Raw genomic sequence first — 56345 nt, forward strand, 5'->3', positions numbered from 1 at the left:
CAGCGCGTCCCACTGGCAGCCAGTCCGGTCGAGGTAGCGGATCGCATCCACGACGTCCCGGCGGGGGTAGATGATCGGCCGTCCACGCCCGGTTCCGGCGGGCACGTGCGGGGCCAGGATCCGCCATTCGGCGTCGGTGGTGTCGGACGGGTAGTGCCGCGGCCGGCCGGTCGGCAGGTGATCGGCAACGGTGGCACCTACCTGAGCATCGAGCTGGGCTCGGAGCCGCTGGTGATCACCCGGGATGGGCCGGAACCCTCCGGGTGCTCTCCAACGTCTGTCGGCACCGGGCCATGACGCACGTCGCCGGCGGCGGTTCGTGCAGGACGTAGCCCTAACGCCGGCGCCGTGGGCGAAAGGGCTACCAGCCTCCCCGGACGGGCCAAGGTCGGTAGGGCGTACTGGTTGACGCGGGGGCTAACGCGAATGGCCAGTCGTTCCTCCCACCGGGGCAGTGTGGATCGCCAGGCCGCCGGTGATTTGCGGCCGGCCGACTGCTATCCACTGCGGGGCCGTTGATGTCCCTGGTGACAATTCACCCTCGTGGATTGCTTCGCCCGGGGTCACACCTCACACTGTCCGTATGGCTACCACTGCAGCCGGGCGGGTCCGTACCGTGACGGGCGCAGCGGTACTCGCCGCCCTGATCCTGGTGATCGCATTCGGCAACCCGGCCTACACAGACTGGGCGAAGAACCACACCTCGAACGATGCGTGGGGATTCTTTCTCAAGCAGTTGGCGTGGCCGACCTGGTCGTTCAGCTCTGATGATTCGGTGCGGACCATCCTCGCCAACGACATCAAGGCAATCCTGCTCGTGGTGCTGACTGGCGTCTTCGTGTCCCTCATGGTTGCGGCAGGGGCACCGCGCAGCGCGCGGCTGTTCTTCTCGAGCTGGGGAGCCTACGTTTTCGCCGCGGCGTCCGCCGGCCTCCTTGCCGCGTTCGTCCAGGTGGACGCGAGCCTGCGTGGCTCCTTCGGCTGGGCCGCCGGTGGTGGGATCTACGGACTGTTCGTCGGTTGGGTCCTCGCCATCGTGGTACTCGCCTCCCGGAAGTAAACCCCCATACCGCCTGAATCGCCGGCCAGCATCATCCGGCATAGCCGCTGTCGTCTGTCGTTGCGGCGCTGGTCAGGGCAATGGGGCCTGTGGCCGGCGCGTCGGATCAGTCCGCGGCTGTTGCCTGAGGCCCGTGTCATGTGCTCGGCGCCGTTTAGCGCGGCAGCGGCGGGGAACGCGGGCACGCTTCGCGGGCGGTGGCGGGACGGACAAGTTGTGTGGGAGGACCAGTTATGACGGCGCACAACCTGGCGGGAACCGCGACCATGGGCCTAATCGTCGGTGGTTACGGCACGGCAGAGCCGGCCGGTCTGTGGGTCTGGAGTCGCCCGGAGGGACGTGACCCGGCGTTTGCCCTGCTGCCCATCGCCGTCGAGTTCGACCGGGTCGCGGGGTGAGCGACATGACGAGCACAGGTGCCGGGACGGCTGAAGCCGCTGGGACGACCGGGGTCGTTCGTACGGTTGGGTTCATCGGCCTGGGCGACCAGGGATTGCCGATGGCGATCGCACTGGTCGAAAGCGGCTACGAGTTGCACGTGTGGGCGCGCCGCCCGGCGTCCATGGATGCGCTGGGCGAAGCGGAGCATGTGCGTCACACCACACCACCATTGCCGACCTCGCCTCGGCCTGTGACATGGTCGCGTTAGCTGTACCCACTGACGAGGACGTGCTGCAGATCGTCTCGCACGACTTGCTGGACGGCATGCGTCCCGGGTCGGTGGTGGTGAACCACGGCACGGGCGTCCCGCGTAATGCGATCCGGCTGGTGCAGTTGTGCGCTGACAGGGGCGTTGACGCGCTCGACGCGCCTGTCAGCGGGGGTCGACCTGGCGCGCAGGCTCGGACGCTGACGGTCCTCGTCGGGGGCGCGGAGGCCGTCGCCCAGCGTTGTGAACCGGTCCGTCGGTCCTTCGCCACCCATGTCGTGCATGCTGGCCCGGCAGGTGCGGGACAGATGGCCAAGCTGTTCAACAATGCCTTGCTGATGATGAACCAGGCCGCCATCGCCGACGTCGTCGACTTGGGGCTACGGGCCGGTCTCGACCCGGGGACCCTGGTGGAAGGGCTCAAGCTCGGCAGCGCTACCAGCGCCGCGCTGACCCTGCTGAACACGATGGTCACCCCGGACACCGTCGAGCACCTGTCGCGTGTCGAGGCACTCGACATGCAGTTGTTCGAGGAGGCAATGACCGCCGCCGGAGTCGAGGCGGCCGAGGCGACCGCTCGTGGCCTGCCCGGAGCCAACCGGCTGCCTGATCTTGTTCGGCAGCTCAACCGGTGAACACTCCACGGCAGACAGTGTGGACCGAGATCGGGACGCCCGCGGCATCTGCGGACACCGAGGCCGTGTCCCAACTGGTGCTCGGTGAGCGGCAGAGCCGCGACCGCGGCTGGTGGGAGGAGATGGCCGAGTGTTTCGCGCCCGAGGCCGTCATTGATATGAGCTGGTTCACCGGCAGCGCTCACGATTTCGTCCGGCAGACCCGGCTCCGCTCTGCTGACGGGGTTTGGGGTCGTCACCGGCTGTCCCCGCCGGCCGTCAGGGTGAACGGTGATCGGTCCTGGGCCGAACTTGCACTCGGCATCGAGTTCCCCATCACTGTCGCTGGAGTCGCGGCGGACCTCGTCTCCTACTGCCGCTCCCAGTACCGCGCACGGCGCATCGACGGCACGTGGCGCATCACGCGAATCACCTCAATCTACGAACGCGACACCCTCACTCCCGCGATGCCGGCCACCCGCCTCGACATCGATCCTGCCGACCTGAGCGGCTACCGGGCCTCATACCGGTGCCTGGCGTGGTACTTCCAGCGACTGGTCAGCGGCACGGAGATGTAGTTCGCGGCGGGGGCACCCCTGAGCCCCGATCTGCTCGGTGACGACCGCCCAGAGGACGTTGCCCGGCATTACGCAACGGAGAGAGCCTGGCTCAACGGCGAACAGGCATGAGCACAACTGAAAGGAACAGGACCATGAACAAGCTCGCACTCGTCACCGGCGCCACCTCCGGCATCGGCAAGGCCTTCGCCGAACGCCTGGCCGCCGACGGCTACGACCTGGTGATCGCCGGTCGGCGAAAGGACCGCTTGGACGAGTTCGCCGCCTCGCATCCCGAGGCCAAGGTTCAGATAGTGGCTGCAGACCTGTCCACCGACGCCGGTGTGGACACGATCGCCGATGTGTGCGCGTCGGAGCCGCTGACCATGCTGGTGAACAACGCCGGTGTGTCGCACTACATGCCGCTCGCGGAGCTTCCCGCCGACAAAGCCAGGGAACTCGTGCACGTCAAGGTCGTCGCCCCGACCATGCTTTCGCGCGCCGCGGTCGCCGGTATGCAGCAGCGAGGCGAAGGCACCATCATCAACGTCGCCGGCATGATCGCCTTCAGCGGTCCAGCACCGAGCTCGGTGATGCCCCGTCGTGCCGTCTACGCCGGCACCCTGGCCCACCTCGTCGCGATGTCCCAGACGCTGAGCGCCGAGCTCGAGGGGACGGGCGTCAAGGTTCAGGTCGTGTGCCCCGGCGTGGTGACCACCGAGTTCCACGAGCGCCAAGGTCTCGACATGAGCGTGGTCCCCCGCATGAGCGCTGACGACGTGGTCACGGCCAGCCTGCGCGGCCTGGAACTGGGCGAGGTCGTCGTCGCCCCGGGCGTCGAGGACGCCGGACTCCTGGACGCGGTCTTCCAGGCCGACCTCGCAATGGTGTCGCCGTCGCCGCGCAGGACGGCGGTGTACCAGACGCTCGACCGGGGGAGGAGGCGTACCGCTCCGATGACCGTCGCACCCGGCGCCACCCAGGCCTCCTCGGCGACCTCCGGCTCCGTGCCCCCGAAGGGCAGCAGCATCGGCTCCACCACACTCATCTGCTCAGCGCCCGATCCGGACGGCACGGGACACGCCGAACCTGTCGGCGACCAGTTCCCTGATTCGGCCGCTCCTCGACGGAGGCCCCGGGAAGAGCCAGGCCAGGTCCTCCCGCGGGGAAGGTCCGGGACGCCGCGACGTGGGCCGGGTAGAGGGCGCGCTGGGCGGCACCGTCGCCGGCGAACGCCGCGACGCAGCGCTCCGGCTCGGCGTTTGCGAGAGTGAGGATCGCCCCGGTGGCGCCGACCGCTCCGGCCATGGTGAGTATGGTCGACGCCCCGACGTAGACATCGCCGTCGAATGCGCACGAGCCCGTGCACGCCTGCCGTTGCCCATGACCATGGCAATGAACCACGATGGAGGCAGACCTTGACCAGAGCCGCCGCCCCCATCGTCGACCAGCCGATTTCCCGGACGGTCATCCTGGATGCCGGTTCGACCGCGTACGCCAGGCTGAGCGCGTCGAGATGCGCGAGATCCGGATCCTGCCCGGCCATGCCGGAGGGTTGCACGTTCACAATGGCCCGGTGATGGGCAGCATCCTCGAAGCACCAACGATCCCTGCGCCTTCCCTGGATACCCACTGGCGGGCGAGAGAACGGTTCGACGCCACGGTGGGCGGGAATGGCCGAGGTGGCGTTGAACGTCACCGCGTCCGCACATCGGCCACGACCGTGCACGGGTGCCACCGCACGTTTCGTCACGGGCCGTGACCCCGGGCTGCGGCAGAAGAGGACGTGCGCAGGACATCGCTGGCACGGGCGGCGGCGGTCACGCCGCAACTAAGTCGTTGCTCAGGTTACCGACGACGAGCATGAGCCGCAGCGGTTGCTCTTTGTCCTGGTGGTCGATCTCAACGACGATTCCGCGATCGCCCATTTGCTGCAGGTCGACGTCGAAGAACCAGCTGATTCGTTGCTTCCCGGGAGTGTTTGCGCCTGCCGTTATTTGCCCGCGGTCACGGCTTTGAGCTCGTCGAGCGACTCTCGGATGAGTTGCGGCAAGTCTGGCTGGCCGGTGTCGTTGATCCAGTGTTCGAACGCGATCCTGAAGACGGCGATCCCTGCCTCGGCGGCCAGGCTCGCGGCTAGATCTGTGACGCCGCGTCGGTGCAACGCGTCGGCGAGCGCCGAGCCGAGTGATGCGAGCTTGATCAGCTCGCGTTCTTGGAGTTCTGCGTTCGCGGCGATGATGGTCTGGCGCTGTCGGACGATTTCGCGACGCTCCTGCAGTACGGTGCCGGCGGCCTCGAAGGCCGCGGCTATCGCGTCGATCGGCGCGGCGGAATCAGGCGCGCTGGCTATGGTGCTTACGAGGAGCTCCTGCAGTCTGCCCGTGCCTCCGAACAGAACCTCGCGCTTGTCGGCGAAGTGCCGGAAGAACGTTCGCTCGGTGAGCCCCGCCTGCTTGGCGATCTCCGCCACCGTGGTCTGTTCGAACCCGCGCTCGATGTAGAGCTCCAGGGCGGCCTGCTCCAGCCGGCCGCGCGCGTTTGGCTCCCATCGACCCATACTCCCGATCATACTTGATGACAGTGGCTGACATGGGGTGCTACGCTGATGACAGCGACTGACATGGGATGTCGCGACGGGAGTCCCGCGCCGAGGACGTCGATCACCTGGAGGTTCTTCTCATGCGTGTGTTTGTCACCGGCGCGTCCGGTTGGATCGGCTCCGCCGTCGTGCCCCAGCTCATCGGCGCGGGTCATCAGGTCCTCGGGCTCGCCAGGTCGGACTCCTCGGCCGCCGCCATTGCCGCCTCGGGAGCCGAGGTACTCCGCGGCGACCTGGACGACCTGGACACCCTGCGCGCCGGGGCCACCAGCACGGACGGGATCATCCACCTCGCGTTCATCCACGACTTCACCCAGTTCGAGGCCTCGGTACAAGCCGACGCGTGCGCCATCGAGACGATGGGCGCCGCACTCGAGGGCTCCGGCAAGCCCCTCGTCATCGCCTCCGGAACCCCCGCACTGCCTGGGGCCGTGGCGACCGAACGTGACGAGCCCGCTCCCGGCTCACTCGCGGCGGGCCGGGGCGCGAACGCCAAGGCGGCTCTTGGCATGGCCGCACGCGGCGTCCGCTCGTCCGTCGTGGGGCTGCCCCGGTCGGTGCACGGCGAAGGAGATCCTGGCTTCATCGCGATGCTGGTCGGTATCGCCCGCGACAAGGGCGTCTCCGGCTACGTCGGCGACGGGTCCAACCACTGGCCCGCCGTGCACCGGCTCGATGCCGCGCACCTGTTCCGCCTGGCGCTGGAGAAGGCCCCGGCGGGATCGACGCTGCACGCGGTCGCCGACGAAGGTGTGCCGATCGGCGACATCGCTGGGGTGATCGGCCGCCACCTGAACCTGCCAACGGCTTCCCTCCGTGCCGAGGATCTCGGTTTCCTCGGGGCCATCCTCGCGGTCGACCAGCCGGCCTCCAGCGCGCTCACCCGCGAACTGCTCGGGTGGCGGCCGGTCCAGCCGGGGCTCATCGAGGACCTCGAGCAAGGCCACTACTTCAAGAACTCATCCGCATGATCGGCCGCGCCGGTACGGCGCTCCGTCTCCTGCTCGTCAACGGTCCACCGGTGAACTCCCTGCGGCTTCGCCGTCGCAGGGAGCTTTGGTGATACATCCGTTCGGGACCTCGAAGTCGAGCGCGGCTGGCGCGACGTGAAACAGATCATCGACCTTCGGCCGGTCTACCACCGTGTCGAGGACCTCATCCGCGCCCACGTGCTGCTGTGCTGGCTGGCGCTGCTACTCATCCGCATCGCCGAGACCAAGACCGGGCAGCGCTGGCCCGAGATCCGCGACGAACTCCAGCGTTTGCACCTGGGCACCTTCACCGGCCCGGCCGGCTCCTTTCGCCAACGCACCGAGATCACCCCTGGCGTGGGCGGCGAGCAGACCGACGGCTTCCCGCAGGTACCGCCACACTGTCGTTAGCGATACCCCGAACCCGGCCGCGGGTAAGGGTGTCGCCGTTGTGCAGGTAGGCCAAGGCCATCAGCGCCTGCTGATGCGCGGGCAGCCGGCGCCAGCGGCGTCGAGGGTGCGGCGACGGGTGTGGATCAGGTCGTTCAGACGGGTCAGGTTGCGCCTGGACAGCGGGATGCTGGCTGGATAGGTCAGCAACGAAGCTCCCGTGCTGGGCGGTCGTTCTTGGTCGACTGCTGTCCTACCGGGAGCTTTGTCCTATCTGGAGCAGCGACACACCGCCTCGCCCGCCTGGTCAACCGCCCTTCATCACGATGAAAAGGGCTCAATGGGCGGGACGAATGTCCATCACCCCATCGCTGACTGCGATGTCCCAGCGCTTGCCGAATGCGTTCGTGCCAGCCAACAAGATCCGGCCGAAGCCTTCCGGCAACGCGGGATCCAGGACGAGTTGTCCGTCACGTGCGTCGAAGCCCAGCATGGTGCGGAGGAACAGCAGCGGAGCGCCACTCGCCCATGCCTGAGGATCGCAGGCGGTCGGGTAGCGTATGGGAGTTCGGCTAAAGGACCGGTCGTAGCCGGAGAACGCTTCCGGCAGGCGGAAGTTTGAACCTCGCGCCGCGTCGAGCATCGCCGTGATGATGCGGTTCGCCTCCTGGCGATATCCGTAGCAGGCAAGTCCGTGGGCGATCAGGGAGTTGTCGTGCGGCCAGACGGTGCCCATGTGGTAGCCGATCGGGTTGTAGCCGCGATCGACGGTCGACACGGTGCGTACGCCCCAGCCGGAGAACATCTCGTCGGACATCAGCTGCATGGCCACGATCTTCGCCCGGTCTTCCGGGACGATGCCGCTCCACAGCAGGTGCCCCATGTTCGAGGTCATCGAGTCGATCTTGCGCTTGTCGCCGTCCAGTCCGATCGCGTAGTAACCGCCCCGATCCTCGATCCAAAAGTCCCGGTTGAAGCGCGTGCGGAGCTCCTTCGCCTCGACACGTAGCCGCTGTGCCAGCGCGGGGTCGTCGAGCGGTCCGCCGTCGGCGAGTTCGGCAATCCGCAGCTTCGCGTCGTAGGTGTAGCCCTGGATTTCGCAGGTCGCGATCGGCAGCACGGGGATGCTGCCGTCGGCGAACTGCACTCCGTCCCACGAGTCACGCCAGCACTGGTTGCCGAGGCCTTGCGGGGATCGGGTCGCGTACTCCACGTAGCCGTCGCCGTCCCTGTCACCGTACTCGTCGATCCACCGCAGTGCGGCGTCGACGTTGTCGCGCAAGTCCCGCACGAGTTCGTCGTCCCGGGTCCACCGCCAGTACTCGGACAAGACGATGAGCCACAGTTGCGTGGCGTCAGCGGTGCCGTAGTAGGGGTCGTAGGGTTTGATGCCCAGCTGTGTCAGCTCGCCGGTCCGGACCTCGTGAATGATCTTCCCTGGCTCCTCATCCCGGAAGTCGTCCACCTCGTCGCCCTGGTGCCGAGCGAGAGTGCGAAGGGCGCCCCGCGTCAGGCGTGGACCGAAGCAGATCGTCTGGTACGCGGTGATCAGCGAGTCCCGGCCGAACATGCCGAGGAACCAGGGCAGGCCTGCGGCCGGGAAGTCCAAGCGCTGGCCGTCAAGGTGCGTTTGGATTCGCAGCGCGACCAGATCATCCACGGACCTCTCGAAGACGTCACGCAGCACCTGGGAGTCCGCCTGGAGCGTCGGCGCGGCGGCGCGCCACCTGTTTGCCGGATCATCCTTGTTGCCGTCGAAGACCCGCTGGAACTCACGAGCCGTGAGATACGTGTCGGGCACTGGGCCATGGAAACACGGGATAGTCAGCTCGCAGCCCCACTGCTCACCGGGCTGCAGCTGGATATCCCATACCAGGTCATCACCTTCCACCCGGTCAGCCGCCGGTTCAACCCGCACCTCCGCCGTCGCCGAGAATGACCCATTCTGATAATCGAAGGCAAGCAGTGAGCCATCCGGAGCGTGCCGCCGAACTATCTTCTCCGACCGGTCCGTGACCGTCTCCTTGATCTCAAGGATGTCCGCGAAATCCGCGCCCACCTCCAACCGAAGCTGTACAGACGCCGGCTTGTTCGAGAAGCACTGCAGAATGACACTCTCCTGCATTCCCTGACCGACGAGACGCTCTCGACGCACCCCCACACTGTTCCCGCGCAGCCCCGGCAGATCAGGGTTTGTCAGGAAGAACGCGGCGGCATACGCCTCCACCGGAGCCGAATCGAGTACCAGCAACGGGGAACCGTTCAACGTCAGCCGCCAACAGTCGAGAAACCGGGTGTCAGCGAACACCAGCCCACCGATCGAACCACGTGGCACATCCCCAGTGGCCTCGGAGAACATGAACGCATTGCCCTCGACAATCGCCACCGTGTTCGGACCCAGCTCGGGCGGCAGCTCCCGCAGCACTTCATCCTCGACGCGCCGCTCAGGCATGTCTCCAGGCATCGGCTCGGCTGGGGTCGGTCTGCGACCTGTCGTCGTCACGGCACACCCTCAAGTCCTGAATAAGACGGTCAAACCCGAATGGCTGATACGACGTATACCCGGCGACCCCGCACCCTGAGGAGGAGACTCGGCACGTCCCTGCGTGGGGGCATTGTGCTACCCGGTGGCCGGGTCGGGAAACGCCCTAAGACGTGACGACCCAAGTGTCGGCCCTCGCAGGAAAATGATCTGCTCCGAGATCGAAATGGCGGCACCAGCAACGGGTATCGCAGATGGCACGACACCGGGAACGGCTGGGCCGCTGGGCGGCGGAGGTGTAACCGCAGCTCACCGGCAAAGTAGGGGAGGCAGGATTATGGAGACACTAGAATTGGCCGACAGCGGCCGGCGCGTAGTGGTCGTCGCCGTCGATAAGGGCGAGGACGCGGTGACCGCCATCCACCAAGCGGCACAGCAGTGCGACATCCGGGGGGCGAGGGTCACGGCAGTCGGCGGGTTCCGCTCGGCGGAGGTGGGCTACTTCGACCGCGAGCGGCGCGCCTACGACCGCATCCCGGTGCCCGAACAGGTCGAGGTCCTGTCACTGCTCGGCGACATCGCCGACGACCGCGGCAAGATCGCCCTGCACATACACACGGTTCTCGGCCGCCGGGACGGCACCACCGTCGGCGGGCACCTCCTGCACGGCGAGGTCTGGCCCACCCTCGAGGTCATCATCACCGAGGTCGGGGCCAACCTCACCAAGCACGTCGACCAGGAGACCAGGCTGGCCCTGCTCGCCCCGAGCACCGACCGCACGCCGGCCATCGCGCAGGCACATGCCGGCCGATAGCGGTCCGTCGGGGCCGTTGCAGCGGCGGGCCAGGCGGGCACCGAAAGCCGTACGAAACGGTCAGGCGAGGTGGTGATTCGCTCTCCATCTCCCGCGCCTGTGCTACGGCCCGTTTCCGATCGTCGGAGCGAGCCTCATCAAGGACGCTCTCGTAGTCCGCGCGCAGCCGGTCGACGCTGTTCTGGTCCGCCCCGGTTTGATCGGCGACCTGTGGTAGCGCTGCCAGGCCGGCCTCGACCGCCCGCACCCGCGCCGTCCGTGTCTCGTTCGCCCGAGCCGGATCATCGCTGATACCCGCCCAGGTCAAGACGGCTGGCAGGGTGGTTGCCCTTGCCGAAAACCCCATCCGCACAGGTCAGGCGGCATGTTCGTACTGATGGAGGATGCCGCCGAGCCGATCACGTCGGCGTATGTCGAGATGGGTGATCTTGTGTGGATCGGCGATCGGCGCAGGTAGCGAGCGGAGCGGACGGGCGTTCGCAATGCCCTGGTGCGGGCGGTGCCCGTTGTAGAACTGTTCGAACTCGTGCAGGGCGTGGAGCAGGTGGCGCTGATTCCAGATCAAGGTCCTGTCGAGGAGTTCTCGCAGGTCTGCACCCACCGCTCCATGACCGAGTTCATTCTTGGCATTCGGACGCCGCTGCGCACGATTTCGATCCCCGACTCGGTGACGACGGCGTCGAACAGCGCGGGGAACTTGCCGTCCCGGTCTCGGATCATGAACCGCGCTCGGTAACTGGCGTCTTCGAGGTCCATAACGAGGTTCTTCGCGGCCTGCACTGTCCATACGGCGGTCGGGTGCGGGGTGGCGCCCAGGATCCGGACCCGGCGACTGCCGTGCTCTATCACCGCGAGCACGTACATCCGCGCCCCGGTGAGGGTGACCGTCTCGAGGAAGTCGCATGCCAGCAGGGCGTCAGCCCGGGAGCGCAGGAAGTCGGCCCAGGTGCTGGAGGCGCGCTCGGGTGCCGGGTCGATGCCTGCCTCCTTCAAGATCTCCCACACCGTGGAGGCGGCCACCTTCACCCCCAGAACCAGCAGTTCGCCGTGGATTCTGCGGTACCCCCAGCTGGGGTTCTCCCGCGCCAGGCGTAAGGCCAGGGTGCGGATGGAGCGCACGGCCCGCGGCCGGCCCGGGCGCTTGGACCGGGACCGGGCCGCGTGGCGGCGGGTGACCTGGTCGCGGTGCCAGCGCAGCACCGTATCCGGACGCACCAGCAGCCGCACCTCGCGCAGCACGTCGCGCGGCAGCCGGTGCAGCAGCGCCGCCAGGAACGCCCGATCAGTCGCGTCGAACCGCACCTTCTCCTTGCCGAGCTGGCGCTCCAGTACGGTGATCTGATGGCGCAGGCAAGGATCTCCACATCCTTGTCCCGATTGCTCATCGGTAGCAGGCGCAGCACCGCGAACACGTTCGTCCATCCAAGTAAGCCAGTCGCAGCAGCACGGCGGACCATCATGCCGCAGCGATCACCAGCCGACCGAGATCCCAGCGCAAACAACTGGGTCAAGATCCCTGACACCCCGTACACCGACTCCCACCAGGGCGGATGAGGTTTTCGGCAGGGGCAGGGTCGTGTCGTGACCGGAGGGGCCGTCGTTCACGTCGTGTGCGGCGGTGGTCAGGTCGCCGCGAGCAGCGCCATGATGTTCTTCTCGGTGACGTTCGGGCCGGTCAACTGACCGGCGACGGCGCCGTCGCGCAGCACCAGGACGCGGTCGCAGGAACCGACGAGTTCCTCCAGGTCGGAGGAGATCAGCATGACCGCCAGCCCGTCCACCGCGAGATCGTCGATGAGGGCCTGCACTTCGGACTTGGTGCCGATGTCGATGCCACGGGTGGGCTCGTCGAGCATCAGCACCCGCGGGTGGGTGGCGAGCCAGCGTGCCAGCAGCACCTTCTGCTGGTTGCCGCCGGAGAGTTCCCCGACCGGCTGGTGCGGGCTGGTCGCCTTGATCCGTAGCCGCCGCGTGAAGTTCTCGACGATCCGGTCGAGCCGGGCCTCGGAGACGATGCCGGCGCGGGAGAGTCGGGGGAGTGCGGCGAGCGCGATGTTGTCGCGGACCGACAGCGAGGCGATGATGCCCTCGGTCGTACGGTTCTGCGGCAGCAGTCCCACTCCGGCGCGGACGGCGCCGGCGATCGAGCGCTGGCGCAGGCGGGCGCCGGAGACGGTCACCTGCCCGGCGTCCAGCGGCATGGCGCCGGCGATCGCCTTCGCCGTCTCGCTCCGACCGGCGCCCAGCAGGCCGCTGAGGCCGACGACCTCGCCCGGTCGGAGGTTGATCGACACGCCGCCGAGCACGTGGCGGCGGGTGAGGCCGGTGGCCTGCAGGATCGGCGGGTCGGCGGGCTCGACGGCTGATGCGCCGCCGGGGGCGGTCGCCCCGAGCGCCACCCGGCGGCCGAGCATCAGCGACACGAGTCGCATCCGGTCGAGGCCGGCGAGCGGGCCGGTGTGTACCAGCCGGCCGTCGCGCAGCACGGTGGCCCGGTCGCAGATCCGCTCGATCTCGGTGAGACGGTGGCTGACGTAGACGATCGACCGGCCCTGGTCGCGCAGCGTGTCGAGCATGCTGAGCAGTCGTTCGACCTGGTCGTCGTCCAGGCCGGCGGTGGGCTCGTCGAGGACGATCACCGAGGTGCCGGTGGCGACCGCGCGGGCCACGGCGACCAACTGCTGGATCCCGGCGTCGAACGACTCGAGGGGCTGTCGTACGTCGATCCTCAGGCCGCAGCCGGCCATGATGTCGCGCGCCCGGGTGTTCATTCGCGCGACGTTGATGAGGCCGAGCCGGTGGCGCGGTTCGCGGCCCAGGAACAGGTTGCGGGCGATGCTCATCTGGGGGACGAGATTGGCCTCCTGGTGGACCCCGCCTATCCCGGCGCGCTCGGCGTCGCGGGGGGAGGAGAAGCGTACCGGCGTGCCGTGCAGCCGGAGCACCCCGGCGTCCGGTCGGTCGATGCCGCAGAGCACCTTGACCAGCGTCGACTTGCCGGCGCCGTTCTCGCCGAGAACGGCGTGCACCTCGCCCCGCCGGAGCGTGATCGAGACGTGGTCGAGGGCGCGTGTGCCGGGGAAGTCGCGGACCACGCCTGCGGCTTCGATCACGGTGCTGCTGCCTGCCACGGTGCCTCCTCGTAGCGGCCGGCGAGTCGGCTGAGGCGAATGATTGCGCACGGCGGGTGCAAAGGTAAAGACGTCAGGGGCGGGCGACGTGCAGCCGGACGGCCCGGTTGGCCAGTTCGTCGAGCACGTCGCGGGGGGCGGCGTCGTCGGTCACGAGGTGGTCGATCTCGTCCGTGGGGATGGTCTGCACCATGGTGTCGACTCCGATCTTGGTGTGGTCGGCGAGTACGACGATTTCCTCGGCGGCCGCGGCGAGCGCCCGGTCGACGCTGGCGACCTGCATGTTCGGCGTGGAGACGCCCCGTTCGGGAGTGAGACCGTTGCCCGAGATGAAGGCCCGGCGCACCCGTAGACCGGCGAGCGAGCGCTCGGCGGCGCTGCCCACCAGCGCGAGGATGGCGCCGCGCAGCGTGCCGCCGGTGAGGACGACCTCGACCCGCGGCGCGTTGGCGAGCGCCTGGGCCACCAGCAGCGAGTTGGTCACGACGGCGAGCTCGGCGTACCGGGTGAGCTGTTGGGCGAAGAGCTGGGTGGTGGTGCCGGCGCCGATGACGATGGCGTCGCCGTCCTCGACGAGCGAGGCGGCGAGCTCGGCGATGGCGGCCTTCTCGGCGGCGGCGACCTGGGCCTTCTGGGCGTAGGTGGGTTCCCGGGACAGCGCGCCGGGTGGGGTGGCCAGCGCGCCGGGCAGGGTCGCGCCGCCGTGATGGCGGTTGAGCAGCCCGTCGGCCTCCAGGATCCGCAGGTCACGTCGCACGGTGACCTCTGAGGACTGGACGGCCTGGGCGATGTCCCGCAGTGAGACCGCACCGTTGGCGTGCATCAGTTCGAGGATGCGTTGCCGGCGCTCGGCGGCGAACATGGTTCGCCGGCCCTCGGTCGCCGTCCGGGAGTCGTCGCCAGGTGCCACGTTGTCCTCTCTTCGTGAACGGATCGGTCTGCTTCTGATCGTACTCTGCACCGCTCCGGACCCTGGTGAAAGCGCTCCCGGATCGTTTCTGACCGGATCTGATCGAATGGTATTGACTTGGGATCGTGACGGTGGTTGATTGTTTCCCAACGATTTCAGGCAGGCCTCCACCCGGCCTGGCCGGCCCCACCGCTGGCCCGGGCCCGGGCGCTGCGGCCTGCGCTCTCACGCCACGCTCGTGAGAAAGGGGCCCTGAACGATGAGAAGAGCAGCCACCGCGCTGATCGCCGCGGCCTGCGTGATCGGCGGCGTGCCAGGGGTCGCGCGCGCCGAGGCGACCTGGCATCCGGGCACACCACCGATCGCCACGCCGTGGACCGCCAGGTGTCGCCGGACAACGCGCTTCCCGACTACCCCCGGCCGCAGCTGGTCCGTAAGAGGTGGGAGAGCCTGAACGGGGTCTGGCAGTTCGCGGGGGCACAGGAAGGCGAAGCCCCGCCGATCGGCGAGCAGCTCAGCGAGCGGGTGCTCGTGCCGTACCCGATCGAGTCGGCGCTGTCCGGCATTCAGCGGCACGAGGACCGCATGTGGTACCGGCGCTCCTTCCAGGTGCCGGCGAGCTGGCGGATCGGCGGCGACGAGCGGCTGCGCCTCAACTTCGGCGCCGTCGACTACGACGCCACGGTCTGGGTCAACGGCGTCAAGGTCGCCACCCACCGTGGCGGCTACGACAGCTTCAGCGTCGACGTCACCGACGCCCTGCGCGGCCGGAACGCCCAGGAGTTGGTGGTCGGCGTCGTGGACCGCACCGACAAGACCTGGCAGCCGATCGGCAAGCAGCGCAACGTGCCGGACCGGGGAATCTTCTACACCTCGTCGTCCGGCATCTGGCAGAGCGTCTGGATGGAGCCGGTGCCGGCGAGCCACGTCGACCGGCTGCGGATGACGCCCGACGTGGACGATGCTAGCCTCCGGCTCACCGCGCAGGTCGCCGAGGGCGACGGCCGTACGGTCGAGGCCGTCGCGTACGCCGGCAACAGGGTCGTCGGCCGCGCCTCGGGACCGGCCGGCGCCGAGCTGCGCGTCCCGGTGCCGAACCCGCAGCTCTGGTCGCCCGACTCGCCGTACCTCTATGACCTGACGGTGCGGGTGCTGGACGGCCCGAAGGAGGTCGACCGGGTCGAGTCCTACTTCGGCATGCGCGAGGTGACCAAGGTCAAGGGCGCGGACGGCAAGCTCCACCTGGCCCTCAACGGCAAGATTCTGTTCAACTTGTCTACCCTGGACCAGGGTTTCTGGCCGGACGGCATCTACACCGCGCCGACCGATGAGGCGCTGCGCTTCGACATCGCCGAGACCAAGCGGCTCGGCTTCAACACGATCCGCAAGCACATCAAGGTGGAGCCGGACCGGTGGTACTACTGGGCCGACCGGCTGGGCCTCATGGTGTGGCAGGACATGCCCGCCATGCGTACCGGCGGTATCCCGCCGGTCGACGCGCAGCAGGAGTTCGAGCGGCAGCTGAAGGAGATCGTCGACGAGCACCAGAGCTGGACCTCCATCACGGTCTGGGTGCCGTTCAACGAGGGCTGGGGCGAGTGGGACCGCACCGCTACCGGCCGGATCGCCGACGAGCTGCGCGCCCAGGACCCGAGCCGGATGGTCAACGCGCACAGCGGCGTGAACTGCTGCGCCTCCAAGGGCGACTCGGGGCGCGGCGACATCATCGACTTCCACCAGTACCTCGGCCCGGCCTCACCGATCCCCAGCGGGGACCGGGTCGCCGTGGACGGCGAGCACGGCGGCCTCGGGCTGGAGGTGCCCGGCCACATGTGGTTCGGCGACGGGCACGGCTACGAGATGACGCCGGACAGCGCCACCCTCACCCGACGCTACGTGGAGAACCAGCGCGACCTGCTGACCGTGGCCAACCGCTGCGGGCTCTCCGGCGGTGTCTACACCCAGACCACCGACGTGGAGCACGAGGTCAACGGGTTCTACACCTACGACCGCCAGATCCAGAAGATGGACTTCGACCGGGTCCGGGACGTCAACCGCGCCATCGTCCGCTCGGTCGACGGCACCGGCGCGAACGCGCCGCAGCTGCCGCCGGGCACGCCCGGGCTGACCGGGGTGGGCTGGTGGCCGCTGGACGAGGGCACCGGCACGGTGACCGACGACAAGGCCGGCAACCACGACGGGACGCTGATGAACGGCGCGACGTGGACCACCGGCCACTCCGGCAGCGCGGTGCAGCTCAACGGCGTGAACCAGTACGTCGACACCCGCGCCGCGATCCTCGACACCACCGGCAACTACACCGCGTCCGCCTGGTTGAAGCTGGACAGCCTCGGCGGGTTCGCCACCGCGGTGAGCCAGGACGGCAGCAACCACAGCGCCTTCTTCCTGCAGTACTCCGGCGCGGACAACCGGTTCGCGTTCAGCTTCGCCGGGGTCCGGGCGCTCGCGCCGACCGCACCGCAGACCGGCCGCTGGTACCACCTGGTCGGCGTGCGGGACGCCGCCACCGGCACGCTGACGCTCTACGTCGACGGGCAGCGGGCCGGCACGGCCAGCTCCTGCCTGGGCGAGGCGTCCAGCGGACCGACGGTCATCGGACGGGCCTGGTACAACAGCGGCCCGGTCGACTACTGGCGCGGCGCGATCGACCAGGTGCAGGTCTACGACCGCGCCCTGTCCGCCGCCGAGGTCGCCCAGCTCTACGCAGCGGGAGCCAGCAAGTGAGGCAGACCGGCCTCGTCGCCGTCGTCGCCGCGGTGTTGACCGCGGCGGCGACGGCCGCCCCCGGCGCCGCCGCACCGCCGGAGGGCCCGCCGCCGCTGGCTGCCGCGTCGCCGTATCCCACCGTCGGCGCGGGCACCCACTTCCTCGACCACCGGCGCTACCTGACCGGGTACGCCGAGCCGGCCTGGTACGAGGCGAACATCCCCTTCGTGGACCTGCCCGACCAGCAGATCCAGGACGTCTACTACTACCGCTGGCGGGTGTGGAAGGAGCACCTGCGCTACACCGGCCCGACCGACGGCTGGGTGCTGACCGAATTCCTCGACTGCTGCGGGTACGCCGCGCCGTACCAGGCCATCAACGCCGCAGCCGGGCACCACGTCACCGAGGGTCGTTGGGTGCGCGACCGGAGCTACCTGAACGACTATCTGACGTTCTGGCTCACCGGCCCTGGGCAGCGGCCGCAGACGGTCAACCCCGAGGCGCCCGACTGGGCGCACGAGTACAGCTTCTGGGCGGCGACGGCCGCCTACCATCGCGCGCAGGTGACCGGCGACTTCGCCTTCCTCCAGCGCCTGCAGGACGCCCTGATCGCCCAGTACCGCGATTGGGACAACCACTTCGATCCGGAGCTGGGGCTCTACTGGCAGCGCCCGGTCTGGGACTCCAAGGAGCTTTCCCCGGCGAGCTACGCCTCCAGCGACCACTTCGGCGGCGTGCACACCTTCCGGCCGTCCATCAACGCCTACCAGTACGGCGACGCGCTGGCGATCAGCGCGATCGCCCGGCGCAACGGCGACGAGAAGGTCGCCGCCGAGTACGCCGGGCGTGCGGCGGCGCTCAAGGCCAACGCGCACCGGTGGCTGTGGGACCCGGAGGCGAAGTTCTGGCTGGACATCGTCGACGAGAACAACCCGACCCACGAGCGGCAGCAGGTCCGCACCGAGGTCGGCTTCATCCCGTGGCAGTTCGGCCTGGCCGAGCCGGCCGACTCGGTGGCCTGGCGGCAGCTGCTGGACCCGCAGGGCTTCGCCTCGGCGTACGGGCCGACGACGGTCGAACGGCGCAGCCCCTACTTCATGAGCGAGGCCGCCCAGGGGTGCTGCCACTGGGACGGACCGTCCTGGCCGTACAGCACCTCACAGGCGCTGACCGGCCTGGCGAACCTGCTCGACGACCAGCCGGCGCAGGACGACATCGGCCGCGATGACTACTACGCCCTGCTGCGGACCTATGCGCTCACCCAGTACCGCGACGCCGGCCGTACGTCGCCGAGGCACACCACCCGGACGAGAAACGCTGGATCTACGACGGACACTCGCACAGCGAGGACTACCTCCATTCGTCGTACACCGACCTGGTCATCTCGGGTCTGCTCGGCCTGCGCCCACAGGACGGCGGCACGCTGAAGCTGAAGCCGCTGGTGCCGGACGCCTGGGACCACTACGCGATCGAGAACGTGCCCTACCACGGGCACAACGTGACGGTCCTGTGGGATCGCGACGGTTCCCACTACGGGCAGGGCGCCGGGCTGCGCGTGTACGTCGACGGCGCGCTGCGTACGGTGGCCGCCGAGCCCGGCCCGCTCACCGTGCCGGTCGGCGCGACCGAACCGGCCCCGCAGACCGTACGCCTGGTCAACGACGCGGCGAATTCCCTGCGCACCGGCTACCCAAAGCCCATCGCGTCCTACACCTCGCCGTACGACAATCCCTGGAACGCGCTCGACGGCAAGGTGTGGTTCAACGAGGTGCCGCAAAACACCCGGTGGACCAACTACCGGTCGCCCAACGCGCAGGACTGGTACGGCGTCGACTTCGGCGGCCCGACCCGGGTCCAGGACGTGCGCTGGTACGGCTACGACGACGGGGGCGGCGTACAGGCCGCGGCGGACTACCGGTTGCAGTACTGGACCGACGGCGCCTGGGTCGACGTCCCGGAGCAGCGCCGTTCCAGCCAGCAGCCGATCGGGAACGGCCTCAACCGGATCACCTTCCCGGCGCTGACGACCGACCGGCTCCGGCTGCTCTTCACCAACCCCGTCGGGGCGTTCGTCGGCGTCAACGAACTGCAGGCATGGAGCACCTCCAGCGCGGCCGCCGGATTCGTCGTCGGCGACGGCGGCCAGGTGTCGGTGCGGCCGGGCCAGGCCACCACCGTGACCACCACGTTCACCAACCGGTCCGACCGGCCCGCCGAGGACGTCTCGGTCAGCCTCGCGGCGCCGCGCGGATGGACGGTGACGCCCCTGGACGCCGTGCTCACCCGGCGCGTGCCACCGGTCGGGACGATCACCACCAGGTGGTCGGTCCGCCCGGCGGACGGTGTGGCGCCGTGCGACGACGCGGCGCTGACCGGCGAGGCTGTCTACACCGTCGGCGGGGTGCGGCAGTCGACGCACGCCCGGGCGACCGTCGAGGTCGGCTACGACCCGGCGCAGCCGCGCGGCCTGCGCGGCGACTACTACGTGAGTACGGGACCGGGGGCCTTCGACTTCGGTGCGCTGAAATCGTCCGCGGTCGACCCCAACCTCGACTTCGACGATCTCGAACCGGTCCTGCGGCAGCGCACCGGCCAGTCCGACGACGTCACGGTCCGGTGGACCGGCTCGATCGTGCCCAGGTACTCGGAGACCTACACCTTCTCGATGATCGGCGACAACGGCTTCCGGCTGTGGGTCGACGGGCGACTGTTGATCGACAACTGGATGGACAACTGGGACGTCGAGCGGACCGCCGCCCCGATCACCCTGCGGGCGGGGACCAGCTACGACATCAAGGTCGAGTACTTCGAGCACTACGGCGGCTCGAACCTGCACCTGCGCTGGCAGAGCCCGAGCCAGCCGAAGGGCGCCGTCGAGACCTGTGCGCTGTATCCCCCTGCCGATTGACATCCTTCCGGCCTTGGAGGGCCGCGGTTCTCACGGTCGCCCGTGAGGTTTCCTGTTTCATCGCCGACTGCCTTGCCGGGAGGTTTCCCTTGAGGTCTTACATCAGCTCCGCAGGCGTTTTACCTCTCCGCCAGCCCGGCGGCGAGGATGTTCTTGGCAGCGTTGATGTCCCGGTCGTGCTCGGCCCCGCAATCCGGGCACGTCCAGGCGCGGACATTGAGGGCGAGGGTGGTGTTGATCCGTCCGCACACGGAGCAGGTCTTGGACGACGGGTACCACCGGTCGACGGGGATCACCTCACGCCCGTACCACTGGGCTTTGTACTCCAGCATGCTGCGGAACTGACTCCAACTCGCGTCGGAAATGACGCGGGCCAGGCGGCGGTTGCGGAGCATGGTACGCACGCTGAGGTCTTCGATCACGACCGTTTGGTTCTCACGGACGAGTCGGGTGGTCAGCTTGTGCAGGTGGTCCCGCCGCCGGTCGGCGATACGGGCATGGATGCGGGCGACCTTCATTCGGGCCTTGGCCCGGTTCGCGGAGCCGTCCTGTTTGCGGGCCAGGTCCCGCTGGGCCTTGGCCAGCTTGCGCCGGTCGGCCTGCCCGTAACGCGGGTTGGCTACCTTGCCGTGTTCGTCGCTCACGCCGGCAAGAGGGTGGGACAGGGTGATCAGGCTGGTGATGCCCGCGTCCACACCCACCTCCGCCGCAACGGGCGGCAGGGGCTTCACCGTCGGGTCCTCCACCAGCAGGGACACGAACCAGCGGCCGGCGGCATCCCGAGACACGGTGACCGTGGAAGGTTCCGCCCCTTCGGGCAGAGGCCGCGACCACACGATGTTCAACGGAGCGTCCATCTTGGCCAGAGTGAGCTGACCGTCACGCCAACGGAACGCGGAGCAGGTGAACTCCGCCGACGCCCGCGACTTGCGCTTGGACTTGAACCTCGGATACCGGGACCGCTTGTCCCAGAACGCCGCGAACCCGGCCTGCAAGTGCCGCAGCGTCTGCTGCAACGGCACCGAACTGACCTCGTTGAGGAACGCCAACTCCTGCGTGCGCTTCCACTCGGTCAGCCACGCCGAGGACTGCACGTACGTGGTGCGCTGACGGTCAACCACCCACGCCCGAGTGCGGGCCTCCAACGCCCGGTTGTACACCAGACGCACGCACCCGAAGGTGCGGTTCAACTGCCCAGCCTGTTCGGCGGACGGGTAGAAGCGGTACCTGAACGCCCGCTTCACCACCCCACCCATGCCTCACACCCTACCAACCGTCCATGTAAGACACACATCAACGGGAGACAGCGGCGTTTCCTCCCGGCCCTGAACGGCCGGGTTTCCACGCCGCAATTCCGATGAAGAATCCCTCAGCGAAAGGACCTCTAATGTCCAGGACATCCGGATTGGCGGCGGTCGCGCTGGCCGCCCTGCTCACCACCGCGGCGTGCGCCAAGAGCGAGGACAGCGGCGACACGCCCACACCAGCCGGCAGCGCGGGCCAGCAGGTCGTGCAGAGCGCGGGCGCCACCGGCCCGACCTGCACCCTGCAGAGTTTCGGCGGGCAGAAGTTCGACCTCAAGAAGGACGTAATCGGCTTCTCCCAGTCGGAGAAGGAAGCCAACCCGTTCCGCATCGCCGAGACCAAGTCCATCAAGGACGAGGCCGCCAAGCTCGGCATCGCCAACCTGCGGGTCACCAACGCCCAGTCCCAGTTTTCCAAGCAGATCTCGGATGTTCAGCAACTCATCGCCCAGGGCGCCAAGCTGCTGGTCATCGCGCCGTTGAACTCCGACGGCTGGGAACCGGTGCTGAAGCAGGCGGCGGAGAAGAAGATCCCGATCATCACCATCGACCGCAAGATCAACGCTCAACCGTGCACCGACTACCTCACCTTCATCGGGTCGGACTTCTACGAGCAGGGCAAGCGGGCTGCCGACCAGATGGTCCAGGCCCTCGGCGGCCAGGGTGAGGTCGCCATCCTCCTCGGCGCGCCCGGCAACAACGTCACCACCGACCGGACGAAGGGTTTCAAGGACCGCATCCAGGAGAAGGCACCCGGCATCACCATCTCGTTCGAGCAGACGGGCGAATTCACCCGGGAGAAGGGTCAGCAGGTCACCGAGCAGCTGATCCAGTCCCGACCCGGCACCAAGGGCATCTACGCCGAGAACGACGAGATGGCGCTCGGTGCGGTGACGGCGCTCAAGGGCGCCGGCAAGTCGCCCGGCCAGGTCAAGATCGTGTCGGTGGACGGCACCCGCGCCGCCGTGCAGGGCATCGTCGACGGCTGGCTGTCGGCGGTCGTCGAGTCGAACCCGCGCTTCGGCCCGCTCGCCTTCTCCACCACCCAGAAGTTCCTCGACGGGGAGGGGATCCCGGCCACCGTGATCATCAGTGACCAGGAGTACACCACGGCGAACGCCAAGGAGAGCCTGGGAAACGCGTACTGATGGCGACCGCGGTTCTGGAGGCCCGGGGAATCTCGAAGGGATTCCCCGGCGTCCTCGCCCTCGACGACGTGTCCTTCCGGCTGGACGCGGGGCAGGTCCACGCCCTCGTCGGCGAGAACGGCGCCGGCAAGTCCACCCTGATCAAGGTCCTCACTGGCGTGTACCGGCCGGACCGTGGGACGCTGCTGCTGCGCGACGAGCCGGTCACCTTCGACAATCCCCTCGCCGCCCAGCGGGCCGGGATCTCGACCATCTACCAGGAGGTCAACCTGGTCCCGCAGATGAGCCTCGCGCACAACCTGCTGCTCGGGCGGGAACCGTGCAGCCGGCTCGGGGTGATCGACACGACGCAGCTGTACGCCGAGGCTGAGCGGGTGATGACCCGGTACGGCATCCGCACCGACGTGCGCCGCCCACTGTGCTCGCTCGGCATGGGCACCCAGCAGATGGTGGCCCTTGCCCGCGCCGTCTCGATCGAGGCCCGCGTGGTGATCATGGACGAGCCGACCTCGGCCCTGGAACCGCGGGAGGTGGACACCCTCTTCGGTGTCATCGCCGACCTGCGATCCGAGGGCATCTCGGTGATCTACGTGAGCCACCGCCTCGACGAGCTGTACCGGATCTGTGACCGGGTCACCGTGCTGCGCGACGGCCGGGTCGCGCACGACGGGCCGCTCGGCGAGCTGGCCCGGGTGGAGTTGGTCGCCCTGATGCTCGGCCGCGACCCCGCCGAGATCCGGCGGGATGGCGCGACGAGGTTCACCGGCGAGCACACCACCACGGCCGGCGAGCCGCTCGTCGAGGCCCGCTCGGTGTCACGCCGGCCGGTCCTGCGCGACGTGTCCGTGCAGGTCCGTCCCGGCGAGGTGGTGGGACTGGGCGGGCTGCTGGGCGCCGGGCGCAGCGAGACGGCCAAGGCGATCGCCGGTGCCCTACAGGTCGACGCCGGCACGGTGACGGTGGCCGGGCAACAGGTACGTCGTGGCTCTCCGGCGGCGGCGATCCGGGCCGGCGTCAGCCTCGTCCCCGAGGACCGCAAGGCCGAGGGGATCGTGCCGACCCTGTCGGTACGGGACAACATCGCGCTGGCCGCCCTGCCCCAGCTGTCCCGCTCCGGAGTGGTGTCCGACGCCCGGATCGACCGGATCGTCGACAGCTTCATGCGGCGGCTGCGCATCAAGGCCGCCTCGCCGTACCAGAAGGTCTCCGAGTTGTCCGGCGGCAACCAGCAGAAGGTCCTGCTGGCCCGGTCACTGGCCACCGGCGCCAAGGTCCTGCTGCTCGACGAACCGACCCGGGGCATCGACGTCGGCGCCAAGGCCGAGGTGCAGGCGCTCATCGACGAGCTTGCGGCCGAAGGGCTCGGCGTGCTGCTGATCTCATCCGATCTGGAGGAACTCGTCGAAGGGGCGGACCGGGTTGTGGTCCTGCGTGACGGCGCGGTCGCGGGCGAGCTGAGCGGCGACCAGGTGACGGAAGAAGCGATCATGGCGACGATTGCCGCGACGGGAGAGACCGATGGCTGAGCTTGCGGCCGCGCCGCGCGTGTGGGGAGGGCGGGCACGCCTGCTCGCGTGGCTGCAGGAGTACGGCGTCTACGCGTCGGTGCTCGCGCTTCTGCTCTTCAACGTGGTGTTCACGCCGCACTTCCTGGAGGTGGCGAACTTCCGGACGCAGCTCATCCAGGTCGCGCCGGTCGTGATCACCTCACTCGGCATGGCGCTGGTGATCGGCACCGAGGGCATCGACCTGTCCGTCGGTGCCGTCATGGCGCTCGCCTCGGCGATGGTGGTGCTCTACCTCGGCTACGGCGCTCCTGTCGCGATCGTCGCGGCCCTGATCGCCGGCGCGGCCGCCGGCGCAGCCGGCGGCGCGCTGGTGGCGTACGTGGGGGTGCAGCCGATCGTGGCGACGCTGGCGCTGCTGGTCGGCGTACGCGGCGTGGCGAACGTGCTGGTGCCGCAGCTGACCGAGTTCCGCAACCCCACGCTGATCACCCTTGGCAGCCGGTCGGTGCTGGGGCTGCCGCTCGTGGTCATCGTCGCGGCGGTGCTCACCGTACTGGTCGCGTTCCTGATCAAGCGCACCATCTTCGGCCGGCAACTGGTCGCCGTGGGCGGCAACCGGGCCGCGAGCCGGCTGTCCGGCCTGCCGGTGCGACGCGTCCTGGTCACGGTCTACGTCATCTCCGGCCTGCTCGCCGCGGTGGCCGGAGTGCTGGCCACGTCCCGGCTGCAGGCCAGCGACCCCACCTCGCTGGGCCTGCTCATGGAGCTGTCCGCGATCACCGCCGTGGTCGTCGGCGGCACCCCGCTCACCGGCGGCCGGGTCCGCGTGCTCGGCACGGTGATGGGCGCCCTGCTCATCCAGCTCCTCCAGGCCACGCTCATCAAGCACAACCTGCCGCAGTCCTGGACCCAGATGGTTCAGGCGGTCATCATCCTGGCCGCCGTCTACGCCGCCCGAGGGAGGCGCGCATGACCACCACAACGACCACCGCTGCGGACGCGGACCCCGGCACCGATGCGCGGTGCGGGCCGGGCATGTCGCGCCGCGAACGGATCGGCCACCTGCTGCAGCACCACGGCGCGCTCATGGTGCTGGCGGTCACCGTCGTGGTCGGGGCCCTCGTCTTCGACTCGTTCGCCACCCCGCAGAACGCCGCGAACATCGTGGTGTCGTCGTCGTTCCTGGCCATTGTTGCGATCGGGATGACCTTCGTCATCATCAGCGGCGGCGTCGATCTCTCCGTCGGCTCGTCCTTCGTGCTCGCCGGGGTGCTGGCCGCCTACGGCTCCCGGTACGGGCTGCTCGTCGCACTGCTGCTGCCGCTCAGTGTGTGCGGCGCGATCGGGCTGGTGCAGGGGCTGATCGTGGCACGCACCGGCATGGCACCGTTCATCGTGACCCTGGCCGGGCTGCTCGGCATGCGGGGCCTCATGCTCGCCGTATCCGACGAGGGGGCGAACACCTACCTGGTGCAGAACGACGCGTTCAGCGCCCTGGGCCAGGCGTCCTTCCTGGGCCTCACCGTGCCCGTCTGGATCACGCTGGGTCTGGCCCTGCTGGGCGGGGTGCTGCTGCAACGCACCGGCTTCGGCCAGAACGTCTACGCCATCGGCGGCAGCGAGGAGGCCGCGGTCCTCATGGGCGTGCCGGTCACCCGGGTCAAGGTCCTCGTCTATCTCATCTCCGGACTGCTCGCCGGATTGGCGGGCGCCCTCAACGCCGCCCGCCTGTCCTCTGGTGTCACCATCCTCGGCGCCGGCATGGAACTCGACGTCATCGCCGCCGTGGTGATCGGCGGCACGCTGCTCACCGGTGGTTCCGGCGGTCTCATCGGAACGATGGCGGGCGTGCTCCTGCTCGGGGTCATCCAGAGCCTGATCAACCAGATCGGCGTGCTCACCTCGTCGTTCCAGCAGGTCGTCAGCGGCGCGTTCCTCGCTCTGGTGGTGGTCGCCCAGCGGATCCTGCACCGGGCGCAGCGGCTGTCCTGAGGGCGGCCCCGGGCCGCACCAGAGCCGGGGGCGCAGCAGGACGCTGCCGGACGTGCTGCGGCCGACGGCCGTTGGTGGTTCGGGACCATCACCGGCAGGTCCCCTTGGGCGACGAGCCGCCGCCCAAGGGGACCTGGACGTCGGATGGTCTCAGCAGCTTCAGGGCTGCTGGCAGCGGACTTCGCCGCCGACGACGGTCGTCATGACCTTGGTGTGCAGCACCGCCTCCGGCGACTCCCGGTAGGGGTCGGTGTCCACCGCGATGAAGTCGGCAAGTTTGCCGGGCGCGAGGATGCCCTTGCGGTTTTGCTCGCTGGCGGCGCAGGCAGCGCCCAGGGTGTGGGCGCTGACGGCCTCGGCCATGGTCAGCCGCTGCTCAGGCTGCCAGCCGCCGGCGGGTGTGCCGTCGGGGCGGGCACGGGTGACCGCGGCGTACAGCGCGGCGAAGGGGTTGGGACTTTCGACGGGGGCGTCGGAGCCGAACGCCAGCGTGACGCCGGCGTTCAGCATCCCGCGCCAGGCGTAGGAGGCCAGGTCGTGGCCGGCCAGCAGGGAGTCGACCAGATCGATGTCGCTGGTGCAGTGCACCGGCTGCATCGAGGCGACGATGCCCAGCGTGGCCATTCTGGCCAGGTCGGCGGGTCGCAGGTGCTGCGCGTGCTCGATGCGGTGTCGCAGCCCCGGCGTGCGGCCGACCGTCTCGTAGGCGTCGATGACCAGGCGGTTGGCCCGGTCGCCGATGGCGTGCGTGGCCACCGCGATGCCGGCACCCGCGGCCCTGGCGAACAGCCTGACCAGATCCTCGTTCGGGGTGACCGCGATGCCCACGTTGCCGTGCTCGCCGGCGAAGGACCTGCTCATGTGGCAGGTGTGCGAGCCGAGTGCCCCGTCGCTGAAGATCTTCACGGGGCCGGTGTGGATCCAGTCGTCGCCCTGCCCGGTGCGGCGGCCCTCGGCGATGGCCGCCTCCAGGTGAACCAGCGGGATCGCCTTGTGAACGCGTAGTTTCAGCTCGCCGGCGTCGCGTAGGGCCAGGTAGGCGGCACGGCAGTCCTCGCCGTCGATGTCGTGCACGCTGGTCAGGCCGAGCGCGAGCAGCTCCTCCTGCGCGGTGTGCAGCAGGTCGCGCAGGTCGGGGGAGACCATGAGGTCGCGCAGCGGGTACGAGGCCGCCTCGCGCAGAATGCCGGTCGGCTCGCCGCTCGCGCCCCTGACGATCTCGCCGCCCAGCGGGTCGGGAGTGCTGGCGTCGATACCGGCCAGCCGCAGGGCCGCCGAGTTGGCCCACACCGTGTGGCCGTCCACGCTGGGCAACGCGACCGGCAGCTCACGACAGACCGAGTCCAGGGCGTACCTGTCCGGCTGCGCCGGCGGATCCCAGGTGTTGCTGTTCCACCGGCCGCCGAACAGCCAGGCGCCCGGCCGCAGCCGCGCCGCGTGCGCGGCCACCAGGGAGAGGGCCTCGTCCAGGCAGCGCGCCCCGCGCAGGTCCACGGCGCCCAGGCTCTGCGCGTACTGCGCGGTGTGGATGTGGGCGTCGTAGAGCCCGGGGAGCACCGCGGCGCCCTCCAGGTCGATCAGCTCCGCTCCCTGGCCCGCGGCCTCGCGCACCTCCGCCTCGCCGCCGACGGCCAGCAGGAGATCGCCGTCCACGGCCATGGCCTCCGCCAGCGGGTTGCCGCTGTCTCCCGTGTGGATGGCGGCGTTGCGGTACACGCGGATGCTCATGTGACTCCCACGTTTCCAGAGGCGGTGGTTCCACGCAGTAGACGGCGTCACGCCCGGGCACCGTACCCCTCAACCACGTCCCGCCGGCCCACCACGCTGACCTCGCGGTAGGCGGACCGGTCAGATCGGGCCGGGCCAGCCGATGGCGAACGGTCGCCATGGCCGGTAGTCGCCAGCGGTCATGCTGTCCACCGCCGACAGGCTCGACTATGAAAGGGGGAGGCACCTTTGACCACTGGGAGTCCCATGACCATGCCACTCTCGGCCCTGCACCGGACGAGCGCCGCCTCCCTCACCTCGCTCGCCGTCGTGGTCGGCCTGCTCACCGCGGCGCCGTGGTCCGCGGCGAACGCGGCCACCACTGACGGCCCCGCCCCGGCGCCGGCCGCGCGGGTTGTCTCCACGGGCGGCGGAGCCGAGGTCGCCCTGACGCCGCTCGGAGACACCGGCGCCACCTCGCTCGCCGCGCTGCCCGGCGCCGACGGTGCGACTCCGGGCTTCGTGGTCGCGACGAGCAGGACAGGCACGACCGTCCAGACGACCGATGTCGCCAGCACGCCGACCGTGATCGAGGGCCACGCCGCGCTTCTGGACGCCAGCGCTGCCGACGCCGTGCCGCTGCACTTCTCCGCAGTGGGCCGGGACGGCCGGGCCGCCCAGGCCTACATCACGGTGTTCGACCTTGAGCACGGTGCGGCGTGGACCCGGCAGCTCGCCACCGACCCGGCTCCGGGCAACGACTGCTCCGAGGCCACTTTCGCCCGGACCACCTGTGTGCTCGTACCGCGCGGCGAGTACTCGGTGATGGCGTTCGTCTCCACTCTGCCCGCCGAGAAGCCGACCGTCGGAAGCAGCCGCACGTTCCAGAACATCTCGCTCGTGGGCGAGCCGGAGACGACGGTGAGCGGTGAGCGGACCTTCGCGTTCGACGCCCGCGATGCTCGCCAGCTCAGGATCACGACCCCGGGGCGCAGCACCAAGGTGCCGCCGCAGGGCGCCATGCTCATCGGCTACGACCGCACCGCCGCGGACGGGTCCGCGGTCCACCTGGAGATGCGCCCGGCATACCTCCTCGACCAGCACTTCTACCTGCAGCCGACGCCGCAGGTGTCCATCGGGGCGTTCCAGGCGCGCACCCGGGTCCGGCTGGAGGCGCCCGACATCGCCCTGTCCGCGCCGACCGCGCCGACCCTGCACCCCGAGTACGTCGACCAGACCTGGTTCTCCGACGTCTCTTCGGACTTCCCGGTCGTCAACGGCCGGTCCCTCCTCCCCGTGGTGGACGTCGGCCACGCCACGGCGGCCGATCTCGCCGGCCGGCAGCTGCACGGCGCGTTGGCGCTGGTCACGCACTCCGCCGACATGTCGATCGCGGAACAGTCCAACAATGCCGCCGCGCACGGTGCGGGCGTGGTCGTGATCCGCAACGATGGCCCCGGTGACATCAGCGATCCGGGCGGCACCGGGGTGAAGCTGCAGGTGCCGACGATCCGGCTGAACCGGGCGGAGGGTCTCGCGCTCGCCCACCTCCCTGAGGGAGCCATGGTGACCGTCGAGGGAGAGCCGGCCAGCCTGTATGTCTACGACCTCTACCTGAAGGTGAAGGATCGGATCCCCGAGGACCCCACTTACGTCGCCCTCCTCGGGCAGCTCGCCACTCAGGTGCGTCAGGTTCACGGGCAGCCGACGCTTCCCTCGGCGTTCTCCGAGGCGGCGTACCCGTGGCAGCCCGGCAACTCGTTCGTCGTCTCGACGGTGTTCCCCTTCAAGGGCGGGCCGGGGACGCGCACCGAGTACCGCATCCCCGACCCGGAAACGGCATGGAGTTACGCGGTGTTCGCTCCGGAATCCCCCTACAACGCGATGTTCCCCAAGGCACCAGTGCTGCCGATGAACCTGACCATGCCGGGCCGCCAGGCTTACTCGGACCGCGAACAGGACCAGCTGCCCTTCGGCCGGGCGCCGATCACGGCGGCCCCGAATCCCGCTCGTCCCGTCCAGCGCTCCGGTGATCAACTGCGCGTGGCCGTTGACGGCTTCACCGACGCGGACGGAAACCACGGAACGGAGTACACCCACCCAAGTGGGGTGCGCACCCATCTCGAGATCAGGGCCGACGGAGCCCTGGTCGGGGAGACGGACAACCTCCCCTCCGGCACGGTCCGGCTTGCGGGCGGCGAGTCTCGTGTCTCGATCTCGTTCACCGCGGACAACCCGCAGGCCTGGAACGAGCTGTCGACACACACCGAAACCGCCTGGAGCTTCCCGTCGGCGACGACCGCCGGGGGTGCGGCGGAGACCCAGCCGCTGCTGCTGCCGGATTACGACGTCAGCGTCGACCTGCACAACCGGGTACGGGCCGACCTCCAGGGCCGAGTGGCGTTCGACCTGCGCCTGCGGCGCCCTGACGGCGTACCGTCCACGCCGGCCGGCGAGCCGACCATCGACGCGTCGTACGACGACGGTGCGACCTGGCGACCGGCGGCCGTCACCCGCGGCACCGACGGCTGGCGCGTCGAGCTGCCGGCGGGCAGCGGCCTGGTGTCGCTGCGGCTACACGCGGAGGACACCGGCGGCTCAGCGGTCGACCAGACCATCGTCCGGGCCTTCGACGTCGTGCACTGAGCTGTCGAGCCAACCGAGCCGACCGCCTGCACGCCCGCCTGGAACCGCGTGCGGACGTGCAGGTGGTCCATCAGCTCGGCGATCCGGCGGCTGAGCGTGCGGGTGCTGGCGCCCAGCCGGCGGGCGACCACGTCGTCCTTCGCGCCTGAGGCGAGCAGCGCGGCGAGCTGGCGATCGCTGAAGCTGTCCTCCTGTGCCGGGGCGACGATCGGCGTCGCCTGCGCCCACAGCAGCTCGAAGAGCTGGACCAGCGCGTCGAGGAGGGTGGAAGGCCGGATGCAGACCGCCGCATCGCCGCTCTGCGCGCCGATCGGCAGGATCGCCAGCCGGCGGTCGCCTATCGCCAGCTTCATCGGAAGGTCGGTGTGCACCCGGGACTGCTCACCCGCGCCGGTTGCGTCCTGGACCTCCTCGAGCGCACCCGGCAGCTCCAGCGCCTCTGGTGCGTAGATGCCGCGCACCCGCACTTTCGCGCGCAGGAGCCGGCGGACCGACTTGTCCGACCGTCGGGGATCGGCGACGTACGGTGGGCGATCGAGCACCATGAGTTCGTGCCGGGTGGTGCTGAGCAGGTGCTCGAACCGGGCAGCGATCGCTGCGTCACCGACCAGCACCTCGACGATTTCCTCCGGGCGGAACCGCTCCTCGGCGGGCATCTCGGCGAGCAGGTCGCGCGCGGCGAGCTGCGTGCGCGCCAGCTCCTCACGGCGTCGATCGACCAGCGCGTCGACGGCGACGTCGGGTCGCGCCGCCCGCATCCTGACGGGCTGGCCGGCAGCCGGTGCACCAGGCCCAGCTCCTCGAGCCTGCTCAACGAGCTGCCCACCTCGGCCGCGCCACGGTCGAGTGCCGCGGCGAGGTCGCGCTGGGACGCCTCGGGGCGGGACAGGAGTTCGCGGTAAACCCTCTCGTCCTCGGCGCGGACACCGATCGGCTCGAGCATCCGCCCATCTTGCCCCCGTCGGCCGGGCGGCCACCCAGGCACCCCGTCCGCCGGCAGTCACCTGTGTCGCGCCCGAGACCGACGTTACAGAATGTTTGCGGTGACCAGCCCGTGTCCCGACACCGATTCGTCAGCCCTGTGCGGCGGCGGTGCCGTGCGGGGCGATGAACACCTTGTCGGCCATGCCTGTCCGCTGCGCTTCGAGGGCCTCCGGTAGCTGGTCCAGGCCGTAGAAGGCCGGACGTAGTCGGTCCAGGCCCAGGGTCGGCAGCATCTGCACGGCGCGGTGGTGCGTGTACGGGTTGATCACCGCACCGACGAGCGTCAGCTCTCGCGCGAAGATCTCGTTGGGGCGTACCCGGGCCTCGTCGTCGGGCCGGGCCACTCCGAAGACGAGGATCCGCCGCCGCGTGACGACACGGTGATGGCTGATTCCAGGATCCGGCCGGAGCCGACCGCGTCGATCACGTGCGGGAAGCCGAGTCCGTCGGTCAGCGCGGTGGCCTCGTCCAGCGCCGCCGGGTCGAGGGCGGCGTCCGCGCCCATCCGCAGGGCGGCCTCCCGCCGGTCGGCGCGCGGGTCCAGCACCACGACCGGTGCGAGTCCGCGGGCCTTGGCGAGGGCGACCATCATCGCCCCGGCCGGTCCGGCGCCGAAGATGAGGATCGGCAGCCCCGAGCGCGGGTTCAGCTGGTCCATCCCGTGCAGGCAGCAGGCGAGCGGCTCGGTCAGCGCCCCGATCCACGGCGGCGTCGCCGCCGGCAGCCGGTACGCGATCCGCGCCGGCACCACCATCCGCTCGGTCATGCCGCCGTCGAGCTTCACGCCGTACCCCCGCTTGCTGTCGCAGAGGTGTTCCTGCCCCAGGCGGCAGTACGTGCACCGGGTGCAGTAGTCGTGTGGTTCGACGGTGACCAGGTCGCCGACGGTGAGCCCGTCGACCGCCGCACCCACCTCGGTGATCCGGCCGCACACCTCGTGGCCGAGCACGACCTGCGGCGCGGCGGCGAAGCTGCCGGCGACGATGTGGCTGTCGGTGCCGCAGACGCCGACCGCGAGGGGTGCGATCGCCACCTCCTCCGGGCCGAGCGGGGCCGGCTCTGACTTGAGCAGCCGTACGTCGCCGGCGCCGAAGAAACGGGCCTCAGTCAGCAGCACGGAGCAACTCCCTCAGTCGGCGGATGTGCAGGCGGGCGGCCTCCTCGGCGGCTTCCGCGTCGCCGGAGCCGATGGCCTCGAAGATGGCCTGGTGGTCGTGAACGGCCTGGATCATGCCGCCGGTCAGGCTGGTGGAGCGCATCGCCACCAAGACCCGGCCCTGGACGCCGTCGAGCATCCGGGCCAGCACCGGGCTCTGCGCCGCCTGCCGGATCTCCCGGTGGAACGCCGCGTCCAGCTCGATGTGGCGGGAAAAGTCGCCCTGCTCCGCGACCGTGCGGTGCTCGGCGAGCAGGGCGAGCAGGCTGCGTCGCAGCGAGGCCTGGTACTTCTCCGTCGCCAGCCGGGCCACAGCTCCTTCAAGGACCTCGCGGGCCTCGTACAGGCTGACCAGTTCGGCACGGGAGATGCGCGCGACCTCCGCGCCGCGGTTCATCGTCTCGGCGACCAGGTTTTCCTGCACGAGGCGGATCACCGCGTCCCGGACCGGGCTGCGGCTGACGTGGAACTCCTCGGCGAGGGCCGGGACGCTCAGCCGCGCGCCCGGCCGCAGTTCGCCGGAGATGATCCGGTCGCGGAGGGTCTTGTAGAGCACCTCACCGACGCGCTGCGGGTCGGCCTGAAGAGAGCTGGTCACTGAAGGAACGTCCCTGCGAAGTGGCGGTAGTTGGCAGCGACCGCCGCGATCGCCTCGGGCCGCGTCAGGTCGCCGGCCAGAAGTCCGCGCAGCGAGTCCCACCAGATGCTACGGCCGATGGCGAAGCCCGTGAACCCGTTGGCGGCGGCGTCGGTGAGCCAACCGTCGACTGTGTCCGCCGGGGCGTTCGCGCCCAGCAGGATGCATTCGCCGCCGTTCTGCGCGGCAAGGTCGGCCGCCGTGCGGTAGTGCTCCGGCGCGCCGAGGTGCTCCAGCTTCCAGACGTCGACCGGTACCTCCTCGACGATTTCCGCCATCGCCCGGTGGATGAGCGCGGGCCGCACCTCGGCGTCGAACACCTCGCTCGGGACGTTCCGCTGCTCGGGCGTCGGCGGCACGAGCAGCTCGAAGAGGAACCGGCCGCCGGAGTCCCGAACCGCCTGCGAGACCTTGGCCAGCCGGGACCGCTGCTCGCGGTTGTCCGACGCCGACCCTTCGACGTTGTAGCGGACCAGTACCTTGGGCAACTCGGGGCGGAAGTGGGCGAGGAACCCCGGCAGGTCGGCCGGTTCGGTCTCGTACACGTCGCAGCCACCGCGCTCGACCGGCATGCTCAGCGTGACGTGATGGGCCCGGGCCGCTCGGGTACGCCCGCCCCGAGCTGCTCGTCGACCAGGATTCCGGCGTGCGCGGCCAGGCGGGGCTCGGCTTCGAGGGCGGCGAGCAGTCCTTCGAGGACCATGTGCTTGCCGTCGGTGATCGCCGCGCGCTCCGCGGGCAGTGCGGTGGCGGTGTGGCCGTACAGGGCCTGGGTGAGCCAGGGACGCTGGTCGACGGCGAGGATCAACAGGCTCATCGGGTTGCCTCCGACATGAGATGGGCGTCCGCCGACACGATGCAGGGCTTGACGTAGTCGCCGGCCACGAAGCGGGCGAACGCTTCGGGCAGTTCGGGCAGGGTGAGTGGTTTGACGATGAGGTCGCGCAGCGATGCGCCCATGACGCGCAGCAGCTCCCAGTTCGCCTCGACCTCGTCGACCGGGAAGTAGAAGGACCGGACGGTGTAGCAGTCGGTCCGCCGCCAGCGCGGCGTCGCGGGCATCGTGTACGGCTCGTTCGACTCGCCGAGCGCGACGACGGTGCCACCGGGCCGGATCACCCGCTGTGCCGTCTCCCGGGCCGCGTTCGCGCCGCTGACCTCGACGACCATGTCGTACTGGTTCTCTGCGGACAGGTCACCGGCGGCCGTGGCACCGAGTGTCGTCGCGGCCTCGAGCCGGGTGGGATTGGGGTCGAAGGCGTCCACGGCGAGCCCCATGGCCTGGGCGACCGCGACGACACCGAGGCCGAGCGGCCCGGCGCCGACGACCAGCGCGCGGCCCACCGAGTCCTGAGTCCGCAGCGCCAGCCGCAGGGCGTGCGCGGCAGTGCCGACCGTGTCGAGCCCGAGGACCGCGACCGACAGCGGGATGTCGTCCGGCACGGGCAGGACGCAACGCGCGGGGACGTCCACGTGCTCGGCGAAACCGCCGTCACGCTGCCAGCCGATCAGCTGCGACAGGTTGAGGCACTGGTTGGTGCGGCCGGCGGCGCAGCGCACGCACGTACCGCAGAAGACGGGGATGTAGACGATGCCGCGCGTGCCCTCGGGCAGCGCGCCGCCGACGACCGTGCCTCCGATCTCGTGGCCGGGAACGACGGCCGAGCCGCTGTGCAGCAGCCGCTTGTCCGACCCGCAGAGCGCGCAGACGTCGACCCGCAGTCGCACGTCGCCGTCGGCGATGTCGCCGAGGGCGACCTTCTCGAACGTGATCTCGCCGTTGCCCTTGAACCGGGCCCGCATGGATGTCACTTGACGGCTCCTCCGGTGATGCCGCGGACCAGCCAGCGCTGCGCGAAGATCGTCAGCAGCAGGGCGGGCGCGGAGATGAGCGTGCTGGCGGCCATCAGGCCGCCGAAGTCGTTGGATCCCTGGCCGATGAAGTTGAACGCGATGACGGTCAGCGGCAGCGTCCGCTCGTTCGCCAGGGCCAGCGCGAAGAGGAAGTAGTTCCAGCTGAAGACGAAGCTCAGCGTCAGCGCCACGGACAGCCCGGGCAGGGCAAGCGGCAGCGCGATCCGGCGGAAACGCTGCCAGGCGTTCGCGCCGTCGATCAGCGTCGACTCCTCGATGCTGATCGGGATCTCCTCGAAGAACGGCACCAGCAGCCAGATGCACAGCGGCAGCGTGATGATCAGGTGCGCGACGATCAACAGCGTGTAGTTGAGCGCCACGCTGTCCGGGCCACCGATGCGGATCGAGAGCACGAACAGCGGCAGCACGAACAGCACGCCCGGCGCCATGCGGGCCAGCAGCGTGACGAAGCCCAGCGTGGCCAGCTTGCGGCGCACGATCACGTACGCGGCCGGCGCGCCCAGGACGAGCCCGAGGATCGTCGACCCGCCGGCCACGATGAAGCTGTTGGCGATGTAGCGGCCGAACTCGAAGCGCTCGAACAGGTTGGTGAAGTTGTCCAACGTCAGCGGCGACGCGAGGTTGAACAGCGAGCCGGTGATGTCGACGTTGTTGCGCAGCGACGACCAGAGCATGAAGAGCACCGGGCCGAAGAAGATGACCGCGAAGACGAGGTATGCGGCGTACACGCCGCTGAGCCGCTTGGTCATCGCGCGGCCCGCTGCCGGAACCAGGTGAACACGCCCGCGATCACGATGACCAGGACGAGCAGGGCGATCTGCAGGGTGGCCGCGTAGCTCGGCTCGTTGTCGACGAAGCCGGCGTGGTATCCGTACACATTGAGCGTGTTCGTGGAGTTCACCGGGCCCCCCTGGGTCATGATGTAGATCGTGTCGAAGAAGCGGACGAGGTCGACCGTGCGCAGCAGCATCGCCACGGTGAGCACCGGGCGCAGTAGCGGGAGGCCGATGTTCCAGGCCGTACGCCAGCCGCTCGCTCCGTCCAGCGCGGCGGCCTCGAACGGCTCTTCGGGCAGCGACCGGATCCCGGCTGAGATGATCAGCGCCATGAACGGCGTCCACTGCCAGATGTCGACCAGGGCGATGGACCAGGGCGCGATGTCCGGGTCGCCCAGCCACACCACCGGGTCGATACCGACCTTGGCGAGGATCTGGTTGGCCGCGCCGAGCGACGGGTCCATGATCAGCAGCCAGACCAGGCCGACCGCGACCGATGCCGTGATCGCCGGGATCAGCATCATGCCCTGGAAGATCCGCCGGCCCGGCACGTCGAGGCTCATCACGTAGCCCAGCGCCAGCCCGAGGACGGTCTCCACCAGCAGGCAGACCACGAAGAGGAACAGCGTGACCTTCAGCGAGTTCCAGAACTGCGGGTTGCCGAACATCTCGGCGTAGTTGGCGAACCCGAGGAACCCCGAGTTGGTCCCGTCGGACTGCCGGTCACTGACGGAGAGCCAGATCGTGTACGCGATCGGCACCAGCACGAGCACGGCCGTGACCAGCACGGCCGGCAGCGCGAACGGCCAGACACCCCGGGCCGTCGGGTCGACCCGGCGGCGACGCGGGGGCGGAGCCCCCGCCCCCGGCTCCCCGCTGGAGGAACCGGAGGCGGCGGGCGGCTTCGTCATCAGGTCGCTCATGGGACTCAGCCGGCGTTCTTGGCCAGCAGCGGGGTCAGGCCGTCCTGGATCTCCCTGGCCGCGGCCGTGGCGTCGGACTGGCCGAGAATCACCTTGCCGATCGCGTCCCCGACGACCTTGCGCATCTCGGGGGCGGAGACGCCGACCGGGCCGACCTCGGTGGAGCCGTTGGTCTGCACGTTGGCGAGCGCCTTGCTCCACTGCTGCAGCGTGTCGGTGTTCAGCGTGTCGGTGTACGTCTTGTCCTGCGCGACCGAGGTTCGCGGCGGCGCGATGCCGCTCGTGGTCAGCTTGAGCTGGGTGGCCTTGCCGGTCGCCCACTCGATGAATTTCCAGGCCGCGTCCTTGTGCTTGGAGTACGAGGACATCGCGATGCCCCAGCTCAGGACGGTCGACTTCGAGCCCGCGGTGCCGGCCGGGAAGTCCAGCACGCCGATCTTGCCGACCACCTTCGAGGTCTTCGGGTCGTTGATGCTGCTGATCTCGTTGCTGGACTCCAGCTCCATCGCTGCGTTGCCGGCCGCGAAGAGCGCCGAGGACTGGGTGAAGGTGTTGTTGACGACGCCGGGCGGGCCGTAATCCTTGGCGAGGGTCGCGTACCGGTTGATCACGTCAGCGGCGCCGGGTGCGTCGAAGTTCGGGGTGCCGTCCGGCTTGGTCCACTCCAGGCCCTGGGAGTGCAGGAACGGGCCGAAGGTGAACGGCAGAGCGGCGGACTGGCCGCGCAGCGCGATCGGGGTGACCTTGCCACCGGACTTCTGCTTGATCGCGGCGGCGACTGTGGGCAGTTCGTCGAGGGTCTTCGGCGGCGTGATGCCGTACTGCTCGAACAGGTCCGTCCGGTAGTAGAGGACAACACCCTCGACGTTCACGGGCGCGGCGATCATCTTGTCCTGGATCGTCATGCCGGTCTTGACCGCGGTTGGGAAGTCGGCGGCGTCGTAAGCGGCGGACTTGCTCATGTAGTCGTCGAGCGGAGCGTAGTAGCCGGCCTTGCTGAACTGCAGGCCTTCGCGCGACGGCAGCGTCATGAAGACATCCATGGAGGAGCTGCGTGACTGCAGGTTCAGCGAGATCTTGTCGCGGGCCTGCTGCTCGGCGAAGGTCTGCACCTTCACCGTGACGCCCGAGGCCTTCTCGAATTCGGGGATCAGCGGCTCGATGGCCTTCTGCCACGGGTGGTTGGACATGACGAGGGAGATCTCGTTGGCGCTGCCGCCTGAGTCACCACCGCCGCAGCCGGCGGCGAGCCCGCCGACGAGGGCCAGGGCGAGCCCGGCGCTCAAGATCTTGTGCCGCATCTTTATGCCTTTCAGTTCTGACCGAGGAGTGGGGTGAGCCAGTCGTGGAAGTCGCCGAGGTCGGCGGGATTGGTGCTGCGCCACTGCGGGGGTACGGGCCGGGTCCGGCCGGCCACCTCCGCGAGCGGCACCGGGTCGTACACGGTTTCGCCGGCGCTGCGGTGCAGGCCGACCATCAGTGCGGTGGAGTGGTCGGCCAGCAGCTTCGCCGCGTGCCGCCCGGCCTCCGCCGCCTCCGCCCGGTCGACGTCGCTGGCGAGAGCGCCGCTGCTGCGCTGGGCCATGCCGAGCACCTCGCCACGGGCGGCGACACCCAGCTCGGTGCTCACGAGCCCGGCGAGCGCCCTGGAGACGCCGCCGAGGATGATCCGGGTGTGGTTGACAGCCTCGAACGGCTCGTCGGTCATCTCGCTCGCCGCGCCTTCGCTGACGACCACGAACGCCCGCCCGTGCGCGCGCAGTGCGTCCTGCACGGCAGTGAGGAACGCCGCCCGGTCGAAGGTGAGTTCCGGGATCAGGACCAGGTGCGGGGCGTACACCGGATCGTCACGGTGCCAGGTCGCGGCGAGGGCCAGCCAGCCCACCGAGCGGCCGAGGGTCTCCACGATGCGGATCGGTTCGATGCCGGACATCGCTGCGTGGTCACGGGCCAGGTCCGGGACGATCTTCGTGAGGTACCGCGCGGCGGAGCCGTACCCCGGAGAGTGGTCGATACCGACCAGGTCGTTGTCCACGGTCTTCGGGATACCGACGACGCTCAGCTCGCGCCCGGTCGCGGCGGCCCGGTTGGCGAGAGCGTGCAGCAGCGCCATCGTCCCGTTGCCGCCGATCAGCGCGAGGCCTTCGACACCGTTGGCGGCCAGGACGTCGAGTGCGATGTCGAGATCCGCCGCGGTAACCGCCCGCCGCCCGGCGCCGAGCCAGGATCCGCCGTGCAGGGTCGCGGCGGCCGGCACGTCGGCGGCGGTGACCGGGGTGAGCCGACCCTCGATCAGGCCGTCCGGGCCGCCCCGCAGCGCCAGCACCTCGTGATCCGCCGCCGCCTCGAGGAAGCCGCGGAGACTGGCGTTGACGACGCTGGTCGGTGCGCCGGTCTGTCCGATGAGGAAACGCATCACTACCCCTGCGCCTTCGAGCCGACGGACAGGAAGGTCTGGAACGCCTCCAGGCCGGGGCGGCCGCCCTCGTATCCGAGCCCCGAGTCCTGCACGCCGCCGAACGGGATCCACGGCGTGTTCGGCGTGCCGGTGTTGATGCCGACGATCCCGGCGGAGAGACGGTCGGCGACGGCGTGGGCGCGGTGGAGGTCTGCGCCGCAGACGTAGCCGGCCAGGCCGTACCCGGTGGCATGGTGCAGGGCCAGCGCGTCGTCGAGGTCGTCGTACACGTGGATCGGCGCGATCGGTCCGAAGATCTCTTCGGTCATCACCCGGCTGTCGACGGGCGCGTCCAGCAGCACGGTCGCCGGGGCGAAATGGCCCTTCTCGGGGACGGCTCCACTCGTGACCTTCCTCGCGCCCTTGCTCACCGCTTCCTCGACGAGCGAGGCCATCCGGGCCGGGTCCGAGGCCGGCGCGAGGGGGCCGAGGTCGGTGGCCGGATCCGTGGGATCGCCGACGACCATCTTCTCGGTCGCCGCGATGAACGCCTCGGTGAACTCGGCCGCCACCTCGCGGGCCACGAGGACCTGGTTCGCGGCGATACAGGACTGGCCGTTGTTGCGGTACTTCGCCACCAGCAGCGTCTGTGCGGCTGCCTGCGGATCCGCATCAGACAGCACGAGGAAAGGTGCGCAACCACCGAGCTCCATCACCGTACGCAGGAAGCGCGGCGCCGTGGCCGTGGCGACCAGCCGCCCCACCCGGGTCGACCCGGTGAACGACACGACGCCGACACTCTTGGCGGAGAGCCACGGGTCGACGACGTCGGCGGGTGTGCCGAGCACGGTCGACAGGACCCCCGCGGGCACGTGCCGTTCGACGACCGCGGCCAGCACCAGCGACGACAGCGGCGTCAGCTCGGAGGGCTTGAACAGCACCGGGCAGCCCGCCGCCAGCGCCGGAGCGATCTTGCGAGCGGGGATGGAGACCGGGAAGTTCCAGGGAGTCAGGACCGCGGCGATACCGGCGGGCCGCGTCGTCACCCGGTGATTGATCCCGGGTACGACGGACAACTGCTCGGCCTCCTGCCGATCCAGCAGGTCGGCCATGATCCGGAAGTAGGCGACCGTCAGCCCCAGCTCGGCCACCGACTCGGCGAGCCGCTTGCCGCTCTCCCGGGTGATCAACGTCGGCCACTCGGGCTCCTTGGCGAGCGCCTCGACGTCTGCGGCGATGGCCCGCAGCGCCGCCGACCGCGCAGCCTGCGGCGTGCCCGCCCAGACCGGCAGGGCCTGCTGCGCGAGAGCGAGCGCGGCGTCGGCGTCGGCGCCGTTACCCGTGCTTACCTCGGTGAACGGCTCGCCGGTGGCCGGGTCGAGCACCGCGAGCCGCGGTCCGCCCGCCGCCCGGCCTGCCACGCGCACGGCGGTGGCGGCCGAGAGGATGTCGTTGACGATGGAATCGGTCACGCTAGCTGCTCCTCGTACGCGTCGAGCTGGTCCTGGTCGAGATCGATGCCGAATCCGGGCCCGTCCGGCACGCGGACCGTGCCGTGGGCGGTGAGCAGGCCGTCGGCGGCCTGCCGCAGCGGGTTGGAGCGGATGTCCCACTCGATGAGCCGCGTCGCGGACGAGATCGCGCCGGCCTGGACGGTGGCGGCGGTGGCGACCGCGCCGTTGTAGAGATGCGGGTTGACCGTCCGCCCGGCCGCTTCCGCGGCCGCGAGCACGGCCAGGTACTCGGTGACGCCGCCGGCCTTGCCGAGGTCGGGCTGCAGGATCTCGACCGCCTCCAGGTACGGCGTGAAGGCCGCGGCCCCGTAGAGATTCTCCCCGGTGGCCAGCGGCATCCCGGTGTGACGGGTCAGCTCGGCCAGCTCGGAGGGGCGATCGCCGGCGAGTGGCTCCTCGACCCACGCGACGCCGAGATCGGCCAGAGCGGGGACGATCTCGAGCGCCTCGGTCAGCCGCCAGGCCTGGTTGGCGTCGGCGAAGATCTGCGCCTCGTCGCCAAGGATCCGCCGGGCAGTCCCGACGTTGGCGAGGTCGGTGTCCGCGCCGAACCCGACCTTGACCTTGACGGCGGTGAGCCCGAGCGCGACGCAGCGATCGGCGACCTCGGCGACCCCGGTGGGTCCGAGGCTGGAGCCGTACACCGGCAGCTCGGTGCGTGGGCTCGGGCTGAGCAGCCGGGCCAGACTGGTGCCGGCGTGGCGGGCGGCGAGGTCCCACAGGGCCATGTCGACGCCGCTGATCGCCTGGTGGACCGGGCCGGGTGCACCCCACTGTCGGCCGAGTGGCGCAAGCCGCGCGAGCAGGGCGCGCTGGGCGGTGGCCGGGTCGGGAAAGCTGCGCCCCTTCAAGAGCGGGGCGATGCCGTCTTGAATCGTGGCGATCCGCTCGCGCCACGCCCAGGACGGGTAGTTCGCCCAGCTCTCGCCGACGCCGACCGAACCGTCGGCCAGCTCGACCTCGATCAAGACCATCACGCGGTGGGTGAGCGGCGCGAAGGACATGGCGATCGGCTCGGTGGGGCGCGCCCGGAAGACCCGGCACCGCACCTCCGCCACCGCGGCATCCGGCAGCGTGACCACGCGGGTCTCCGCGGCTGAGGGTGCGGCCTTGAGGTCCATGTGCCTTCTCTCGCAGTAGACGCTTTCTGCATGCAGTGTTGAACGCATGTGACCGGGACGTCAAGAGTGCGAAACAAGAAAAGGCGGCGAGTTCGTTACCGGCGAAAGGTACTTATGCCTCGCAGGGGGAGCTTGCGTTCCGCTGTCTCCCGCTTCTCGTGGCACCTCGGACGGATTCGGCCACCGCTGTGGACGGTCTACACCGCGTTCGGGCGGTCTGCCCGGCTAGGCGGTCAGGACGCGGGTGCCGGTGCGGCGTACGGCCGCGGCTACCGGGTCGGGCAGCGAAGCGTCCACGACCAGGGTGTCGATGCGGTCGAAGCCGCACACCTGGACCGGAGCGGTGGCCGCCAGCTTGCTCGCGTCGGCGAGCAGCACGACCTCGTCGGCGATGTCCATGAGGGCGTGCTTGGCGCTCAGCTCAACCTGCGAGCGCACGTACGCACCCCGCTCGTCGACCGCGCTCGCGCCGAGGAACAGCAGGCGCACCCGCATGCGCTTGACGAGATCCAGCGCGGCGAAACCCACCATCGCCTGATTGTCATGCAGCAGCTCGCCGCCGATTCCGATGACCCTTGACCTGGGCCGGGACAGCATGTGGGCAAGCACAGGGACGGAGTGGGTGATCACGCAGCCGTCGAAGTCCTCGGGCAGCGCTCGGGCCACCTCGGCCGCGGTCGTGCCACTGTCGATGCCGATCGTGTCGCCCGGCTGGACCAGGCGAGCCGCCGCAGCGCCGATCGCCAGTTTGGCGCCGGCGTGACTGAGCGCGCGGGACGCGTACCCCGGGCCCCCGACGCCGCCCTGCGGAAGACTGACGCCGCCATGAACCAGCAGAACCTCGCCACTCTCGGCGAGTCGCCGCAGGTCACGGCGGATCGTCATCTGCGAGACGCCGAGCTGGGCGCTGATGTCGGCGACCGAGAGGAACCCGGCCCGGCGCAGCGCGGCCATGATGTGCGTCCGCCGCTGCGGGGCGCCGTCGTAGCGCATGGCTTCCACTGACACGTCCGCAGTCTAGCCTCTGTTCTTCGGCTACCAACGGATGTTACTTTTCAAACATCCTTTGATCTCAGCGCCTCGACGTCGCCGACCTCGGCGACGCGCCGGCCGCTCTCGCGCTGGAGGAACAGTGACCGTCGACCCCTCGATCCTCGCCCGCCCCTCGGGCGGCTACGCCATGCTCGCCGTCGATCAGCGCGAGGCGCTGCGGGCCATGTTCGCCGCACACCAGCCGGAGCCGGTGACCGACGCGCAGCTGACCGCGTTCAAGGTGGACGCGGCACGCGCGCTGAGCCCCTACGCGTCCGCGATCCTCATCGACAAGCAGTTCGGCTGGGACGCGGTGATCGCGGACAACGCCGTCGACCCGTCCTGCGCCCTGATCGTGGCGGCCGACGCGTTCACCCCGAGCGCCACCGAGTTCGTCGCAGACGTGGTGATCGACCCCGAGGTCGACCCCGCGACCGTACGAAAGGAGGGCGCGAAGGCCCTCAAGCTGCTCGTGCTCTACCGACCGGATGAGTCGCCGGAACCCCGGATCGCCATGGTGACCGACTTCGTCGCCCGCTGCCGCGAGGCCGGGCTGATCAGCATCATCGAGCCGGTGTCCCGTGGCCCCCGCGAGGGCGGCGCGTACGACCACGAAGCGGGAATCCATGCGGCTGCCCGCGAGCTGGGCGCCCTCGGTGCCGACCTCTACAAGTCGGAGGTACCAACTCACGGCAAGGGCACCCCGGACGAGATCACCGCCGGGTGCGCCTCGCTGTCGTCAGCCATCAGCAGCCCATGGGTGGTGCTGTCCTCCGGCGTACCCGCGGAGGTTTTTCCCGAAGCCGTGCGACTCGCCTGCCGGGCCGGGGCCTCGGGTTTCCTCGCCGGCCGCGCGGTCTGGGCCTCGGTGGTCGGCAGTCCGACCATGGCCGACGACCTGCGCACGATCTCGGTCGACCGGCTGCGACGCCTCGCCGACGTGGTCGACGACGCCGTGTCGCGCTGAGGTGGCGCCAGTCGGCGACGTGCTCGCGGTCGTCGCGGTCGCGCTGGGTGCCACGATGCAAAGAGCAACCGGGCTGGGCTTCGCCCTGGTCGCCGCCCCGTTCCTGGTCGTGATCCTCGGCCCCTTCTCGGGCGTGACCCTGGCCAACCTGCTCTCAGCGGTGATCAACCTGATCGTGCTGTGCGCGACCGCCCGGGCACTGCGCCGCCGCCTGGCCGTCCAGATGATCGCCGGGGTGATCCTGGCCCTGCCATTGGGGGTCTGGGTGGTCCGGGAGCTGCCGGGCCCGGTCCTGCTCGTCGGCATCGGCTTGATCACGGCAGGATCTGTGGCCTGGGTGGCGGTGGGCCAGAGCATGCCGTTCCTCAGGCATCGGGGTGGGGCGATGGCGTCCGGGTTCGCGTCAGGCTTCTTCAACATCACGGCGGGGACGGGCGGGCCGCCGCTCGCCGTCTACGCGTGAGCACCGACTGGGAACACCGAAGTTTTGTCCCGACCGTGCAGCTCGTCGGCCTCGTGACGAACGTGCTGTCCCTGGCCGCGAAGGGCACCCCGGTCCTGTCGAGGACACTGCTGCTGGCCTGCGGGGCGGCGATGCTGGCAGGGATCGGTGGCGGGCACTGTCTGGAGCGGTGGTTGCCGGAGTCGGCCACGCGGCGGTGGATGATGGCGCTCGCCCTCGCGGGAAGCGTCATAGCGATCGTCAAAGGGCTGGCGGCGTGGTGAAGAGGCGTATGTCCTGTCCGCGTCGACAGGCCGACCCGACCGGCGCAGGCGCGTCACGTGGCGCTCTTTCTCCTGCCGGCTCCACCTGCTTGGGCGGGCCGACGTCCTCGGGCGCGTCGACGCGGTGGCCTCGCCGGGTCTTCAGTCTGGGCAGCGACCCGGATCCACGGTTCAGCCTCGCCAATGAGCGGACATTTCTGGCGTGGATCCGTACCTCTCTGGCGCTCTTCGCCGCAGGCGTGGCGTTGGAGGCGGTGAACCTGCCGATCGTGCCGGGATTCCGCCGGGCGTCAGCGATCGTGCTGATCCTGCTGGGCGCCGCCGCCCCAGCCCAGGCATGGTTTGGCTGGGTCCGCACCGAGCTCGCCCTGAGGCTGGGAAGAGGCCTCCCGCCGCCGCTGATGGCCGTGCCGGTCGGTGCAGGTCTCATGCTCGTCGGCGTCCTGGTCCTCCTGGGCCTCATCCTGTGACCGGCGTCGGCTCCTCGCCGTCCTCAGGCACCTCCCCAGGTTCTCTCTCGTCAGGTGATCGCGGATTGCAAGTGGAACGGACGGTGCTGGCGTGGCGACGTACGGCAGCCTCCTTTGTCGTCGCGGCGGCCGTGGCCGGCCGTCTCCTCGTGCCGCACCTCGGCGGATGGGCCTTCCTGGCGGCCGTCGGCACCGCGATGACGGTCGTCATCGTCGCCGCGGCGGCTTTGCGACGGCGCCTTCGGCACTCCGATGCCCCGGCCGAGCCGGGCTCGGCCCTCCCATCCGGTCCCTGGCTGGCGGCGGTCACCATCGCAACCGCGGTTGGCGGTCTCAGCGTGGCGGTCGCTGTTCTGGGTGCAGATCACACTGACACGCACCCTCGTCAATTTCCGGCATGACCGTGGGCCCCGCGAGTCCCGGTATCCGCCCACATCCCGCGAGCCGCGGGGCTGTCGTTGATCGGCGAAGCTGGTCACCCCCGGGTGATGATCGGCTGTCCGCGGTCATGCTCCTCGAATGCGGCGAAGGCGAGCAGGTCGGCCACCTCGTCGACGTGCTCGTGGAGCCGGTTGGTCGCGACGCGGAGGAAAGGCTCGTGCGGGCCGGAGAAATAGCGGCCTCCCGGAACGACGGCCACGCCGTGCGCGGCGAGGGTGACCAGTGCGGAGCGTTCATCCTCGACGGGCATCCACAGGCTCAATCCTTCTGTGCCGCCCGTGTGTACGCCGCGGGCGGCCAGCGCCTCGGCGAGCGTTCGCCGCCGGGCTCGGTACGTCTCGCCGGCCTCGGCGACAAGCGCGCGGGTGTGCGAGTCGGTGAGCAGGTGGGCGAGGCAGTTCTGCAGGATGCGGCTGGTCCAGCCGCTGCCGAACGTCCGATAGACGCGCGCCCGCTCGATCAGCGCTGCCGCGCCACCGAGGACGGCGAGGCGCAGGTCGGGGCCGTGTGACTTCGAGTACGAGCGCAGGAAGACCACCCGATCGGGAAGGATCGTGCCGAGCGTCTGCACCGGCCCGGGGGCGAGGTCGGCCAGGCCGTCGTCCTCGATCACCAGGGTTCCGAGCCGTGTAGTGCGGCGGCGAGTTCCGCGCTGCGTGCCGGGTCGACGCTGTGCCCGGCCGGGGAGTGGGCGTGCGGTTGGTAGATGAACAGCACCGGCTTACGGCGTACCGCGTCGGCCAGGGCGTCCGGCCGGGGACCGCGCTCGTCGCGGGGGACCGGGATCACCTCGGACCGCGATGCAGGAGATTGGCGAGATCGATCCCGGGCTGGACGCCGAGCGGGCGGCCGCCCGCACTGCTCGCGGGCATCCAGGGCGGCCGTGGCGGTGCTGCTGGCCACCGGAAGCCTCGCCCACCTGGAGGCCGCGCTCGACGCGGGCATCGAGAGCCTGCGCGCCAGCCGCAGGGCCGCCCTCATGCCGGCAGGGACCTAGCCGTAACGGGGCTTACGGCCAAGGGCGCCGCCACGCGCGACCGCATCGTGCGCGCCGCCACCGAGCTCATCCTGGAACGCGGCGTCGGCGGCATGACCCTCGACGAGATCCGGGCCGGCACCGCCACCAGCAAGAGCCAGCTGTTCCACTACTTCCCAGATGGCAAGCGCGACCTGGTCGCCGCGATCGCCGATTTCCAGAGCAGCCGCGTGCTCGAGGCCCAGCGCCCGTGGCTCGACCAGCTGGACAGCTGGGACTCGTGGCAGGGCTGGCGGGACGCGGTGGTCACGCACTACCGCAACCTCACCCACAAGTACTGTTCGATCACCGCCCTGGTCAACGAGCTCACCCCGGCGGACCCGCAGCTCGCGGCCACGGTCGGCGCGCGCGCCGACCGCTGGTACGACCATTGGGCCGCGGGCGTACGCCGGATGCGCGCCAAAGGCCTGATCCGCCCGGACGCCGACCCCGAGCGGCTGGCCATGATGATCTTCACGGCACTGCAGGGTGGCCTGCTGGTGATGCAGGCGAAGGACTCAATCCCAGGTCCAGTACGACAAGCGTCTGGCGCGCTTCGTCCTGCTGGAACGGGTGATTGGCGTGATCTTCGCTGCGGTCGGCGTCATGTTCTTGATCGTTTTTGCCTACGGCATCGTGTCTGGTGAGCCGCTGCCTTCGAGCCGATAGGTAGCCGCGGGCGTCCGGATCTGCCTGGCGAGCGGTCCGCATCCAGTCCGCAAGAGGTCGGCGGACGGCGGGGGAGTGGTGTGAGACGTCGAGGGGCGTTTCCGCTGCTAGACCCCCATGCGCCCAGGTCGTCGGCGCTGGCAATTCGATCTCATAATTCTTCGGTCACCGTGCCCGTTGGCATGGGAGCTGACGGTCGACGGCGGTCAGCTCCCGGACGTGCCCACCGGCAGACTGGCGCAGGTCAACCCACGTCACTGCCGCGCGACGTCTGGCCGTATCCACACTTCCTAACCCATGTGGCACCGTGACGGACGGGCGACCGACTGGGGGACACATGAGCAAGAAGAGCCGATACATCGGTCCCAGCATGAGCAGGCCATACAGGGGGGTGCCTGAGCAGGCGGACCGCTTGACGCTGATCACTCATTGGCGGAACTTCGTGCCCGAGCGCCCTGTCCTGGTCCAACCCGGCGAGACCATCTGGATCGAGGACCACCGACAAGCTGAACACCGAAGGCCGCAATATCACCTCATGGTGAAGCGGAACAACGGCCAGCTGGACTCACACCCCGGCGAGCTGTACCGCTGAGGTGCTGCGACCAGCGCCGAAGCGCACGGTGCGGACTCCGATGGCTATACAGCCAGCGGTACAGCCAAGCCACCCGATCCGGGCCGGCATCCCCAGACGCCAGCAGACGCTCTGAACAGGGGTACCGGCCTCCCAGCAGGCCGCCGCGATCTTCTTCCAACCCCCAGGCCGGGCCAGGGTGCCACGCCGACGCTTGACAACCGCCATTGAGACTCGTCCGGTAGGGCGCTGCGCCTGTCCTCGCCAGGGGAGGCCGGAAGGTCTACGGCTGCCCGACGAGGAGATCCGCCGCAGGATGGATCCCCCTACTCCTGGCTCAGAACATGCTCCAGCCGACGAAGATCACCGCGAGCGCGACGACGGCGCTGGCCGCAAACAGGACCCGTCGCCACGATTTCCGCGGTGTTGTGGAACGCCCCAGGCGCCTCCACGCCCGCCGAGCACGCCAGCCGGGCGCGACCATGAGTTTTTCGGCGCCAGCCACACCATGCAATCCCGCGACGTACCGCGCGACGGTTTCCGCCGTGACGCCTTGCTCCTCGAATGCCGAAATCACGGCGGTTGAGATCGAACAGGCTTACGAGTTGCCCGTTCACCTTCGCCGGGCCGAAGGCGGACGTGACCACTGCGCCGACGTGATCCGTCCAGTGGTCGAATTGAGGAGCCACGGCCGCACTGTAGACGTGCCCTACGGTGGCGTCAGCCGTAACCGGCCCTCCACCGACCCAGTACCGCCGCGCCGAGCCGTCACCGCTACCGGTAGTTGGCGAACCGTGCTGCATGGCGGGGTGTCAGATGACGCCAGCTTGACCCCAGCGAAGCGCAACGCCGCGTCCTAGGAACGGCGGCACCGGCCGGCAGCGATGTGGTTCGCAGGCCCGGTAGCGGACGGTACGGTCGACGGTGTCGACCGAGAAGACCCCGCCGGGAAGGGCCAGCCACACAGCAGCGCCGGCCGCCCCATGCACCGGCCTCAAACCGACGCCGTCCACCGAGGCCGGCCCGGACATCCCGATCAGCGCGAGCAACGCGGCGGTCCCGACCGCCGTCCATCGCCGCCATTTCCTTGGTACGCGGACAGTCCCCTCCGCCGACCGCGAAGATCGCATCTTCGCCATTCTCGTACGGTATGCAGCCCGCCGTCCCGTCGGAGGCGCCGCCGCCTGTATCACCCGTCCGGGCCGACGAGCCCCACGGGAGCGACAAATGCAACCGGACGGGGCAAAGCCTTGGCTGCGTGCCCGATCCCTGCCCAGCGCAGAAGTCATCGCCGACCAACGCCGGCTGCGGGCCGAAACAGCCGCCGTCACTTCGCTGCCAACGACAGCATTGGTGCGCGGTGTGGCCGCGGTGAACGTCAGGTGTGGTCCGGGGTCTTGGTCGCCCGGCGGCGGCGGATACCGAAGCGGGTCAAGGCGACCAGCGCGATCTTGAGTACGACGAGTGCCACGACCACGTTGACGGCGACGCCCGTCCACCGCGATTCCGCCACGACCGCGCCCGCCAGCCCGACATGCAGACCGATAACCAGGACCACGGCCAACGCGAGGAGGATCGCCTGCAGCTTGGATCGTGGGAAGCCTCGGGGCTTCTTTGTCATTTCGCTGGTGAGTCGAAAGGGGGCGGCACCGGGAGCTTCGGACCGCTGCCAGGCCAACGTTAGTGGGTCGCGGAGGCTGAACCGCTCGAAGTCGCGGGTGATGACGTCCCGGATCCGGGCCATGCTGTCCTCGTCGGAAGCGCCGATTCGTACAGTCAGAGTGTTGCCGTCGGCGGTGAGCGTGGCCTGGCCCCATGGAGTGAAGGTGACGGTCTCGTTGGTGTCCGACCACTCGGCGTTACCTGCACCTCGCGGCGGGCCATCGTTGCGTGCAGATGCATTCGGGGGTGTGGCCGCCGCGGCTCATGGCGGCGGCGTGCTTGCAGAACTGGACCAGGTAGCGGCTGGCTCAGTCGGTCTGGATCTGAGCTTGCAGGATCGGCACGGTGTTCCTTCTTGGTCGTCTGTCGGTGGAGAGCTGGCCCCCGACTGATCGCGGGTGAGGCGCCGGGGTGGTCGAGAATCAGGTCCGAATGAGGGCGATGGGCCAGGCCGGGATGCCGCCCTCGTCCGTGAGGCTGTCGAGGATGGCCGCTTCGATCGAGTCGATGCGCCGGCACTCTGTGAAGCAGGCGGTGACGTCCTCCGCACGAGGTGCCGCAGTCAGGAGTTGGCCTGCGACTCCCGGAAGCACAGGACGAAGTAGCGACCACCCGACGGCATGACCGCGTGCAGCCCCTGCAGGTAGGCGGTGCGGTCCTGCTGGTCACCGAGGACCTGGACCAGCAGCTCGCTATCCAGCACGGTGCCGGAGGACTCCCGAGCCAGCCGCACAACTTTGAACCGCCTGCGACCGGCGATGAGATCGAGGCCGCCGCCACCAATACGTGCGCAAGGTCATCGGCACGACAGGGCCGTCCGCGGCCAACGAGGAGGCGTTCGGCGAGGCTCCGTTGCGTTGGGCGTCGCCAAGATCGAGGCAGACTTGAGCAGTGAAGTCGTCGACCCGGCCTGACTCGTAGCTGCCTCCGACGTCGCGTCCGCCGGCTTCCGGTTCCCGCCGGAGGTGATCGTGGTCGCGGTCCGCTGACCGCGGACCCGACCCCGGTTCAACACGTCCGCCGATCCGATAACGCAACGGCGTCTTTGAGAGCCCCGCCTCGGTCGAGGTTGCAAAATATGCATCGCCTGATTGCGCTCACTACATCTTGCGCTGGATAGTAGGCCCGTTGAGACCTGCAGCACACTCTCGGCGATCTGCGCTGGCCTCCCTGGGAAGCAGAAGCGGTGAAGGCGCCGGCCTGAGAGCAAGCGGGGGACTCGGCCAGCTCGGTCGGACTAGCACTAAGGAATCATCGTGATCCAGAAGGAAACGGCTTTCTACAGCGAGGGCAGCCGTCTCAAGGCCACCATCTACTACCCGGACGATCTGCCCGAAGGCGGGCAACACCCGGCGCTTGTCATCAACTCCGGCTATCAGGGGTTCAACGACTTCTACCCGAAGATGTTCGCTGGGCGGATGACCGAGCGCGGGTTCGTCTGCCTGGGCTTCGACTACCGGGGCATGGCGGACAGCGGAGGGGAGAAGGGGCGGGTCCTGATCGAGGAGCAGGCCCAGGACGTGCGCAACGCCGTGACGTTCATCCGCTCGCAGGAAGACATCGACACCTGCCGCGTCGGCCTCGTCGGCTGGGGCATGGGCGCTGCGAACGTCATCCTCGCCGCCGAAAAGGGCGGGGATGTCGCGGGCGTGGCGTCCCTGAACGGGTTCTACGACGGGGAGCGATGGCTCAAGTCCATCCACACCTACGACGAGTTCCTGAAGATCGTCGACGAAGTGGAGGAGGACCGAGTGCGCCGGGTGCTCCATGGCGAGTCCAAGCTCGCTGACACCTTCGCCCACTATCCGCTCGACCCTGCGACCGATGACTACGTCCGGAAGGAGCTGGCGCAGGTCTACGGCTTCGGGCACCCGACCCGGCTGCAGTTCACCGAGTCCATCTTGGACCTGAAAGTCGAGAACGTGGTGGCGAACCTCTCGCCCACACCACTGTTCATCGCGCACGGCGAGCGGAACTCGCTGCACCCCCTGGACGAGGCCCTGTCCCTGTACACGTCCGCCGCTTCGCCCAAGACCCTCTACACGGTCCACGGGCGGCACAACGACTTCATGTACAGCGACCACCCGGAGTTCCTGCTGCTGTGCGACCGCCTGAAGGAGTTCTTCGACGACGCCTTCAGTGTCTCCGCCGCTCCCGCCCGGAGCATCTCGGCCTGACCGTGACCGGAGCCGCCGGCGCAGGGCGGAGCCTGACTGGCTCCGCCCCGCAGCAGGAGGTTGCCCGCGGGCAAGCGATGCAGAAAATGCAACCGAGTGTTGCGTGTATCACACCCCCTGCCTAGGATTTCGGTATGGCTCTCGAGCAGAAGCAGGCTCCCACGGCGCAGACCGGCGCTTCGCGGGTGATGGCGATACTGGACGCACTCACGTCGGCCGATCCGGCCGTGTTCCCGGACGGGCTGGGCGTGGCAGATGTCGCCAGGATCCTGGGGCGCGACAAGTCCGTCGTGTCCCGCCAGCTCAAGAGCCTGCTCGAGACAGGCCTGGTTTCCAGGGACCCTTCGGGGCGCTACGAGCTGAGCTGGCGGCTCTTCGCACTGGCGGTGCGGGCGGGAGACCAGCGGCTGACCAAACTCGCAGCCCCTCTGATGCTCAGGCTGACCGAAACCGTCCGGGAGCGCACCTACCTGACCGTTCTCAGCGACGGTGAGGTGCTCACCGTTCACTCGGAGAGCTCCCGGCGATCGATCGAGGCCGTGAACTGGGTGGGCCGTACGGTGCCGGTGAACAGGAGCTCCAGCGGCATGGCCCTGCTGATGGACCACGAGGACGAGCACATCCTCGAGATGGTCCGGCGCGGCGAAGACGGGGTCTCGGCCCGCGAAGCCCGCGAGCTCCTTGCCCAGGTGCAGGAGGCCCGCAAGCGGGGATACACGGTCGCGAACCGGATCTTCGACCCGGAACTCCTGGGCATCGGGGCACCGGTGCGGGACTTCTCCGGCCGCATCAAGGCCGCGGTGAACATCTCCGGTCCCGCGTTCAGGATCGAGCCGCACATCCAGGCATTTGCCGGGCACCTGCTCTCGACAGTGCGGGCCCTGCAGACCTACCTCTGCTCCGACGTGCGCTCCTCCGCCTGATGATCCGAGAGATCCCTGACGGCCCGCCGAGGCCTACCGATACTCATCTATTAGAGGTCAGGACAACAACCATGCAGCATTTTGCTACACCTCTGCCCGAGCCCGGCGCCACCGGCCCACGGCAGCCGGTTCTCAACGCGGTTCAGAGCCGTGCCCGCGGCGGGCTGGGCACCCCATGAGCCTCGTCGCCTACATGGCCGACAATGCCGGCCGCCTGCTGTTCCTGACCCAGCAGCACATCGAACTCGTCTTGATCAGCGTCGCGATCTCCGCGGTCGTGGGGATCGGGCTTGCTCTCCTCACCCAGTCCAGCCCACGCCTGCGCCACGGACTGCTGTCACTGACTGGAACCCTGCTGACCATCCCCTCCTTCGCCCTGTTTGCCCTCATGATCCCCCTCCTGGGACTTGGCGTCGCCCCGACGATTGCGGCCCTTGCCGTCTACGGAGTCTTCCCGATCCTGCGCAACACGGTCACCGGCATCGAAGGAGTCGACCCGGCCATCGTTGAGGCGGCGCGCGGCCTCGGCATGAGCGCGGGACGGAGGATGCGCACCGTTGTCCTGCCTCTGGCCTGGCCGGTCATCCTCAACGGGATCCGAACGGCAACGATCATGCTGGTCGCAACAGCAGCCATCGGAGCCGTCGTACGCGGCCCGGGTCTGGGAGAGCTGATCTTCCGAGGGCTCGAGCGCATCGGGGGAGCGAACGCGCTGGAGGAAGTCCTCTCGGGAGTGATCGGAGTGATGCTCGTTGCTCTGGTCCTCGACCTGCTGTTCATCGTAATTGCCAAGATCACCGCTCTGCGAGGACTGAATGTCTGAAAGGCCCACCCCGAGCCCGGACGCCATGATCTTCCTGGACGGCGTCTCCAAACGATACCCAGGCCAGGAAAAGGCGGCCGTCTCCGAGCTTTCGATGGAGATCAAGCGAGGAGAGTTTGTCGTCCTGGTCGGCCCATCCGGATGCGGGAAGACCACCACCCTGCGGATGATCAACCGCCTCGTCGAGCCGACCCAGGGACGGATCTTCATCGACGGCAAGGACGTTACCCACGCCGACGTGGACCGCCTGCGGCGCGGCATCGGCTACGTCATCCAGCAGATCGGCCTGCTGCCCCACCTGACCATCGCGGACAACATCGCCCTCGTGCCCAAAATGCTCGGCGTGAAGAAGTCCGAACGCCGCCAGCGGGCGGAGGAGCTGCTGGAGATGGTCGGGCTCGATCCGGCCACCTACGCCGGTAGATACCCGAGGCAGCTCTCCGGCGGACAGCAGCAGCGGGTAGGCGTTGCCCGTGCCCTCGCGGCAGACCCGCCGGTGATGCTGATGGACGAGCCGTTCGGCGCCGTGGACCCCATAGCGCGGAAAAAGCTCCAGATGGAGTTCCTGCGGCTCCAGGGACGCATCCACAAGACGATCGTGATGGTCACTCACGACATCGACGAAGCGCTCCGCCTGGGCGACCGCATCGCCATCTTCGACCCCGGCTCCCGCCTGGCCCAGTTCGACACCCCCTTGGCGATCCTCAGCAACCCCGCCGACGACTTCGTCCGCGACTTCGTGGGATCCGGCGCCCCGGTTCGGCGGCTGTCCCTCCTGAAGGTCTCGGACGTCATCGCCTCCTCCGCGTCCGACGCGCCCGGCACACTGAACGCCATTCCGGTCGACGCCGGTGAAACCGTCCACAGGGCACTCGAGCTCGTGCTGACGGCAAGGGCAGAGGGTATCGAAGTCTGCGTTCCCGGGGGCGGCAGCCGCTACCTCGACCTCCAGGCCCTTCTTACCGCCGCCGCGCAGCCAACGAAGGTGCTCTCGTGAGCACCGTAGCAATCGAGGAAGCCTCTGTACCTGGCACACGTCGCTCCACGATATGGGTGCTCCCGCTGGTCGTCCTCGTCCTGCTAGGAGGCGTCTGGGCCTATGTCAGCTCCCTCACGCTGGACTCCATCGAGACCCGCACCCTGGCCCCCGAGGTCGTCCTGACCGCACTCTGGCAGCATGTCCAGCTCGTCATCACATCGACGCTCCTGACCATCGCCATCGGTGTCCCCCTGGGGGTGCTCCTGACCAGGCCCGGCACCAGAAGGGCAGGCGCCATCGTGCTCGCCGCGGCCAACGCCAGCCAGGCAGTGCCGTCCATCGGAGTGCTGGTGGTGCTGGCCATGGTCTTCGGCGTCGGCTTCTGGATGGCCGTGGTGGCGCTTGTGCTGTACGCCCTCCTTCCCGTGCTGCGCAACACCATGGTCGGGATCCGTCAGGTCGACCCCGCGCTGATCGACGCAGGACGTGGAATGGGGTTGAGCCCCAGAGAAGTGCTCTACACCGTCGAACTGCCCCTGGCGGTCCCGGTGATGCTGGCAGGCATCCGCGTGGCGTTGATCCTGAACGTCGGCGTGGCCACCCTCGCCGCATTCACCAACGCCGGAGGCCTCGGCTCCGTCATCTCCTCCGGCATCTCCCTCAACAGGATGCCGGTGCTCATCGTCGGCAGCGCCCTCACGATCGCCCTGGCCCTGACCGTCGACTGGCTGGCCGGACTCGCCGAGCGCGTCCTTCACCCGCGCGGCATCTGAGACCACTTCTCCCCCCATAACCGAACGCACCATCAACCACCACGAATGGATTCCCACATGCGCAAGATCATGCTTGCTGCCGCAGGTCTGCTCAGCGTTGTGCTCACCAGCGGCTGCGCTCTCACCAGCAGCGGCGCCGACCAGGGCGGCGGCCCCGCGAAGGACGGCCCCCTCAAAGGGGCCACCCTGAATGTCGCTTCCAAGAACTTCACCGAGCAGCTGCTGCTGTGCGAGATCACCGCCGAGCGGCTCGAGTCGCAGGGAGCGACAGTCAAGCGCACCTGCGGCATGAGCGGAACCAACGCCGTCCGTGCCGCGCTGACCAGCGGCGCTGTGGACACGTACTGGGAGTACACCGGCACCGGCTGGCTGGCCCTGCAGCAGACGGAGAGCGTCACCGACCCGCAGGCCCTGTACCAGAAGCTCAGCGCCATGGACAAGGCCAACAACGACGTGGTGTGGCTCCCGCCCGCAGCGGCGAACAACACCTATGCCGTCGCAGCGAAGACGGAGACGGTGAAGAAGCTCAACGTCTCCACCCTCTCCGACTACGCCAAGCTCGCCACGACGGATCCGGGAAGCGCCAGCTTCTGCGGCGCCTCCGAGTTTTTCGGTCGCAACGACGGGTGGCCCGGGCTGCAGAAGGCCTACGGTTTCAGCCTCCCCAAGGACAAGGTGGCAGAGCTGGCAGAGGGCCCGATCTACAACGCCGTCGCCAAGGGCAACCCCTGCAACTTCGGCGAGGCCTTCGCCACTGACGGCCGAATCTCCGCCCTCGAGCTGACCGTCCTGGACGACGACAAGAAGTTCTTCCCGCCCTACAACCTTTCCCTGAACGTCCGGGGCACCGTCCTAGACAAGAACCCGCAGATCCAGACGGTGATGGAACCGGTGAGCAAACTGCTCACCACCTCCGAGCTGCAGAAGCTCAATGCGCAGATCGACGTCGACGGCAAGACCCCCGAGGAGGTCGCCAGCCAGTGGCTCAGCGCCAACAAGCTGAAGTGACAGGTGGTCAGGAGCCTCACACGCTCCGTGTGGGGCTTCTCCAGACCGCGCCTGTCTTCGGCGCAGTAGAAGACAACCTCGCCCATATCGCCGAACTGCGCGGCAGCCTCGGCCCAATCGACTTCGCCCTCACCCCGGAGCTCTCGGTCAACGGCTACGGGTTCGCTCCCCACCGGGAGACAGACCTGTTCGCCAGCGACGACCCTCGGCTCGCCGCACTCGCATCCACAGGAGTCGGAGTCGGCTTTGCCGAGAAGAGCCCTTCCGGCCTGCCCTGGAACGCCTACCTCCTGTGCGATCCCCTGACAGGAACCCGACACCTCCAGCGCAAGCTCCATCCCGTCTCGTACGCGCCGTGGAACGAGCACCTGTCGTTCCAGCCCGGCACGGAGCTGCAGACCGCCGGCTTCCGCGCCGCCAGGTTCGCCACAGCCATCTGCAATGACATGTGGCATCCCGTCGTCCCCTGGCTGGCGGCCCAAAGCGGGGCCGAAGTCCTGGTCGTGCCCGTGGCCAGTATTGAGGGATCCGACCCCACGGGGATCCGTCGCACATGGGAGGTGATTCTGGAACACGCAGCCGTGCTGTTGCAGTGCTACGTCGTC

At 69.3% G+C, this 56345-nt stretch carries 57 protein-coding genes and 3 pseudogenes (1 of these 60 running past the window's edge); 31 read left to right on the forward strand and 29 right to left on the reverse strand.

Features of this window, described 5'->3' with window-relative positions:
* On the reverse strand, nt 1-246 hold a 246-nt coding region (locus tag JNW87_RS41225; RefSeq protein WP_375373452.1), incomplete at its 3' end, for a transposase.
* Between the two features lie 370 nt (nt 247-616).
* Here JNW87_RS41225 and JNW87_RS02485 point away from each other — a divergent pair.
* From JNW87_RS02485 to JNW87_RS02510, 6 genes are all read left to right on the forward strand, one after another.
* Nucleotides 617-1060 carry a hypothetical protein gene (locus tag JNW87_RS02485; protein ID WP_238452877.1) on the forward strand — a complete coding sequence of 148 codons (444 nt, stop codon included), beginning with the start codon at nt 617-619 and terminating at the stop codon, nt 1058-1060.
* Between the two features lie 233 nt (nt 1061-1293).
* Nucleotides 1294-1458, forward strand: a complete 165-nt coding sequence (locus JNW87_RS02490; protein ID WP_161557737.1) for a hypothetical protein — start codon at nt 1294-1296, stop codon at nt 1456-1458.
* Between the two features lie 5 nt (nt 1459-1463).
* Nucleotides 1464-1709, forward strand: coding sequence for an NAD(P)-binding domain-containing protein (locus tag JNW87_RS41230; RefSeq protein WP_368666209.1), 246 nt, complete (start codon nt 1464-1466; stop codon nt 1707-1709).
* Nucleotides 1601-2344, forward strand: coding sequence for an NAD(P)-binding domain-containing protein (locus tag JNW87_RS40395; protein ID WP_309233883.1), 744 nt, complete (start codon nt 1601-1603; stop codon nt 2342-2344). The genes JNW87_RS41230 and JNW87_RS40395 overlap by 109 nt, the downstream gene beginning before the upstream one ends.
* 17 nt (nt 2345-2361) lie before the next feature.
* Nucleotides 2362-2901, forward strand: coding sequence for a nuclear transport factor 2 family protein (locus tag JNW87_RS02505; RefSeq protein ID WP_309233884.1), 540 nt, complete (start codon nt 2362-2364; stop codon nt 2899-2901).
* A 134-nt stretch (nt 2902-3035) separates the two neighbouring features.
* Nucleotides 3036-4154 carry an SDR family oxidoreductase gene (locus JNW87_RS02510; protein WP_238452879.1) on the forward strand — a complete coding sequence of 373 codons (1119 nt, stop codon included), beginning with the start codon at nt 3036-3038 and terminating at the stop codon, nt 4152-4154.
* Nucleotides 4155-4873: 719 nt separating this feature from the next.
* On the opposite strand, the gene JNW87_RS02515 is transcribed toward JNW87_RS02510, so the two are convergent.
* Nucleotides 4874-5440 (reverse strand): TetR family transcriptional regulator, encoded by a 567-nt coding sequence (locus tag JNW87_RS02515; RefSeq protein WP_109799609.1) that lies wholly within the window; start codon nt 5438-5440, stop codon nt 4874-4876.
* Between the two features lie 122 nt (nt 5441-5562).
* Here JNW87_RS02515 and JNW87_RS02520 point away from each other — a divergent pair, with 122 nt between their 5' ends.
* Together JNW87_RS02520 and JNW87_RS02530 are read left to right on the forward strand one after the other, a co-directional pair.
* Nucleotides 5563-6453: an SDR family oxidoreductase gene (locus JNW87_RS02520; RefSeq protein ID WP_238452880.1), complete on the forward strand. Its 891-nt coding sequence runs from the start codon at nt 5563-5565 to the stop codon at nt 6451-6453.
* 135 nt (nt 6454-6588) lie between these two features.
* The gene (locus JNW87_RS02530; protein WP_201749412.1) at nt 6589-6864 is read left to right on the forward strand and encodes a hypothetical protein; all 276 of its coding nucleotides are present in this window, start codon (nt 6589-6591) and stop codon (nt 6862-6864) included.
* Here JNW87_RS02530 and JNW87_RS02535 read toward each other — a convergent pair.
* Together JNW87_RS02535 and JNW87_RS02540 are read right to left on the reverse strand one after the other, a co-directional pair.
* Nucleotides 6790-7053: pseudogene (locus JNW87_RS02535) on the reverse strand (transposase family protein); the annotation flags it as partial. The gene JNW87_RS02530 and the pseudogene JNW87_RS02535 overlap by 75 nt on opposite strands.
* A gap of 127 nt (nt 7054-7180) precedes the next feature.
* Nucleotides 7181-9295: a glycogen debranching N-terminal domain-containing protein gene (locus JNW87_RS02540; RefSeq protein WP_238452881.1), complete on the reverse strand. Its 2115-nt coding sequence runs from the start codon at nt 9293-9295 to the stop codon at nt 7181-7183.
* A gap of 367 nt (nt 9296-9662) precedes the next feature.
* On the opposite strand from JNW87_RS02540, the gene JNW87_RS02545 reads away from it, so the two are divergent.
* Nucleotides 9663-10139 carry a PPC domain-containing DNA-binding protein gene (locus JNW87_RS02545; protein ID WP_161557808.1) on the forward strand — a complete coding sequence of 159 codons (477 nt, stop codon included), beginning with the start codon at nt 9663-9665 and terminating at the stop codon, nt 10137-10139.
* 355 nt (nt 10140-10494) lie between these two features.
* Here JNW87_RS02545 and JNW87_RS02550 read toward each other — a convergent pair whose 3' ends face one another.
* From JNW87_RS02550 to JNW87_RS02565, 4 genes are all read right to left on the reverse strand, one after another.
* Nucleotides 10495-10740 carry a transposase gene (locus JNW87_RS02550; RefSeq protein ID WP_238452882.1) on the reverse strand — a complete coding sequence of 82 codons (246 nt, stop codon included), beginning with the start codon at nt 10738-10740 and terminating at the stop codon, nt 10495-10497.
* A complete protein-coding gene (locus JNW87_RS02555; RefSeq protein WP_238452883.1) occupies nt 10701-11441 on the reverse strand; it encodes a transcriptional regulator in 741 nt (246 codons plus the stop codon). Before JNW87_RS02555 ends, JNW87_RS02550 begins: the two co-directional genes overlap by 40 nt.
* A gap of 320 nt (nt 11442-11761) precedes the next feature.
* Entirely contained in the window at nt 11762-13270 is a 1509-nt protein-coding gene (locus tag JNW87_RS40400; protein WP_238452884.1) for a sugar ABC transporter ATP-binding protein, read from the reverse strand.
* A 73-nt stretch (nt 13271-13343) separates the two neighbouring features.
* On the reverse strand, nt 13344-14180 hold the full coding sequence (locus tag JNW87_RS02565; RefSeq protein WP_201749579.1) for a DeoR/GlpR family DNA-binding transcription regulator: 837 nt from the start codon (nt 14178-14180) through the stop codon (nt 13344-13346).
* A 372-nt stretch (nt 14181-14552) separates the two neighbouring features.
* Between JNW87_RS02565 and JNW87_RS02570 the strand changes: the two genes are divergently transcribed.
* The 3 genes from JNW87_RS02570 to JNW87_RS02580 are packed head-to-tail and all read left to right on the forward strand — an operon-like array spanning nt 14553 to nt 19815.
* Nucleotides 14553-16925, forward strand: a complete 2373-nt coding sequence (locus JNW87_RS02570) for a LamG-like jellyroll fold domain-containing protein (RefSeq protein WP_238452885.1) — start codon at nt 14553-14555, stop codon at nt 16923-16925.
* Nucleotides 16922-18334, forward strand: coding sequence for a trehalase family glycosidase (locus tag JNW87_RS02575; RefSeq protein WP_238452886.1), 1413 nt, complete (start codon nt 16922-16924; stop codon nt 18332-18334). Before JNW87_RS02570 ends, JNW87_RS02575 begins: the two co-directional genes overlap by 4 nt.
* A gap of 14 nt (nt 18335-18348) precedes the next feature.
* Entirely contained in the window at nt 18349-19815 is a 1467-nt protein-coding gene (locus JNW87_RS02580; RefSeq protein WP_238452887.1) for a PA14 domain-containing protein, read from the forward strand.
* Between the two features lie 119 nt (nt 19816-19934).
* Here the strand turns inward: JNW87_RS02580 and JNW87_RS02585 are convergent, their stop codons facing one another.
* Nucleotides 19935-21071 (reverse strand): transposase, encoded by a 1137-nt coding sequence (locus JNW87_RS02585; protein WP_238452888.1) that lies wholly within the window; start codon nt 21069-21071, stop codon nt 19935-19937.
* A 131-nt stretch (nt 21072-21202) separates the two neighbouring features.
* Between JNW87_RS02585 and JNW87_RS02590 the strand changes: the two genes are divergently transcribed.
* The 4 genes from JNW87_RS02590 to JNW87_RS02605 are packed head-to-tail and all read left to right on the forward strand — an operon-like array spanning nt 21203 to nt 25767.
* On the forward strand, nt 21203-22267 hold the full coding sequence (locus tag JNW87_RS02590; RefSeq protein ID WP_238452889.1) for an ABC transporter substrate-binding protein: 1065 nt from the start codon (nt 21203-21205) through the stop codon (nt 22265-22267).
* Nucleotides 22267-23793: a sugar ABC transporter ATP-binding protein gene (locus JNW87_RS02595; RefSeq protein WP_109801449.1), complete on the forward strand. Its 1527-nt coding sequence runs from the start codon at nt 22267-22269 to the stop codon at nt 23791-23793. The genes JNW87_RS02590 and JNW87_RS02595 overlap by 1 nt, the downstream gene beginning before the upstream one ends.
* Nucleotides 23786-24748 carry an ABC transporter permease gene (locus JNW87_RS02600; protein WP_238452890.1) on the forward strand — a complete coding sequence of 321 codons (963 nt, stop codon included), beginning with the start codon at nt 23786-23788 and terminating at the stop codon, nt 24746-24748. The genes JNW87_RS02595 and JNW87_RS02600 overlap by 8 nt, the downstream gene beginning before the upstream one ends.
* Complete coding sequence (locus JNW87_RS02605; protein ID WP_109801447.1) at nt 24745-25767, forward strand: ABC transporter permease; 1023 nt, start codon at nt 24745-24747, stop codon at nt 25765-25767. The genes JNW87_RS02600 and JNW87_RS02605 overlap by 4 nt, the downstream gene beginning before the upstream one ends.
* Before the next feature lie 159 nt (nt 25768-25926).
* Here JNW87_RS02605 and JNW87_RS02610 read toward each other — a convergent pair whose 3' ends face one another.
* Nucleotides 25927-27495 carry an amidohydrolase gene (locus tag JNW87_RS02610; protein ID WP_238452891.1) on the reverse strand — a complete coding sequence of 523 codons (1569 nt, stop codon included), beginning with the start codon at nt 27493-27495 and terminating at the stop codon, nt 25927-25929.
* Between the two features lie 246 nt (nt 27496-27741).
* Here JNW87_RS02610 and JNW87_RS02615 point away from each other — a divergent pair, with 246 nt between their 5' ends.
* Nucleotides 27742-30120: a PA domain-containing protein gene (locus JNW87_RS02615; protein ID WP_238452892.1), complete on the forward strand. Its 2379-nt coding sequence runs from the start codon at nt 27742-27744 to the stop codon at nt 30118-30120.
* Between the two features lie 349 nt (nt 30121-30469).
* Here the strand turns inward: JNW87_RS02615 and JNW87_RS41235 are convergent, their stop codons facing one another.
* The 14 genes from JNW87_RS41235 to JNW87_RS02680 all read right to left on the reverse strand — a co-directional run bounded on the left by JNW87_RS41235 (nt 30470) and on the right by JNW87_RS02680 (nt 42497).
* The gene (locus tag JNW87_RS41235) at nt 30470-31063 is read right to left on the reverse strand and encodes a helix-turn-helix domain-containing protein (RefSeq protein ID WP_375373451.1); all 594 of its coding nucleotides are present in this window, start codon (nt 31061-31063) and stop codon (nt 30470-30472) included.
* Between the two features lie 130 nt (nt 31064-31193).
* Nucleotides 31194-31448: a hypothetical protein gene (locus tag JNW87_RS02620; RefSeq protein ID WP_238452893.1), complete on the reverse strand. Its 255-nt coding sequence runs from the start codon at nt 31446-31448 to the stop codon at nt 31194-31196.
* The gene (locus JNW87_RS02625; RefSeq protein ID WP_238452894.1) at nt 31388-32221 is read right to left on the reverse strand and encodes an alcohol dehydrogenase catalytic domain-containing protein; all 834 of its coding nucleotides are present in this window, start codon (nt 32219-32221) and stop codon (nt 31388-31390) included. The genes JNW87_RS02620 and JNW87_RS02625 overlap by 61 nt, the downstream gene beginning before the upstream one ends.
* The gene (locus JNW87_RS02630; RefSeq protein ID WP_161557807.1) at nt 32208-32858 is read right to left on the reverse strand and encodes a GntR family transcriptional regulator; all 651 of its coding nucleotides are present in this window, start codon (nt 32856-32858) and stop codon (nt 32208-32210) included. Before JNW87_RS02630 ends, JNW87_RS02625 begins: the two co-directional genes overlap by 14 nt.
* Nucleotides 32855-33469, reverse strand: a complete 615-nt coding sequence (locus JNW87_RS02635; protein ID WP_238452895.1) for a 2-deoxy-5-keto-D-gluconate 6-phosphate aldolase domain-containing protein — start codon at nt 33467-33469, stop codon at nt 32855-32857. The genes JNW87_RS02630 and JNW87_RS02635 overlap by 4 nt, the downstream gene beginning before the upstream one ends.
* A 2-nt stretch (nt 33470-33471) precedes the next feature.
* Complete coding sequence (locus JNW87_RS02640) at nt 33472-33714, reverse strand: hypothetical protein (RefSeq protein ID WP_238452896.1); 243 nt, start codon at nt 33712-33714, stop codon at nt 33472-33474.
* Nucleotides 33711-34700, reverse strand: a complete 990-nt coding sequence (locus tag JNW87_RS02645; RefSeq protein WP_238452909.1) for an alcohol dehydrogenase catalytic domain-containing protein — start codon at nt 34698-34700, stop codon at nt 33711-33713. Before JNW87_RS02645 ends, JNW87_RS02640 begins: the two co-directional genes overlap by 4 nt.
* Before the next feature lie 5 nt (nt 34701-34705).
* On the reverse strand, nt 34706-35521 hold the full coding sequence (locus JNW87_RS02650) for a carbohydrate ABC transporter permease (protein ID WP_238452897.1): 816 nt from the start codon (nt 35519-35521) through the stop codon (nt 34706-34708).
* Nucleotides 35518-36471: a carbohydrate ABC transporter permease gene (locus tag JNW87_RS02655; protein WP_109801440.1), complete on the reverse strand. Its 954-nt coding sequence runs from the start codon at nt 36469-36471 to the stop codon at nt 35518-35520. Before JNW87_RS02655 ends, JNW87_RS02650 begins: the two co-directional genes overlap by 4 nt.
* 5 nt (nt 36472-36476) lie before the next feature.
* Complete coding sequence (locus tag JNW87_RS02660) at nt 36477-37772, reverse strand: ABC transporter substrate-binding protein (protein WP_238452898.1); 1296 nt, start codon at nt 37770-37772, stop codon at nt 36477-36479.
* A gap of 11 nt (nt 37773-37783) precedes the next feature.
* Nucleotides 37784-38887, reverse strand: a complete 1104-nt coding sequence (locus JNW87_RS02665; protein ID WP_238452899.1) for a 6-phosphofructokinase — start codon at nt 38885-38887, stop codon at nt 37784-37786.
* Nucleotides 38888-38889: 2 nt separating this feature from the next.
* Nucleotides 38890-40341, reverse strand: a complete 1452-nt coding sequence (locus JNW87_RS02670) for an aldehyde dehydrogenase family protein (protein ID WP_161557806.1) — start codon at nt 40339-40341, stop codon at nt 38890-38892.
* Nucleotides 40338-41465: a mandelate racemase/muconate lactonizing enzyme family protein gene (locus tag JNW87_RS02675; RefSeq protein ID WP_161557805.1), complete on the reverse strand. Its 1128-nt coding sequence runs from the start codon at nt 41463-41465 to the stop codon at nt 40338-40340. Before JNW87_RS02675 ends, JNW87_RS02670 begins: the two co-directional genes overlap by 4 nt.
* 264 nt (nt 41466-41729) lie before the next feature.
* Entirely contained in the window at nt 41730-42497 is a 768-nt protein-coding gene (locus tag JNW87_RS02680; protein WP_109801435.1) for a DeoR/GlpR family DNA-binding transcription regulator, read from the reverse strand.
* 139 nt (nt 42498-42636) lie between these two features.
* On the opposite strand from JNW87_RS02680, the gene JNW87_RS02685 reads away from it, so the two are divergent.
* The 5 genes from JNW87_RS02685 to JNW87_RS02705 are packed head-to-tail and all read left to right on the forward strand — an operon-like array spanning nt 42637 to nt 45100.
* Nucleotides 42637-43503: a hypothetical protein gene (locus JNW87_RS02685; protein WP_304598675.1), complete on the forward strand. Its 867-nt coding sequence runs from the start codon at nt 42637-42639 to the stop codon at nt 43501-43503.
* A 1-nt stretch (nt 43504) separates the two neighbouring features.
* Nucleotides 43505-43966, forward strand: a complete 462-nt coding sequence (locus tag JNW87_RS02690) for a TSUP family transporter (RefSeq protein ID WP_238452900.1) — start codon at nt 43505-43507, stop codon at nt 43964-43966.
* A complete protein-coding gene (locus tag JNW87_RS02695; RefSeq protein ID WP_238452901.1) occupies nt 43963-44229 on the forward strand; it encodes a hypothetical protein in 267 nt (88 codons plus the stop codon). Before JNW87_RS02690 ends, JNW87_RS02695 begins: the two co-directional genes overlap by 4 nt.
* A gap of 8 nt (nt 44230-44237) precedes the next feature.
* Nucleotides 44238-44699 (forward strand): YidH family protein, encoded by a 462-nt coding sequence (locus JNW87_RS02700; RefSeq protein ID WP_109801459.1) that lies wholly within the window; start codon nt 44238-44240, stop codon nt 44697-44699.
* Nucleotides 44696-45100 carry a DUF202 domain-containing protein gene (locus JNW87_RS02705; RefSeq protein ID WP_109801432.1) on the forward strand — a complete coding sequence of 135 codons (405 nt, stop codon included), beginning with the start codon at nt 44696-44698 and terminating at the stop codon, nt 45098-45100. The genes JNW87_RS02700 and JNW87_RS02705 overlap by 4 nt, the downstream gene beginning before the upstream one ends.
* Before the next feature lie 74 nt (nt 45101-45174).
* On the opposite strand, the gene JNW87_RS02710 is transcribed toward JNW87_RS02705, so the two are convergent.
* Both JNW87_RS02710 and JNW87_RS02715 read right to left on the reverse strand, forming a co-directional pair.
* On the reverse strand, nt 45175-45711 hold the full coding sequence (locus JNW87_RS02710) for an aminotransferase class I/II-fold pyridoxal phosphate-dependent enzyme (protein WP_238452902.1): 537 nt from the start codon (nt 45709-45711) through the stop codon (nt 45175-45177).
* Between the two features lie 38 nt (nt 45712-45749).
* Complete coding sequence (locus JNW87_RS02715; protein ID WP_109801430.1) at nt 45750-45929, reverse strand: hypothetical protein; 180 nt, start codon at nt 45927-45929, stop codon at nt 45750-45752.
* A gap of 255 nt (nt 45930-46184) precedes the next feature.
* Here JNW87_RS02715 and JNW87_RS02720 point away from each other — a divergent pair, with 255 nt between their 5' ends.
* Entirely contained in the window at nt 46185-46802 is a 618-nt protein-coding gene (locus JNW87_RS02720) for a TetR/AcrR family transcriptional regulator (RefSeq protein WP_238452903.1), read from the forward strand.
* Between the two features lie 930 nt (nt 46803-47732).
* On the opposite strand, the gene JNW87_RS02725 is transcribed toward JNW87_RS02720, so the two are convergent.
* The 3 genes and pseudogenes from JNW87_RS02725 to JNW87_RS02735 all read right to left on the reverse strand — a co-directional run bounded on the left by JNW87_RS02725 (nt 47733) and on the right by JNW87_RS02735 (nt 49760).
* The gene (locus JNW87_RS02725; protein ID WP_146231031.1) at nt 47733-47972 is read right to left on the reverse strand and encodes a hypothetical protein; all 240 of its coding nucleotides are present in this window, start codon (nt 47970-47972) and stop codon (nt 47733-47735) included.
* 801 nt (nt 47973-48773) lie between these two features.
* A pseudogene (locus JNW87_RS02730) lies at nt 48774-49241 on the reverse strand (DUF2218 domain-containing protein); the annotation flags it as partial.
* Nucleotides 49242-49619: 378 nt separating this feature from the next.
* Nucleotides 49620-49760 carry a hypothetical protein gene (locus JNW87_RS02735; protein WP_161557802.1) on the reverse strand — a complete coding sequence of 47 codons (141 nt, stop codon included), beginning with the start codon at nt 49758-49760 and terminating at the stop codon, nt 49620-49622.
* Here JNW87_RS02735 and JNW87_RS02740 point away from each other — a divergent pair.
* The 8 genes and pseudogenes from JNW87_RS02740 to JNW87_RS02775 form a co-directional block, all read left to right on the forward strand.
* Nucleotides 49752-49906 (forward strand): annotated as a pseudogene (locus tag JNW87_RS02740) (DUF2277 domain-containing protein); the annotation flags it as partial. The gene JNW87_RS02735 and the pseudogene JNW87_RS02740 sit on opposite strands and share 9 nt — an antisense overlap.
* Before the next feature lie 407 nt (nt 49907-50313).
* Entirely contained in the window at nt 50314-51234 is a 921-nt protein-coding gene (locus JNW87_RS02745) for a CocE/NonD family hydrolase (RefSeq protein ID WP_238452904.1), read from the forward strand.
* Nucleotides 51235-51368: 134 nt separating this feature from the next.
* Entirely contained in the window at nt 51369-52157 is a 789-nt protein-coding gene (locus JNW87_RS02750) for an IclR family transcriptional regulator (protein WP_109801426.1), read from the forward strand.
* A gap of 175 nt (nt 52158-52332) precedes the next feature.
* Nucleotides 52333-52980, forward strand: a complete 648-nt coding sequence (locus tag JNW87_RS02755; RefSeq protein WP_109801425.1) for an ABC transporter permease — start codon at nt 52333-52335, stop codon at nt 52978-52980.
* 25 nt (nt 52981-53005) lie between these two features.
* On the forward strand, nt 53006-53977 hold the full coding sequence (locus tag JNW87_RS02760) for an ABC transporter ATP-binding protein (RefSeq protein ID WP_201749575.1): 972 nt from the start codon (nt 53006-53008) through the stop codon (nt 53975-53977).
* A 56-nt stretch (nt 53978-54033) separates the two neighbouring features.
* The gene (locus JNW87_RS02765; RefSeq protein WP_238452905.1) at nt 54034-54732 is read left to right on the forward strand and encodes an ABC transporter permease; all 699 of its coding nucleotides are present in this window, start codon (nt 54034-54036) and stop codon (nt 54730-54732) included.
* Between the two features lie 57 nt (nt 54733-54789).
* Nucleotides 54790-55740 carry a glycine betaine ABC transporter substrate-binding protein gene (locus tag JNW87_RS02770; protein WP_161557801.1) on the forward strand — a complete coding sequence of 317 codons (951 nt, stop codon included), beginning with the start codon at nt 54790-54792 and terminating at the stop codon, nt 55738-55740.
* A gap of 29 nt (nt 55741-55769) precedes the next feature.
* Nucleotides 55770-56345 carry the 5' portion of a carbon-nitrogen hydrolase family protein gene (locus JNW87_RS02775; RefSeq protein ID WP_238452906.1) on the forward strand. It continues 246 nt past the right edge of the window, so the window shows 576 of its 822 coding nt (coding positions 1-576); its start codon is at nt 55770-55772; the stop codon falls past the right edge of the window.

It is taken from the genome of Micromonospora sp. ATA51, assembly GCF_016802855.1.
GTDB lineage: Bacteria > Actinomycetota > Actinomycetes > Mycobacteriales > Micromonosporaceae > Micromonospora > Micromonospora sicca.

What these genes read in the sequence shown, in the direction of transcription:
- JNW87_RS02600 (WP_238452890.1), top strand. Translation starts at nt 23,786, where the DNA reads ATGGCTGAGCTTGCGGCCGCGCCGCGCGTGTGGGGAGGGCGGGCACGC.
- JNW87_RS02680 (WP_109801435.1), bottom strand. Translation starts at nt 42,497, where the DNA reads ATGCGCTACGACGGCGCCCCGCAGCGGCGGACGCACATCATGGCCGCG.
- JNW87_RS02645 (WP_238452909.1), bottom strand. Translation starts at nt 34,700, where the DNA reads ATGCGGGCCCGGTTCAAGGGCAACGGCGAGATCACGTTCGAGAAGGTC.
- JNW87_RS02650 (WP_238452897.1), bottom strand. Translation starts at nt 35,521, where the DNA reads ATGACCAAGCGGCTCAGCGGCGTGTACGCCGCATACCTCGTCTTCGCG.
- JNW87_RS02770 (WP_161557801.1), top strand. Translation starts at nt 54,790, where the DNA reads ATGCGCAAGATCATGCTTGCTGCCGCAGGTCTGCTCAGCGTTGTGCTC.
- JNW87_RS02520 (WP_238452880.1), top strand. Translation starts at nt 5,563, where the DNA reads ATGCGTGTGTTTGTCACCGGCGCGTCCGGTTGGATCGGCTCCGCCGTC.
- JNW87_RS02585 (WP_238452888.1), bottom strand. Translation starts at nt 21,071, where the DNA reads ATGGGTGGGGTGGTGAAGCGGGCGTTCAGGTACCGCTTCTACCCGTCC.
- JNW87_RS02545 (WP_161557808.1), top strand. Translation starts at nt 9,663, where the DNA reads ATGGAGACACTAGAATTGGCCGACAGCGGCCGGCGCGTAGTGGTCGTC.
- JNW87_RS41235 (WP_375373451.1), bottom strand. Translation starts at nt 31,063, where the DNA reads ATGCTCGAGCCGATCGGTGTCCGCGCCGAGGACGAGAGGGTTTACCGC.
- JNW87_RS02700 (WP_109801459.1), top strand. Translation starts at nt 44,238, where the DNA reads ATGTCCTGTCCGCGTCGACAGGCCGACCCGACCGGCGCAGGCGCGTCA.
- JNW87_RS02590 (WP_238452889.1), top strand. Translation starts at nt 21,203, where the DNA reads ATGTCCAGGACATCCGGATTGGCGGCGGTCGCGCTGGCCGCCCTGCTC.
- JNW87_RS02760 (WP_201749575.1), top strand. Translation starts at nt 53,006, where the DNA reads ATGATCTTCCTGGACGGCGTCTCCAAACGATACCCAGGCCAGGAAAAG.
- JNW87_RS02540 (WP_238452881.1), bottom strand. Translation starts at nt 9,295, where the DNA reads ATGCCTGAGCGGCGCGTCGAGGATGAAGTGCTGCGGGAGCTGCCGCCC.
- JNW87_RS02655 (WP_109801440.1), bottom strand. Translation starts at nt 36,471, where the DNA reads ATGAGCGACCTGATGACGAAGCCGCCCGCCGCCTCCGGTTCCTCCAGC.
- JNW87_RS02605 (WP_109801447.1), top strand. Translation starts at nt 24,745, where the DNA reads ATGACCACCACAACGACCACCGCTGCGGACGCGGACCCCGGCACCGAT.
- JNW87_RS02610 (WP_238452891.1), bottom strand. Translation starts at nt 27,495, where the DNA reads ATGAGCATCCGCGTGTACCGCAACGCCGCCATCCACACGGGAGACAGC.
- JNW87_RS02510 (WP_238452879.1), top strand. Translation starts at nt 3,036, where the DNA reads ATGAACAAGCTCGCACTCGTCACCGGCGCCACCTCCGGCATCGGCAAG.
- JNW87_RS02615 (WP_238452892.1), top strand. Translation starts at nt 27,742, where the DNA reads ATGACCATGCCACTCTCGGCCCTGCACCGGACGAGCGCCGCCTCCCTC.
- JNW87_RS02750 (WP_109801426.1), top strand. Translation starts at nt 51,369, where the DNA reads ATGGCTCTCGAGCAGAAGCAGGCTCCCACGGCGCAGACCGGCGCTTCG.
- JNW87_RS02640 (WP_238452896.1), bottom strand. Translation starts at nt 33,714, where the DNA reads ATGAGCCTGTTGATCCTCGCCGTCGACCAGCGTCCCTGGCTCACCCAG.
- JNW87_RS02490 (WP_161557737.1), top strand. Translation starts at nt 1,294, where the DNA reads ATGACGGCGCACAACCTGGCGGGAACCGCGACCATGGGCCTAATCGTC.
- JNW87_RS02755 (WP_109801425.1), top strand. Translation starts at nt 52,333, where the DNA reads ATGAGCCTCGTCGCCTACATGGCCGACAATGCCGGCCGCCTGCTGTTC.
- JNW87_RS41230 (WP_368666209.1), top strand. Translation starts at nt 1,464, where the DNA reads ATGACGAGCACAGGTGCCGGGACGGCTGAAGCCGCTGGGACGACCGGG.
- JNW87_RS02515 (WP_109799609.1), bottom strand. Translation starts at nt 5,440, where the DNA reads ATGGGTCGATGGGAGCCAAACGCGCGCGGCCGGCTGGAGCAGGCCGCC.
- JNW87_RS02635 (WP_238452895.1), bottom strand. Translation starts at nt 33,469, where the DNA reads ATGCCGGTCGAGCGCGGTGGCTGCGACGTGTACGAGACCGAACCGGCC.
- JNW87_RS02660 (WP_238452898.1), bottom strand. Translation starts at nt 37,772, where the DNA reads ATGCGGCACAAGATCTTGAGCGCCGGGCTCGCCCTGGCCCTCGTCGGC.
- JNW87_RS02665 (WP_238452899.1), bottom strand. Translation starts at nt 38,887, where the DNA reads ATGCGTTTCCTCATCGGACAGACCGGCGCACCGACCAGCGTCGTCAAC.
- JNW87_RS02595 (WP_109801449.1), top strand. Translation starts at nt 22,267, where the DNA reads ATGGCGACCGCGGTTCTGGAGGCCCGGGGAATCTCGAAGGGATTCCCC.